Source organism: Bradyrhizobium sp. KB893862 SZCCT0404 (assembly GCF_018130885.1).
Taxonomy (GTDB): Bacteria; Pseudomonadota; Alphaproteobacteria; order Rhizobiales; family Xanthobacteraceae; genus Bradyrhizobium; species Bradyrhizobium stylosanthis.
This window is the reverse complement of the sequence record NZ_JAFCLT010000012.1, coordinates 1-56568: the sequence shown is the minus strand read 5'-3', so window position 1 is coordinate 56568 and position 56568 is coordinate 1. Positions and strand designations below refer to the sequence as shown.

Genomic DNA, 56568 nt, shown 5'->3' with positions numbered 1-56568 from the left:
GACCAATCACGCGGTATGGGTCCCGGCCTCCGCCGGGACGACAGCGGTGGGTGTCGAGCCAATACGGCTACGTCAGCACCTTTACCCCGCCAAAGCTCGTGACCCGCCCCTGCTTCAGCATCACGATCTGCGTCGCCAGCTGCCGCAGCTCGGCGGCGTCGTGGCTCACATAGACCATCGGCACGTTGGCCTCGTCGCGCAACCGCACCAGATACGGCAGAATCTCCAGCTTGCGGCCTTCGTCGAGCGCGCCGAGCGGCTCGTCGAGCAGCAGCAGGCGCGGCTTCGACAGCAGCGCGCGGCCGAGCGCGACGCGCTGGCGTTCGCCGCCGGACAGCTTTCCGGGGCGGCGATCCAGCAGCGCGCCGATGTCGAGCAGCTCGATGATGCGCTTGTGCTGGGCAGGGTCGGACGCAAGTCCGTTCATCCGCCGTCCGTAGTCGAGATTCTGCGCGACGCTGAGATGCGGAAACAGCCGTGCGTCCTGGAACACATAGCCGATGCGGCGGCGATAGGTGGGCACATGGATGCCGGCCGCGGTGTCGTCCACGGTCTCGCCGTCGATGACGATGCTGCCGCGGTCGGGCCGCAGCAGCCCCGCGATCATGTTGACCAGCGAGCTCTTGCCGGCGCCCGACGCGCCGAACAGGCCGATGACGCGGCCTTCGCTGGTGAAGGACGCGGACAGCGAGAATTCGCCGAGCTTCTTTTCGATGTCGACCCGCAGCATGGTCAATTCCCGTGCAAGCGCTGCGTGGCGCGGCGGGCGAACCATTCGGCGGCGATCAGCGCGCCGATCGCGAGCACGATCGAGACGATCACCAGCCGGCCCGCCGCGGCATCGCCGTCGGGCGTCTGGATCAGGGAATAGATCGCGGACGAAATCGTCTGGGTCTCGCCCGGAATGTTCGAGACGAAGGTGATGGTCGCGCCGAACTCGCCGATCGCCTTGGCAAAGCCCAGCACCATGCCGGCGAGCACGCCGGGCAGCGCCAAGGGCAGCGTCACCGTGAAGAATACCTTCCAGGGCGCGGCGCCCAGCGTCTCGGCGGCCTGCTCGAGCCGGCGGTCGATCGCTTCGATCGACAGCCGCATCGGGCGCACCAGTAGCGGAAACGACATGATGCCGCAGGCCAGCGCCGCACCGGTCCAGCGGAACGCGAAGACGATGCCGAGATAATCGGCCAGGAATCCGCCGACGAGACCTTTCCGGCCGAAGGTGAGGAGCAGCAGATAGCCGGTGACAACAGGCGGCAGCACCAGCGGCAAGTGCACCACCGCATCGAGAAATGATTTACCCCAGAAGTCACGCCGGGCGAGCACCCACGCCAGCGCGATGCCGAACGGCGTTGCGATCAGCGTGGCAATGACCGCGACCCTGAGCGAGAGCAGGATCGCGGTCCATTCGGCGGGAGAGATGTCGAACACGAAGGATTTGGTTTGCGAGAATCAGGTCGTGGGGCTGACCAGGAATTTGAAGCCGTACTTTTCCAGAATGGTCTTGGCGGCGGTCGAGCGCAGGAAGGCGAGATAGTCGCTGGTCTCGCCCTTCGCGGTCGTGGTCGCCGCGACCGGATAGATGATCGCGGGATGCGAATCCGCCGGGAAGGTGCCGACGATCTTCACGCCCGGCTCGACCTTGGCGTCGGTGGAATAGACGATGCCGAGCGCGGCCTCGCCGCGCGCAACCAGCGTCAGCGCCGCGCGCACGCTCTCGGCCATCGCGAATTTCGGCTCGGCGGCCTGCCAGGCGCCCAGCTTCTCCAGCGCGGCCTTGGCGTATTTGCCGACCGGCACCGACTTGACGTCACCGGTCGCGATCCTGCCGTCGCCGGCGAGTTTTGCGAGGTCGAAGCCCTGCGCGATCGCGACGTTGTCGATCTTGGAATCCTTCGGCGCGATCAGCACGATGCTGTTGCCGAGCAGGTTGACGCGCGTCGGCTCGTTGATGGTCTTCTTGGCGATCGCGTAGTCCATCCAGTCGGTGTCGGCGGAGACGAACACGTCGGCCGGCGCGCCCTGCTCGATCTGCTTGGCCAGCACCGAGCTTGCAGCGTAGCTGACGCTGAACTTGACGCCGGTCTTGGCGGTGTAGGCGGCGTCGATCTCGTCGAGCGCGTTCTTCATCGAGGCGGCGGCAAATACGGTGATGGTCTTGTCCTCCGCCGCGGCGGGCGAAAGGCTCGCGCCCGCGAGGATGACGAAGGCGGTGAAAAGTCCGGCGATACGAATCATGGAATGCGCTCCGTGCGAGCTCGCGCGCACAAACGCACGCGCAAATCTGGCGTTGGGTTAAGTCGGGTCGCGACGGGCGGAAGCGCTGTTCCACGTGTCCCTGCAACGGCTTACGGCCGGCGAGGATATCGCAGTTGCGAACATAGCAGGCCGGAGCCTCAGGTCAAAGGCGACCGTTTGACCTGCCGAGGCGCTTATTGCGCAGGCAGGATCGCGATCGACAGCGAATTGTCCCTGGCGCCGCTGACCTGGAGCACGAAGGGCTTGTCCGACAGCTCGTATTTCATGGTCTTGCGGATGCCGTCGCAATCGGTAGCGCCGCTGAAGGCCGCGGGCTTGAGGAAATGCCCGTCCTGGACCACGTCCACCCAGGCGCCTGAGGACAGGCTGATCGTATAGAGCCCCGCCTTCGGCGCCTTGATGCCGGTGAAGCCGGCAAAGGTGCCGTCCTTCGGCGCCCGCTCCGGCGGCGAGGGCAGTTTTGCGTCCTGCGGCGCGACCAGCGCCAGCGTGATGGCGGAGGACGGCAAGGCCGCCTGTTCGCTCCCCGAAGCGAGCTTGGCGCGATCCGGCGCAGTCAGCGCCGCGCGCTCGCGCTCGATCGGCCATTTGAACTTGTCGCAGCCGCTGGGCTCCTCGGCGGCCAGAGCAGAGGTCACGCCGAGCGAGAGCGCAGCAAGCAGGGTGAGGACGCGCATGAGAAATCCCATCGTTGGCCACGCAGCACGCGGGCGTGTCGTTTGTTTCATCGAAGCAGGGGATGCGCATCCCAAAATGCCACGGGCTTACGGCCGGGCGGCGGGGTGGATGTTAGCGTACTAGAAGAGGCACACCAACTCTCTAGTTCGTCATCCCGGGGCGCGCGCAGCGCGAGCCCGGGATCCATAACCACCGGAAGAAATTTGGCGAAGACTCGGAGTTGCCACTTCGCGCAACAACCACTCCCTGGGAGTATGGGTCCCGGGCTCGCTTCGCGCCCCGGGACGACGGCGGTGGGTGTGGCGGCAGCGTCAATCTCTGCTGTCATCCCGGACAAGCGCAGCGAAGCGGAGCGCAGATCCGGGATCCATAGCCACCGGGCACAGTTTGGCGAAGACTCGGAGTGACCAGTCCGCACCACAACGCTCCCTGTGGTTATGGGTCCCGGGCTCGCTGCGCGCCTCGGGACGACGGCGGTGGACGACGCAGCAGCGCGCCCAACCACGTACCCTACGGCTTCGCATCCCCCGCATGCAGCACCACCTTGCAGGCCGACGGCATCTGCGCCAGCGTCATCGGCGGTTTGGGCTTCGGCGGCTCCGGCGGGGGCTTTGGATGCAGCACCCCGTCGCTGAACCAGTAGGCGAGATCGGAATCCTTGCAGCCTTCGTCTTCCGACTGCGACGGCTGGCCCTCGCACTCGCCGGCGCCCGCGGGGCAGCGCATGCGGATGTGGAAGTGATAGTCGTGGCCCCACCAGGGGCGGATCTTCGACAGCCAGGAACGGTCGCCCTTGGCCTCGCGGCACAGCGCCTTCTTGATCGCGGCATTGACGAAGATGCGCTGCACCGCCGGCTCCTGCGCGGCGTCGCGCAGCACCAGCACATGGCCGGGCGTGAACACCCTGGGATCGACGTCGAGCCGGTCCTGCCGCACCATCATCACCGCCGACATCTCCTCGCGCTCCTCGCGCGAGAGCCGGCGGTCCGGCATCGGCGTCAGCCAGATGTCGGCATCCAGGCCAATCTGGTGGCTGGCATGGCCCGACAGCGCCGGTCCGCCGCGCGGCTGGGCGATGTCGCCGACCAAAATGCCCGGCCAGGCCGCGTCCTTGTGCGCCCTGGCGGCAAGCCGCTTGATCAGCGCGATCATGTCGGGGTGGCCGTAATTGCGGTTACGCGACAGCCGCATCACCTGCCAATTGTCGCCGTTGAGCGGCATCTGCGCGGCGCCGCCGATGCAGCCCTTGGTGTAGGAACCGATCACATGCGCCGCCCCTTTCGAGGGCAGCAGCTTTCGCGCGAACAGTTCCTTGGCGCCGAGATGCGGATCGTTGGGATTGGCGAGCGGCGGCAGCGGCTTCGGGTTGACGCTGCCCTTGTCCTGGGCCAGCGCGTCGCCGGCGGCCAGGACTTTTATGACGACGAGCGTCATGACAAGCAGGAGAGGGGCGATGCGGCGGGGACTCATGCCCGGCTGTTATAACCCAACGGCGCGTCAGGGTTAAGAATTAGGCTTTCAATCCGGCGTCTGCTCACAGCGACTTTACAGCCGCAAGCCGCGGGCGACATCATGCCCCCGAGGCAAAGGACTTTTCATGATGACATTTTCTATGGCGCGGCTCGCGAGGCGGGCCGCCATGGCATTTCTTGTACTGATCCCCCTGATCGCGACCCCGGCGCGGGCCGATCTCAGGGTCAACATCGACAAATCATCCCAGCGGATGTCGGTGCGTGTCGACGGCGCGCCGCGCTATTCCTGGCCGGTGTCGACGGGGCGCAACGGCTACGGCACGCCGAGCGGCACGTTCCATCCGCAGGTGATGATGCGGCGCTACTTCTCACGCAAGTACTACAATGCACCGATGCCGCACGCGATCTTCTTCTATCACGGCTTCGCCATCCACGGCACGACCGACATCTCGCGGCTGGGCGGCCCGGCCTCGCATGGCTGTGTCCGCCTGCATCCCGCGCACGCGGCAGCCCTGTTCGCGCTGGTCCAGCGCGAGGGTGCGCGCAACACCACGATCCGCATTTCGAACTAGGACCATCGCCGTTTTCTGCGCCGGGACGGCCGCATTTTTAACGGCGCGATAACCGTATCCTGCATTGACCAAAATTCGTGCGCGGTGCGGGCGATTGCCGGCGCCCGCATGCAATCGCGCGCGATTTCGTAAACGATTCAGCCCAACGCGTAATTTTGCGCCAGCACGACCTCCGATCGCGACGGCCGATCAGGTTCGATGCGTCCGCCGGCGGTCTTGCGCCTCGCAAACAGGCATGATGGCCGGCGCCGCGCCTGCGCCGACCGTGGCGAGGCGGGCGAAGATTACTTTTTTTTCAGACACTTGCCTCAAGACTTCGCCCGCAAGACTTGCGTCCGCAAGGCGCGACTGGGACATGTGACGTTGAGTTTGGGGTCTCCAAAACCAAGAAAGCGAAAGCGCATATCGCTCGCCGGCCAGGCGCCGCGAAAGCCGCGCTTCGCGCGCGCGCCCCGTCCTCTGCCTGCACCCGACGAGCTCCTGCAGAGCCGCGCGGAGGCGGAAGCCGCGATCGCGGAGGCGCGCAAGTCCCATGAGCGGCTGCGCCAGGCCATCGACCTCCTGCCGCAGGGCATCGTGTTCCTCGATGCGGAGGGCCGTTACGTCCTCTGGAACAAGAAATATTCCGAGATCTACAGCAAGACCGCCGACCTCTTCGCCGAAGGCGCGCGCCTCGAAGACACGCTGCGCGTCGGCGTCGCGCGCGGCGACTATCCCGAGGCCGAAGGCCACGAGGACGAGTGGATCGCCGAGCGGCTGCAAAGGCTCTATCAGCCCGGCGCACGCCACGAGCAGAAGCTGGCGGACGGCCGCGTCATCTTGATCGACGAGCGGCTGACCGACGACGGCGGCGTCGTCGGCCTGCGCGTCGACATCACCGAGCTGAAGCAGCGCGAGGCCTCGTTCCGCCTGCTGTTCGACGGCAATCCCGTGCCCATGATCGTCTGCGCCCTCGACGACGAGCGCATCCTCGGCGTCAATGACGCCGCGATCGCCCATTACGGCCATAGCCGCGCCGAGTTCGAGAAGCTGACGATCCGGTCCCTGCAGGCCTTCGACAGCGAGCCGCCCTGGACCACGGACCGGTCCAGCGATGAACAGGTCGCGCGCACCTGGAAGCACGTCAAGGCCGACGGCGCACTGATCGACCTTGCGATCTACTCCCGCGAACTGACTTATGCCGAGCGGCCCGCGGTGCTGCTGGCGCTGATGGACATCACCGAGCGCAAGCGCGCCGAGGCGCGGCTCGCCTTCATGGCGCAGCATGACGGGCTCACCGGCCTGCCGAACCGCAACCTGCTGCGCCAGCAGGCCGACGAGATGCTGCAGCATACGCGCCGCAGCCCCGAGAAGGTCGCGCTCTTGATGCTGGGGCTCGACAATTTCAAATCGGTCAACGACACGCTGGGACACGCCGTCGGCGACAAGCTGCTGCGCGGCGTCGCCAAGCGGCTGCGCTCCACCTTGCGCGAGGAGGACGCGCTGGCGCGTCTCAACTCCGACGAGTTCGCGATCGTGCAGAGCGGCCTGACCCGGCCGGAAGATGCGGCGGGGCTGGCAAAGCGCCTGCTGGAAGCCATTTCCGATCCCTATCTGCTCGACGGCCATTCCGTGGTGATCGGCGCCTCCATCGGCATCGCGATGGCGCCGGGCGACGGCGACGATTCCGAGAAGCTGCTCAAGAGCGCCGACATGGCGCTGTCGCGCGCCAAGCAGGACGCGCGCGGCAGCTTCGCCTTCTTCGAGGCCGCGCTCGATGCCAAGGCGCAGAGCCGCCGCAAGATCGAGGTCGAGCTGCGCGACGCCATCCAGAACGACGTGCTGCGCCCCTATTACCAGCCGCTGATCGACCTCCAGAGCGGCCGCATCACCGGCTTCGAGGCGCTGGTGCGCTGGCCCCATGCCGAGCGCGGCATGGTCTCGCCGGCCGAGTTCATCCCGGTCGCCGAGGAGACCGGCCTGATCAATCCGCTCGGCGGCCTGATGCTGCGCCGGGCGTGCCAGGACGCAGCCACCTGGCCGGACGACGTCCGCGTTGCGGTCAATTTGTCGCCGCTGCAGTTCCGCAGCGGCAATTTGCTGTCGATGGTGACCGACGCGCTGAAACATTCCGGTCTGCCGCCGCGCCGGCTCGAGCTCGAAATCACCGAGACGCTGCTGCTGGAGAAGAGCGCCCAGGTGCTGGCGACGCTGCATGCGCTGCGCGCGCTCGGCGTGCGCATCTCCATGGACGATTTCGGCACCGGCTATTCCAGCCTCAGCTACTTGCGCAGCTTCCCGTTCGACAAGATCAAGATCGACCAGTCCTTCGTGCGCGATCTCGGCGCCAACCGCGAGGCGCAGGCGATCATCCGCTCCATCGTCAGCCTCGGCAAGGGCCTGGGCGTCACCATCACCGCCGAAGGCGTCGAGACCGAAGCCGAGCTGAGCTGCCTGCGCACTGAGGGCTGCGACGAGGGCCAGGGTTTTCTGTTCAGCAAGGCCCGCCCCAATGCGGAGATCATCGGCCTGCTGGCCGCGCAGCGCGGCATCGACGGGAATACGGCGCTTGTGGCGTGAGTTCTTACCTCGCCCCGCTTGCGGGGAGAGGTCGGATTGCATCGCAGATGCAATCCGGGTGAGGGGGTACAGGTCTCACGGACATTCTCATCCGTGGAGAGAGCCCCTCACCCCAACCCTCTCCCCGTAGGAACGGGGCGAGGGAGCACACCTTCAGCGCGGCAGCTGTCCTGCTAAGCCGCCCGCAATCCTGCCAGGAACGTATCCACGCTCTTCATCAGCGCAGACGCATGCTGGCCGAGCTCGCCGTCAAATTGCCGGCTAATGCGCGCCGAACGCGCTCCTGCTTCACCACTTGGCCGTCGCTGTCGACGTCTCACATTTATTTGTCCGTCGTCACAAGATTCTCCATTGAAGTACGATCGTAATTCAATATGATGATCATAATTCAATGATGCCGCGTTCCCGTTCGTAGCATCGATAAGCGGCAAACCGGCCCTTGCGAGGATTTCATGGACGATATGGCTGTCACTTCATCCAACACCGCTTCGATGGACAATGCGGACGTGATCTCGCTTGGACTTGCTGCCGCTGCGGCCGCAATTCGTAGCGGCGACATGACATCGGAGGCCTACACGGCGGCGCTTCTGCAGCGTGCGAGAGCGCTTGTCGAGCTCAACGCCTTCATCACCATCGACGAGGCCGCAGTGATCGCGGCCGCGAGGGACGCGGACAGGGCCCGCGCGGCCGGGTCGACAGCGCTGCTGCTGGGCGTGCCGCTGGGAGTCAAGGACAGCTACCTGACGAAAGGGCTGCCGACGAGCCTTGGTCTCGACGGCCTCGCCCGCTTCGTGTCGCAGGAAGAGGCGGACGCTGTCCGCGCAATCAAGGACGCGGGCGCTCTGGTCTTCGGCAAGAACAACCTCGTGGAGATGTCCTACGGCCTGACCGGTCACAACGTGCACTATGGCCAGGTGAAGAACCCGCACGCCCGCGATCGTGTGTCGGGCGGCTCGTCGAGCGGCTCCGCCGCATCCGTCGCCGCCGGCATCGTGCCTGCGTCCTTGGGGGGCGATACAGTCGGATCAATCCGCGTGCCGGCATCGTTCTGTGGCGTCGTGGGGTTCAAGCCGACGACCGGACGATGGCCACGCAAAGGCGTGGCGCCAATCTCGCATACACTCGATACGACGGGAGTGTTCGCACGTCATGTCGAGGATTGCGCGCTCGTGGATCAGGTCGTAACCGGCGAACAGGCGGCGGAGCCGCTTCGGCGCGGATTTGACGTGAAGGGAGCCCGGCTGGCCTACGCACCCCGGCAATTTCTTGACCTGGTGGACGCGGAGGTCGAGGCGCGCTTCCGTGAAGTGGTGCGGCAGTTGCGGGACGCCGGCGCCGAAATCATGGAGGTGGACCTCGGCGACGACTTCGGCTCTCTCGTTCAGACGACGACATGGGGCATCTTCTTCCACGAGACCATGGGCGCAATCTCGGAGTTTCTTAGCCGCCACGATATTCCGACCACGTTCGAGGCGATCTACGAGGGCCTCAAGCCCGAGCTTCGGGACGCATGGGGACATGTGGCCTTGCCGGGAGGCGCCGGCGCGATCTCTGCAGAGGCCTATCAGGCCGCGCTGGCCGCGAGCCGCCCTGAAATCAAGCGACGGCTCGACGAGGTGTTCGGCCATGGAGCTTTGGCGATCCTGCAGCCGACGACGCCCCGCACGGCGCCATTGATCGGACAGCAGGCAAATGTCTCGATCGCAGGGCGCGAGGTCAGCGCTCTCGCTTTGGCGAACCACACCGTGTCGGCGAGCAGCGTTGGGCTGCCGGGCATCAGCCTCCCGATGGGCCTCTCGCGCGAGCGTCTCCCGATCGGCCTCGAATTGGATGCGCCCCTGGCGAGCGACCGCGCGCTCCTGGACCTTGCACGCCGCATTGAAGGCGTTCTGAATAATTAGCGTGCGTCGAAAGGAGGGAAAGACCAGTGCGTTTCGAGAAAGGGCACAAGGCGGCGACGCGGCGGCACATCGTTGACGTCGCGTCGAAATGCATCCGTCGGGACGGCGTCGCCGCCACGGGGATCGCCGGCCTCATGGCTGAGGCCGGCCTGACCAAAGGGGCATTCTCTCCCCACTTCGAATCAAAGGAGGCGCTCGTTCGTGAAGCGGTGGAGAGCGCGCTCGCCGACCAGCAAAATAGCTTCGATGAAGGTCGGCGAAAGGACGCGGATCTCGAACGCGCGATCCGGAGCTACCTGAACCGCGGCCATCTCAAGGACCCGGCCAGAGGGTGTCCTTCGGCGGCGTTGCTCCCGGAAATCGCGCGCCAACCCTTGCCGACCCGCAAGGCCTATGGCGAGGGCTTGCGAAGCTATATCTCGTCGCTGGCCGCACTACTTCCCGATATCGATTCGGCGACCAGCGAACGCCGCGCGATGGCCATGTTCGGCCTCATGGTGGGTACCCTCCAGGTCGCGCGGGCGGTCCCCGGCGCTGCCGACGCGGATCAGATCCTCGAAGGCGGCGTCGAGGCTGCGCTGCAGCTGGCGCGAGCTCCATCGTCCTGAATCAGGAAGACCAGGACGCCCAGGCCGAATCGCGCAGCACTTACGCAGCCCGCAATCCCGCCAGGAACGTATCCACGCTCTTCATCAGCGCCGACGCATGCTGGCCGAGTTCGCCGGACGCCACCATCACATTCCCTGCCAGCGCGCGCGACTGGTCCGCGGCCTGGCTGGCGCCCGCGACATTCGCCGAGACATCGGTGGTGCCGGCGGAGGCCTGCTGCACGCTGCGGGCGATCTCGCGCGTCGCCGAGCCTTGCTCCTCGACGGCGGCGGCAATCGTCGTGGCGATGCCGCTGATCTCGCGGATGGTGTCGCTGATCCCGGAGATCGCGGTGACGCAATTGCCGGTGGCGGCCTGGATCGCCGAGACCTGGCTCGCGATCTCGTCGGTTGCCTTCGCGGTCTGGCTGGCGAGCCCCTTCACCTCCGCGGCGACGACGGCAAAGCCGCGGCCGGCTTCGCCCGCGCGCGCGGCTTCGATGGTGGCGTTGAGCGCCAGCAGGTTGGTCTGGCTCGCGATCTCGCTGATCAGCCGCAGCACGTCGCCGATGCGCTCGGCGGAGGCGGCAAGGCTCGTGACCATCTCGGTGGTCTCGGTCGCCTTGACCACGGCATTGCTGGCGACCTGGCTGGAATGGGTGACCTGACGGCCGATCTCGCTGACCGACGAGGCGAGTTCCTCGGTTGCCGCCGCGACCGCATTGACGCTGGTCGAGGCTTCCTCGGAGGCCGTCGCGGCGGCGGAGGCGCGCTGCGAGGTGCCGTTGACGCTTGTCGTGATCTCGCCGGCGACGTTCTGCATGCCCTCGGTCGCCTTTGCGACCGCGGCCACCACGCCCTTGACGTCGGCCTCGAAACGATCGGCCATCCGGCGCTGCAACACCTGTTTCTCGATTTCTGCCTTGGCCTTGTCCGCCTCCTGCGCTTCGCGCAAGGCGCCGGCCTCGAGCATGTTCTGACGGAACACGTCCACGGCCTTGGCCATGGTGCCGAGCTCGTCCGGACGCTCGCTGCCGGGAATGGTGACACCGGTATCGCCGCTCGACAGCCGGTTCATCACGGCCGTGATCGCGGTCAGCGGCCGCGACAAGCCGCGTCCGAGCAGGAACGCCAGCAGGACAGCGGCGGCGAGGATCGCGACCGTGCCGAGGATCAGGTTGCGCTCCGCGGCGGAGAAGGCGGCCTCGTACTCCGTCGTGTCCTTGATGATCTCGAGCACGCCGACCGGCTGGCCCGCATAATTCTTGATCGGGCCGGCATAGACCGCGACCGGATGGCCGTCGAGCTCGGTCTCGCGCAGCAGCGGAGCGCCGTCGATCGCGGCCTTCAGCTCGTCGGGCTTGGCGACCGCGTTCTCGCCGAAGGTGGAGGACAGCTTGTTGAGGTTCTTGCCGTCCACCGAATAGACCGCAAGGTCGATGCCGAAGCGCTTCTTGGCGCGGTCGACGAATTCCTTGCCGAAGGCGGCGCCGACGTCGACATTGGCGATGTTCTTGCCGTCGCGCACGATCGTGGTCATACCGAAGATGCCGAGCGCTTCGCGGCCGGGCTCGACGCCGACGATCTGCCGGCCTGTCTTGAGCGCCTCGACCACGGTGGCGCGGCGCGAGGAGACGTCGTCGCCGAAGGTCTTCGGGGTGTGGACGCGATAGAACGAGATCGCCGGCGGAAGCTGGAAGGTGATCAGCGGGATGCCCTGCGCCTTCAGCGCCTTGTTGGCGTCGCCCAGCAGCACGCCGAGCGCGTCGCGGTCGCCCTTGGCGATGGCGTCGCCGACCGGCGGCAGCGCTGCGATCGCGGCGGACACGGCCAGTGCCGAGCGCCCCTCGTAGTCGATCGCCGCGATCACGCTGTCATATTGCAGCTTGAGCTGCTGATCGAGCGCGAGCCGTGTCAGCGCCCGTTGCTGGGTGATCGAGAAGCCGGAGAGGATGGCGCAGGCCACCGCGACGGTGAGTGCGATGGCGAGGATCAGGCGGGCGGCAATCGACTTGATCTTGAACATCAAAAATTCCCGAGCATTTCCAAGTCTTGCATTTCCAAATCTTGCTTTGGTGGAAAGGTCCCAGAAATTGCTTAACAACAAGGACGACGCCGCCCCCGTGTTTCAACGGAATCGCACCCGTCCTTTTGCATGACTCAATGCAGCAGGCGCATGGAGGCTGTGGTCGTTCGCCGCAAGTCGAGACAAAGCGCCGCGGCTCGCCGGCGACTATCGGTTTTCGGCAAGGATCATCTTGCCGACATCCTCGTAATGCGTGTCGCGTGCCTGGATCTGCTGCGCGATCGCGTGCATGTCGCGGAACCGTCGCTCGAACGGATTGCTGCGGAACACGGCGGTCGCGCCGGCCATGTGATAGGCGGCGTCGACCACCTTCGCCGATTGATGGATTGTCCAGGTCGCGGCCAGGCGGACCGCGCTGCGATGCGCCGCGCTGAATTCGCCGGTGGCATTGAGGTCGCGCCACATCGCATTTGCGGTGGCATAGAGATAGGCGCGCGCCGCGCGCAGATCGCCCTCGGTACGGCCGATCAAGCCCTGGACCGCCCCGTTGTCGCGCATGGCGCCGGCCGCGAGCGACTGGTGTTTTCCGCGCGCCAGCGCGATGGCGGCATCCAGCGTGGCGCGCGCGACGCCGAGCGAGACCGCGGCAAAGCCGAGGCTGAAGCTCGATCCGGTGCCGACGCTGTAGAGCGGGCCCTTCTCGATCAGCGCATGCGGCACGTCGCGGAACGCGGTGAAGCGCTCGGGGATGAACAGGTCGGCCACCTCATAGGAATCCGTGCCGGTGCCGGCGAGCCCGATCGCCTGCCAGACGTCGTGCAGCACGGCGCTCGCGGCCGGAAACAGGATGGTGCGCACCTCCGGCGAGCCGTCTGCGTTCTTGCGCGGCGTCCCGTCATCACTGACGATACGGACATGCGCCCCCAGCCAGCTCGCCTGCCGCGAGCCCGAGGCGAAATCCCAGCGCGCCGTGACGCGATAGCCGCCCTCGACGCTGCGCGCCTCGTGCGCGATCGCGCCCCAGGCCAGGATGCCGGGTGCGGTGTTGAAGATCTCATGCGCGGTGTCGTGGTCGAGCGAGGCTGCGATCATCGCGCACACGCTGCACTGGCCGAGGCACCAGGCCGTGGACGCATCCGCCTTCGCGATCTCCTCCAGCATCTGCATGAAGGTTTCGATGGGCACTTCCGCGCCCCCGAGGCTCTGCGGCAGCAGCGCGCGATAAAATCCGTTCTCGATGAGGGCGGAAACCACGGCAGGCGTCAGCCGCCGCGTCCTCTCGATCTCGTCGGCCTCGCCCGCGATCAGCGGCGCGAGCGCGCGTGCACGTTCGATCAGGCCGACGCCGGGAGTTGCGTTCATTGGCGCGTTTCCTCGCCCATTCTGCCGTGAGACGTGGTCCTACTCTATCACCTCGTCCGCAAATGCCAGCAGACCGGGCGGGATCTCGAGGTTCAGCGTTTTTGCGACTTTTAGATTGATCACGAACTCAAACCTGGTGGGCTGCCAGATTGGCAGGTCGGCCGGCCTGTCGCCGCTGAGAATGCGGCCGGCATAAATCCCGCCTTGCCGAAAGGCGTCGGTCAGACTGTTGCCGTAGCTCATCAAGCCGCCGGCGTCGGCAAAATCGCGCCAGGGATACATTGCAGGCATGGCGCTACGCGCCGCCAGATCAACGACACGGCGGCGCTCGAGATTGAAGAGGCGGTCGGAGGTGACAAGCAGCGCGCTCGCTCGATGTTCGACGGACCTCGCAAACGCCGTTTCGAGTTCGGCGAGATTTCGCGCCTCGAGAATCAGCAGCTGCAGCCCCGAGGACGATGCCGCCGATCGCAATGCCGTGACATTCGCATTCGGGTTGTCCGGGTTGATCAGCGCGGCGACCAGGGACGTGTGGGGCAGAAGCGCGTGCAGCAGTTCGAACCGCTTCGGCTCCAGCGCGCTGGCCTGGAACGCCACCCCGGTCGCGTTGCCGCCCGGGCGATTTATGGAAGATGCAAGACCCATGGCAACGGGATCGAGACCTACCACGAACACGATGGGAATGTCGGACGTCGTCGCTTTGGCGGCCAGCGCCCCGCCATTATCCGCGGTGAAGATCAGAGCAACACGCCTGCGCACCAATTCGGCTGCGGCGTCTCGCAGTTCTTCGTTGGCGTTCGGCCAGCGTCCCACGATGGAAATGTTTTGGCCTTCGACAAATCTCATCTGCTTGAGGCCGCGACGAAACGCTTCCGCGAACGTTTCCGTGCCGGCGCTTGGACGGTTGAGGGAGCCGATCACCGGCATCGACGATTTCTGTGCCTCGGCCGCCGACGACAAGGTCATTGCCGCAGCGCCCAGGCCTGTCATGAATTCGCGCCGTTTCATGCGTGTGACCTTGGAAAGGTCGTGGACCAACCGAAAGGAGAGGTGCCAACGATGCAGACCGGGCGAAAGGAGGCCGCCCGGCCGTCCTTGGCTCGCGAGCCGTTGAGCCTAGTTTGCCGGTGCGTCGGGCCCGTGACAATGATCCTCTTGTCGCCGCGCGCCGCAAAAGGCTTGCGGCTCGGATTTGCAGCCGTCGCGGCGTGGAACCAGCTAGCGCTTCACGGGCTCGGAGACCGGCTTTCCCTTCTCGACCACGAAGACGTTGAAGGTTTTCGCGGTGCCGGTACCCTTGTTGTTCGCTTCGTGAACCACGCCGGGTTCATTGTGGTAGGACTGGCCCGCCGCATAGGTCTTGGCTTCACCGCCTTCCTTTCGACCGACGACTTCGCCTTCGAGGACAGTCGTGTATTCGTCGCCGGGATGCGTATGGAGCCCGGTGCCGGATCCCGGCGGCCACTCGACGATCACGGCGATGACTTCCTTGTCCGGCTGCCCCGTCAGCGGCTCCTTCTGCAGCGGAGTCAATTTCAGCTTTGGGGGCTCCTGTGCGAGAACGACAGGACCCATCGCGACGGTCGCGACCAACGCAATCGACGACAACACATGAGCGAGCTTCATCGAGATCTCCCTCAGATTGATGAAAACAAAAAGACAAACGTCCATTGGGTGCAAACGCGACCAGACTATTCGTCGCGCTGCCCGTTGCCAAGGCCGTCGGGTGCGGGCCCGTCGATCGTGCTCGCGGGCAAATCGCCTCGTGGCAAGTTTCCGCGGCTTCCTCTACGATCCCTGGAGCGAGTTCTGGGAGATGTCGGGATGCGAACCATTGGCCTGATCGGAGGCATGAGCTGGGAGAGCACCGCGCTCTATTACAAGCTCATCAACGAGCGCGTCCGCGACCGCATGGGCAAGCTGCATTCGGCCCCGCTGCTGATGTATTCCTACGACTTTCAGTGCATCAAGGAGATGCAATATGCCGGCCGCTGGGACGAGGCGGCGGCAAGCCTTGCTGAGGTCGCGCAGCGCCTTGAAGGCGCCGGCGCGCGGGCGATCGTGCTGTGCACCAACACGATGCACAAGCTGGCGCCCGAGATCGTGGCGAAGCTGACCATTCCCTTCATCCATATCGGCGACGCCACGGCGGAGCGCATCCGGTCCAAAGGCTACCGGCGCGTCGGGCTGCTCGGCACCAAATTCACGATGGAGGAAGACTTCTACATCGACCGGCTGCGCGCCCACGACCTCGACGTCCTGGTGCCTTACGCAGACGCGCGCGCCGACGTGAATCGCATCATCTACGACGAGCTGTGCCTCGGAAACGTCACCGCTCCATCGCGCCGCCGCTACCAGGAGGTGATGGCCGCGCTCGTCGCAGGCGGTGCCGAGTGCATCATCCTCGGCTGTACCGAGATCACGATGCTGGTCGGCGCGGACGATACGTCGGTCGAGACATTCGACACGACCGCGATTCACGCTGAGACCGCGGCCGATTTCGCGATTCTGTGATGGCCATGCCGGCGGGGGCACATGCTGACTCCGTCCAGGCGCAGTGATAGCATGCGCCTCGTCGCCGGCCTGCGGGTTTGTTCTCGTACGCGCACCCGCAGAGAGCGTGTGGGGAGGCAAGTCCAATGAACAGGGAAGCACTCCGTAGGCCACGCAATTGCCGCAGGCTTGTATTGCCTGTCATTCTCGCCGCGGTCTGGTCGCCTCTGGCATGCGCCGAGGACATCCAGAGATCCTCCGGCGCAGTAGGCCCGGTCTTCTCGGACAGCGGTCCCGATGCCGAGCTCTATGGCGCGGCCGCGGGTTATCCGGTCGGCACGCGCGGGACCGCTACCCAGCTCGACAAGCTCGTCGGCGTCTACACCCATTTCGGCGAGATCTATCCGTCGCGCCCGGTCGTTCGCGCGACGACGCCCTGGCAATTCAAGCGCGCCCCGGAGCCGCAGATCGCCTACAGTTTCGGTACCGAGCAGCTGACCATCGCGGACTACCTCAAGCGCAATCCGGTGACGGGGCTTCTGATCGCCCGGGACGACACCATCCTGTACGAGCACTATCAATATGCGCGGACCGACCGCGACCGCTTCCTGTCGCAGTCCATGGCCAAGACGCTCGTCGGCATGCTGGTCGGGGTCGCGGTGTCGGAGGGGCGGATCAAGTCGATCGACGACCCCGTCTCGACCTACGTCTCCGGCCTTGCAGGAACGGAGTATGGAAACACATCGATCCGGGCCCTGCTGAACATGTCCTCGGGCGTCGCGTTCTCGGAGGTCTATGACGGGCAGGATGACATCGCCAGGCTCGGGCGCGCCCTGTTCGTCGACGAGCCCAGGGATCCCGCCGCCGTCGTCGCGCAGTTCAACACCCGCACCGCGCCGGCCGGCACCAAATGGCACTATGCGAGCGTGGAAACCGAGATCCTCGGCCTGGTCCTGCGCGCGGCCACCGGCACGCCCGTGGCCGATTATCTCCACGACCGGATCTGGAATGCCATCGGCACCGAAGCGGATGCCTCATGGGCGATCGACGGCACCGGGCAGGAGATTGCGTTCTGCTGCTTCAACGCGACCTTGCGCGACTATGCGCGCTTTGCCCGCTTGCTCGCCCATGACGGCCGCTGGGAAGGGCGCCAGCTGATCCCCCGGCAATGGCTGCTGGATGCCACGACTGTCAGGCCGGACGATGGTTATCTCGCACCGCGCGTGGCCACGCCGTTTTTCGGCTACGGCTATCAGGTCTGGCTCCTCCCCGGCGAGCAGCGCCGGTTTGCCCTGTTCGGCATCCGCGGCCAGGTCATCCTGGTCGATCCGGCCTCCAAGCTCGTCATGGTGCACACCGCCGTTCGCCAGAAGCCGTCCGAGCCGGGCGCCCTCAGGGAGCCGCTCGCGCTGTGGTCCGCCGTGCTGCAACAGCTCGGGCAATGACGATTTGACGGCTCTTTGAGCGTCATCGCTGATGGCCTTGTCGATCCAGCGACCGGCCGGTGGCTGCATTGAACCTGCCCGGCTTCCGGGAGCACCAACGTCGCGGAAGTCCCCGCGGCGAAGGAGCGCGCGATGAAAGCCCTGAAAGCATCGATCTGTGTTGCGGTCACCGCGCTCGCCCTGAGCCTGTCGCCCGGCGCGTCCTTCGCGCAGGACGATGAGGCCGGCGTCGCCACCCGCCAGATGAAGGAGCTCTATCGGGCCGGAAAATACACCGAAGCGCTGCCGCTCGCCCAGAAGGCGCTCGCCCTTCGCGAGAAGGAGTTCGGCCCCGACGATGCCAATGTCGCGATGCCGCTGAACGACCTCGGCACGATCCACTACAATCTCGGCCAGTATGCCGTGGCGGAGCCGCTGTACAAGCGCGCGCTGGTCATCAGGGAGAAGACGCTCGGTCCGGATCATGCGGAAGTCGCCATGGTCCTGAACAATCTGGGCGATCTCTACCGCGCCGAGGAGCGTTACGCGGAAGCCGAGCCGCTGCTGAAGCGATCGATCGCCATCGACGAGAAGACGATCGGCCCCAACGATCCGTCAATCGTCTTGCCGTTGAGCAATCTCGGCGCCGTCTACAGCAGCCAGGGCCGGTACGATCAGGCCGAACTGCTGTTCAAGCGGGGACTCGCCGTGCTGCGGAAAGCGCTCGGCCCGGACGATCCCGAAGCCACCGTGCTGATGAACAATTTGGCCGATACCTACATCAATCTGCATCGCTATGCCGATGCCGAACGGCTGCTGAAGCGGTCGATGGTCGTGACGGAGAAGGCGTTCGGTCCCGATCACGCCGACATCGCACAGGCGCTCAACAATCTGGCTGCCCTCTATGCGCGTCAGGGGCGTAACGCCGAGGCCGAGCGGCTGTTCAAGCGGTCGGCGGCCACTTTCGAGAAAACCCTCGGTCCCAATCATCCGGATCTCGCCGGCGTTCTGGATAACCTCGCCGGACTCTACAGGGATCAGGGCCGCTACGCCGATGCCCAGCAGGTCATGAAGCGATCGATGGCCATTCGCGGCAAGACGAGGCCGATCTGAGCAGGTCTTTCGTTGAGGGATCATCGCGGATTGCGTTGAGGGGGCCATGACGAAGCATGCAGGATTGCTCAAAATTGTCGTCGCCCTGACGTGGCTCGGATTGTCTGCGGCAACGGCGGCCGGCGGCCCGTCGAAGGACATGTGGAGCGGCGCCTGGACGTTCGAGATGGACCGCCAGGATCGGCCGTGGCTCGCCTTTTCCGACCCGCATGGCAAGACGGTCTTCCGCATCGGCTGCGGTACGCATTTCGAGCTGGACGCGGTCTATCCGGGGGACGCGCCGAAACAGGAGCACACCGAGGCCTCGATCACGATCGGCAACGGCAAGACACAGATGGATTTCGCCGGCTTCACATACGCCGGCCCCGAGTCCTTCCCGCCGGACACCTCGGTGTTCAACCAGGCGGATCTCGGGCACCCCGAGCTTGCCGAGGACAAATGGCGCGCGCTGGAAAACCGCGTTCTGGACCTCATGGGGTCCGGGCAGCCCCTGATTGTCTCGGCCGAAGGCAAAAGCTACGTGCTGCCGCCAGTCAAGGCCCCGCGGTGGCGCGCGCGCTTCCAGAAGGTCTGCTGACGCCCTGACGGCGGGCAGGTGGCGCACGCTCCCCCATAGCCCCACTTTTTTGTCGCATTGACGGTTCGACCATGTCGGTATCGACGGGTCTCGATCGTCCTTGGGTGGACATGTCCCGAACGATCGGTGCATGGATCCCCCACAGGTGAATCGATGTCACCTCGAGCCGTCATAATCGAACTGGAGCAATACCGATGAGGATCACCGTCGAAACCAGCGTCGCAGCCCCGATCGATCAGGTCTGGCGTGCCTATACGACGCCAGCCGACATCGTGAAGTGGAACGCCGCGTCGGACGACTGGCATACGACCAAGGCGACGGTGGACCTGCGGGAAGGCGGCCTCTTCTCGTCCCGCATGGAGGCCAAGGACGGCAGCATGGGCTTCGACTTCGCCGGCACCTACACGACGATCGTCGAGCACAAGCTGATCGAATATGCGTTCGGCGAGCGCAAGGCCGAGGTCGAGTTCGTGCCCGGCCCGAAGGGCGTCCTCGTCCGCGTCGTCTTCGACAGCGAGCCGACGCATTCGGTCGAGCAGCAGCAGGGCGGCTGGCAGGCGATCCTCGACAGTTTTGCACGGTACGTGGAAGCGAAGAAGTCGTGAGCGTGTAGCGCGCGGGATCGGTTCAACCCATCCCGCGCGCTGAAGTCCGCGGTGTCTCAGGTGCTCAGAGCCTTGAAGGCACTGATGACGATGAAAGCCCCGAGAGCATAGGCGAGCGCATTCACGACCCACGCAATCGCGACGCCCAGCAAGGCGGAGCCGCCTGTCGCTCCCCAGAAGAAATACGCCGCGGTGATGCCGGGCCATTCCAGTGACAGGAGCGCGTAGCCGGTCGGCGATTCCAGCACGAGGAGCGCCGACGAGATCAGCGCCCCGATGGCCAATGCGATGACGAGGATCATTTTCAAGGAGGGCATCACAATCCCAGCAGCCCGGCCAAAACAGGAATCAGGAAATAGGCGGCGACCCCGAGCAGAAGCCCCGCGACGATCCGCGTCCTGCGGCCGGGCACCCTGGCATCCAGCCACGCGCCTGCCTTCAGCACGGCCCGTTCGAGCAGGCCCCCGATGAGGGACCTGGCGAGCTCGAACAGCAGTTCTCCGAAAAATCTGGCCATCTCCCGCGATTAGTCTGTTCGATCGCCCCGCGGGTTCAAGCCCTGGCGGCTCCGGCCGGCGACATGAGAACGGGCGCTCAGCGCTTGCCGAACCATTCTTCGTAGATCCTCTGGTAGGTGTCGTTCTCACGCAGCGCCAGCAGCGCTTCGTTGACATGCTTGCGCAAGGGGCTGCCGGTCGGAAACACGATGCCGTAGTCTTCCTTGTGGAAGGTGGTGCCGACGATCCGCGCCAATCCTCTGCCGTCGTGGGTCTCGTAGTAATGCAGGGCGGGCGCATCGAACACGACGGCGTCCACCTCCCGGTCCAGCAGCGCATTGTAGAGGTTGTCGACATTCTCGAACTCGATGACTTCGGCCCTGGCCTCGTGCAGGTAGGCTGCCGCCGTGCTTCCCCGTGTCGTTCCGACGGGCTTTCCGACGAGATCGCGCGGATCGTTGATCGGTCCCCTGATCTGCTGCACCGTCAGTGACGCCGTCAGCTGCGCCGTGTAGAACGCCACGAAAACGACGCCCGTGAACATCCAGAGCACCGCCACGATCCGTGCCATCCAGTGCCGCGGCATTTGATCCGCCTGCGTCGCCAGCGTGCCTGCGGCCCAGAACATCGCATGGAAGATTCCCGGAAAATATTTCGTGCTCGGAATGATTCCATCTTGATGGTGCCGTTCCACCAGGAACATCAGATGCGCCGGAATGAGGATCAGCAGCAAAGCAATGCCGAGCCAGATCAGAAGCGTGCGGGAGAAGAACAGTCGCATCAGCTCGTGCAGCGGGTTCGGCTCGACATGGGGCGCGGTGCCGCGAATCAGGATCTGCAGGCCCGAATTCATGATCGGCTGAGAAAAATCGAACCTGTTCTCGCGGTCGGACGTGATCGAGACGGCTGCAATGGCGAGATCCGCCCGGTCGCTCTCGACGGCATCGAGCAATTCGCCGACATCCGACATGACGAGGTATTCGGTCTCGCGGTTCAGCCGGCTGCTGATGCTGTTCCAGAGCTCGATGCTGAAGCCGCTCAAAGCTCCGTTTTTCTCGATGACCATGGGAGGCACGATCCTGGTCGCCACCCTGAGCTTGGCGGTCTCGCCTTCGGCCATGGACCAGGTGATGCAGGTGAGCAGCGCCAACACGAGCCCGCGCACGACATTGGCAGCAAGCGCGCCGCGCAGCCGGACACCGCCTGCACGAAGCCGGATCGCGAGATCGGGACGGGACATCAATGGTCTCCAGCCGAGAGTCGCGTTGCCTGCGCGTGCCCAAGGGCGCGTGACAGCGTGGTTAGGGCAAAGTCCCCGCTGCGACGATCCCGGTCAGGAATTCGCGCCGCCTCATGTCACGGTCCTTGATCGGTCAGGGGATGGGTTTCGCAAGCGCTCAACCCATCCGAGCCTAAAGGTGCGGCGATCACGCCGCTTTCGTCAGCACGTCCGTTAGCCAGTCCGGCTCGGCGATCATGACCGAGTGGCCGGACGTCGTGTTTTCGAGCACGGTCCAGGAGCTGTCCGCCTTGCACTCCGCCGCCGCCTTGTCCATCGCAGCCAGCTGGAATTTCGGCAAGCGGATGTAGGTCTTCCTGGCGACCTTTTCGCGGGCGCCCGTCAGCTTGACCGGTTGCAGGAACGTGCCGACCGGATGCGGGGTGACCTTCGACAACACCCAGGCAACGTCCTTCGGGTCGTTGAAGGCCGTCGGTGGCAGCGCTTTCGGTGCGGGCCGGCTGATCGCACCCTCTTCGAGCGGGAAGGGGACCAGGTCTCGAAACGCCTGTCCGTCCGCGGGCTTGATGGCGTCGACCCAGACGATGGACGACACCCGGCTTCCGATGCGCTCGAGCGCGCCCGATGCCGGACATCCGCCATAGGAATGGGCAACGAGGCAGATGTCGGTCAGGTCTTCCCATTCGACGAGATTGGCGATGTCGGCAATGTGCGTGTCGAGCGTGATGTCCTTGTTCAGGAGGTGCGAGCGTTCCGCCAGGCCCGTCAGCGTCAGCGCAAAGACGCGATGTCCCTGCTTCTGCAGGCGCTCCGTGACGCGATGCCAGGACCAGGCGCCGTAATACGCGCCGGGAACGAGCACATAGGTCTTCTGTGCCGATTGCGCGCGGGCCGGACCGATGAATGCGCCCGACGCCAATGCCGAGGCCGAGCCCGCCGCAGCGCCGAGGCCGCCGAGTAGTCTGCGACGCGTGATGATTGAACGGACCATGAAATAACTCCGTTGCATTGAATGATTGATGCTTGAAATAATGCACGTGAATGACGGTGCAGGGCCGATCCTAGGGAAAATGACGGCCAACGCCAATATCGCGTTTGGGTTTGGAGGCGAGGCGGTCACCGGTGCAGCGCCGGGATACCGCCGCTGGAAGCAGGTGCGGCGTTCGGCTCGATCGCCAGTTACGCGGCGGCCGCGCTCGGTGTCCGGTCAGTCCGCAGCCTTGCGGCGATCCGCGTCAACCTGGGCGCGCCATTGCTTGACGAGGTCGCGCCGGCGGCCGGGATAGCGTTCCGTCTTGAGCCGCAGCTTCTCGATCCGGTCCGCCCGGAAGGAGCGAAAGTCCTGCCTCATTTCACACCAGCCGGCGAGGATACGTTGGGAATCGAAGAAGGCGACGCCGATCGGCCATATCGTGCGGGTCGTCTTCACGCCTTTCGGATCGCGATACACGATGGACAGCTTGTGCTGGTCGCGCATCGCCTGGCGCACGATGCGGAGATCGACGGTTTCGGGCCGCTTGGGCCGGCGTGCGACATGAAACGCATTGTCGTCGATCCTGTGTCGCAGCTCCGGCGGCAGGACGGCACCGATTTTCGCGAGCGCATCACGCGCTGCCAGCGCGAACTCTTCGTCGGTCTGGCGGGACACCCATTGCGCACCGAGCGCCAGCGCCTGGATTTCTTGCTCGGAGAACATCAGCGGCGGCAGCAGAAAGCCGGGCTGCAGGACGTAGCCGAAGCCCGGCTCGCCCTCGATCTGCGCGCCCAGTGCCTGCAAATCGGCGATGTCGCGATAGATCGTGCGCAGCGAGACGCCCGCCTCGGCGGCAAGATTGCTGCCCGACACCGGACGACGGTGTCGCCGCAGGATCTGCATGAGGTCGAATAGCCGCTGGCTCTTGGACATGCTGCAAGCCTAGCACCGATCCTGCCAGAAACTGGCAGCAATTCGCTGCTCGATTTCGAGACGCCTCTCACATCGCGACCAGGGCCTTGCCGGCGAGCCTGCGCCCCGTTTCGAGCGCCGTGATCAGCGGGATCGCATCGTTCAGCGGCACGATCGCCGCGATCGGCAAGCGCAGCTTGCCATTGCCCGCGGCACTGGCAAGGCCGTCGAGGATATCGGCCCGCGCGCTGCAGATGATCGCCTTCAGCCTGCGGTTGAAGACCGCGCGGATGAATTTGGCCGGCGTTGGATTGATGTCGAGATACACGCCGCCCGGACGCAGCAAGCCAAGTCCGGCCGCAACCGTCATCGTCCCTGCCGTGTCGTAGACGACGTCGAACCGTTCGCGGATCTTCGACAGGTCGGTGGTCCGATAATCGAAGAGCGGCTCGACACCCAGGTCGCGGGCCCGCTGCATCGCCTGTGCGCCGCAGGCCCCGGCAACGGTTGCCCCCAACATCCTTGCGAGCTGTACCGTAACCTCGCCGACGGCGCCGGTGCAGCCGTTGACGAACACCTGTCGGCCGGGCTTGAGAGCGGCCTTGTCCACGAGGCCGTTCCACGCGGTCACCCCCGGCGTGGCCAGGCACGCCGCGTCCTCGAACGAGACCGAATCCGGCTTCCTGGCGACGAAGGTCTCGGGAGCGACGACGGCTTCGCCGAGTGCGCCGCCGTCCCTTATCTGCGCCATGCCGAACACGGGATCGCCAGCCCTGAAGCGCGTGACCCCCGCGCCGACGGCGGTCACGATGCCCGAGAAATCGCTGCCCATGGCGCGCGGAAATTTCTTTCCGGTCATCATCTTCAGATAGCCATTGCGCACCTTCCAATCGATGGGATTGATCGCGGCGAATTTGACCTTCACTGCGATCTCGCCCGTCTCCGGAGCCCTCGGCTCGAAGGCTTCGAGCTTCATCGTTTCCGGGCCGCCATACCGGTGATATTGAATCCGCTTCATAGCCGATCGCGCCTTAGTGCGGCTGGACCGTCGCCGCGAAGGCAGCGAACGGCGTCGCGTCGTAGATCACCTCGGTCGATGCGATCTTGCCATTCCTCATCGTGAGCAACTCCGCGCAGATGGCGTTCGCAACCGGATGGGTCTCGGCGTTGTAGATGACGACAGCTTGCTCGTCGTCGCCGTGGATGGCGAGAATCGTCACGTTCCGAAGCATCCGGGCGAACCCGCCGTGAAACGCGCGAAACGTCCCGGTGCCGACAATCCGCCCGCGCGGCGACGTGCAGACGATGTCGTCAGCCGCGACCGAGATGATCGTATCGACGTCCTTGCGCGCGATGGCCTCGACATAGGTCCTGGCGATCTGCAGTGCCTTGCCGCTGCTTTGGGTATTCATGGTCTTCCTTTCTGTGATTGGGTGCACTGAAAGAAGACCTAGCGCAGGGCAGTGACAGATTCTGGCAGTAGGAGATGGGCACGCCCGTGACCGCTAACCCGGACCTGCTGTCGACCTCATCTGCGAGCAGTCGTTTCGAGCATCGTTCTTTGGTGGGACCAGGTCAGGCCGGTAACGCGGCTAAATCCAATCGCCTCCCAAAACTGCGCTGCGGCCTGGTTGCCTGCATGTACAGTCATGGTCGAAACCCTCCCTGCCGCGTCCTGCAACAGCGCCATGGCAATGGCGTAGGCAGCATTGCGCCGTCTGAAATCGCGATGCACGTAGAACCGTCGCATTCTCCAGGTCGGTTGCCCTGTCGGTGCAGGTTCGTCGGTCATCGCGCCGATGCCCGCGAGTCTGCCGCCGAGATAACAGGCGTATGCTGCATGAAAAATGCCGGGGGTCTCTGTTAGCTCAGCGGCCAGGCGGGTCATTTGCCGATGGCCATCCGCCATCGCATCCGCCTCCAAATCAGCGAAGCCAGCCGGTAATTTGTCGACTATTCGTTCGAGTTCAAGGTCCGCCACTTTTGGAGCCCCTATCAGAGACGTTTAGAACTACCTGGCCGGATACGGAGTTCGTCCGCCGTTGCTCGAAGAGCGAAGGCGGGTCTCAGAGCGGCAAAGAAAGCCCCGGGGGGACTGTCGGCCCCGCCGAAAACCTTTGCTGCCTGTTCAAGCGTTGCCTCGTCACGCCGCGGCGCGGCCAAGGTCGAGTGACTCCTTGCGTCTGGTCGGGAAGCTCAGCGCCACCGCGACGGCGGCGAGCCCGATCGCGAAGGAGCCGACGTGCAGCCAGGTGTATTGCTGGAAGCTGTCGAACACGAGCCCGCCGGCCCACGGGCCGAGCGCCATGCCGAGGCTGGCAAAGGCCGACACTGCGCCGAACACGGTGCCCATGATGCGCGCCCCGAAGAATTCGCGGACCAGCACGGCATAGAGCGGCATCACGCCGCCATAGGCGAGGCCGAACACGACGGAGAGCGCGTAGAATTCGCCGAGCTGGGCCACCGCGAGATAGGTCGCGATGCACATCGCCTGCACGAAGAGGCCGCCGACCAGCACGGGTTTTGCGCCGATGCGATCGGCCAGCGTGCCCAGCAGCAGGCGTCCGCCGAGCCCGGAGACGCCGGCGACGCTGTAGACCGTCACCGCCGTGAGCGGGGCGATGCCGCACACCATCGCATAGGACACCATGTGAAAGATCGGGCCGGAATGCGCGGCGCAGCAGGCGAAATGGGCCGCGGCGAGTGCGATGAATTGCGGCGTGCGCAGCGCCTGCGCGGCAGTCAGCTCGACTGCTGGCGCGGCATCTGAGGTCGCGCCGTCCGCCGTGCGAGGAGCGGGCCGCACCAGGAAGCAGGCCGGGATCAGCAGTGCCCACGCCGCACAGCCGATCACCAGCATCGCGGTGCGCCAGTCATAGGCCGTGATCAGCCAGCTCGCGGTCGGCGCGATCGTCACCGGCGACACGCCCATACCGGCGGAGACCAGCGCCACCGCAAGGCTTCGGTTCTTCTCGATCCACGCGCTCGCGAGCGCCATCATCGGTGCGTAGAAGCTACCGGCGGCAATGCCGATCAGCACGCCGAATAACAACTGGAATTGCCACAGGCTCGTCGCCTGGCTCGCGGTGACGAGACCGAGCCCCAGCAGAACGCTTCCCGCGAGAACCACGATGCGCGTGCCGAAGCGGTCCGACAGCGTGCCCCACAGGAACGCGGCAAATCCCATGCAGAGGAAATCCAGCGTCGCCGCCGCCGACACGCCGGCGCGCGACCATCCCATCGCTTCCGAGATCGGCTGCAGGAACACCGCCAGCGACAGCATCGTGCCGAACCCGACACACGTCATCAGCGCACCCGCGGCGACAATGACCCAGCCATAGTCGAAGCCAGACGGCTTGCTCATGCGTTTCCTCGCGCTTTTGGTTTTGTTGGTGGTGCGCAGTGGGGATGGTGGCCCATCTGCCGGTGAAGGGCAAGGTGACCTGCTATGCGCGATTTGCCACTCTGCCGTGAGCGAGATCTATTCGGCCGCGATGATCAAGGTCTTGGTCGCGGAATGACGATCTGCCGAACGCCGCCATGATCGCATTATGCCCCTGTTTTGCCCGACGGAGCAAATCGAATTCCGAAAATCAAAAACATCAATCCGGACAGCGCCCGGTCTACTGTGCATGGGGTTGTTTTCGAGTTTTTGTTCGGCGGGTCGCAAGAGCCTTCGCCGTCATGGCCGGGCTCGACCCGGCCATCCACGTCTGCGCCAGGCCAGAAGCCCCCGCCTCAGCTATCCACCTTCAGCGCGGCAATGAAGGCTTCCTGCGGGATGTCGACCTTGCCGAACTGCCGCATCTTCTTCTTGCCTTCCTTCTGCTTCTCCAGAAGCTTGCGCTTACGCGTGATGTCGCCGCCGTAGCACTTGGCGGTGACGTCCTTGCGCAGCGCGCGCACCGTTTCGCGCGCGATCACCTTGCCGCCGATCGCCGCCTGGATCGGGATCTGGAACATGTGCGGCGGGATCAGCTCCTTCATCTTCTCGACCATGGCGCGGCCGCGGCCTTCCGCGCGGGTGCGATGGACCAGCATCGAGAGCGCGTCGACCGGCTCGGCATTGACCAGGATCTGCATCTTGACGAGGTCGGCCGGCTTGTAGTCGGTGAGATGATAGTCGAACGAGGCATAGCCCTTGGAGACTGACTTCAGGCGGTCGTAGAAGTCGAACACGACCTCGTTGAGCGGCAGGTCGTATTTCACCATGGCGCGGGAGCCGACGTAAGTGAGCTCCTTCTGGGAGCCGCGGCGGTCCTGGCACAGCTTCAGCACGCTGCCGAGATATTCGTCGGGCGTCATGATCGTCGCCTCGATCCAGGGCTCCTCGATCTCGGCGATCTTGACGACGTCGGGCATGTCGACGGGATTGTGGATCTCGATCTCGGAGCCGTCGTTGAGCTTCATCTTGTAGATGACGCTCGGCGCGGTCGCGATCAGGTTCAGGTCGAACTCGCGCGACAGTCGCTCCTGGATGATCTCGAGATGCAACAGGCCGAGGAAGCCGCAGCGGAAGCCGAAGCCGAGGGCTGCGGAGGTTTCCATCTCGAAGGAGAAGCTGGCGTCGTTGAGGCGCAGCTTGCCCATTGCGGCGCGCAGCGTCTCGAAGTCGTCGGCATCGACCGGGAACAGGCCGCAGAACACCACGGGGATCGCGGGCTTGAAGCCCGGCAGCATCTCCGTGACCGGCTTCCTGTCGTCGGTGATGGTATCGCCGACGCGGGTGTCGGCGACTTCCTTGATCGCGGCGGTGATGAAGCCGATCTCGCCGGGGCCGAGCTCGTCGACCTGCTGCATCTTCGGCGTGAAGAAGCCGACGCGCTCGACGTCGTAGGCGGCGCCCGTGCCCATCATGCGAACGCGGCTGCCCTTCTTCATGACGCCGTCGACGACGCGAATGAGAACGACGACGCCGAGATAGACGTCGTACCAGCTGTCGACCAGCAGCGCTTTCAGCGTCGCGTCGCGATCGCCCTTCGGCGGCGGCAGGCGGGTGACGATGGCTTCCAGCACGTCCGGGATGCCGAGGCCGGTCTTGGCCGAGATCATCACCGCGTCGGAGGCGTCGATGCCGATGACGTCCTCGATCTGCTGCTTGACCTTCTCGGGCTCGGCCGCGGGCAGGTCGACCTTGTTCAGGACCGGAACGATCTCGTGATTGTTGTCGAGCGCCTGGTAGACGTTGGCGAGCGTCTGCGCCTCGACGCCCTGGCTGGCGTCGACCACCAGCAGGGAACCCTCGCACGCCGCCAGCGACCGCGACACTTCGTAGGCGAAGTCGACGTGGCCGGGCGTGTCCATCAGGTTGAACACGTAATCCTTGCCGTCCTTGGCGCGGTAGGCGAGGCGCACCGTCTGCGCCTTGATCGTGATGCCGCGTTCGCGCTCGATGTCCATGGAATCGAGCACCTGCTCCTTGCCCGCCATTTCGCGGTCGGAGAGGCCGCCGGTCATCTGGATCAGACGGTCGGCCAGCGTCGATTTGCCATGGTCGATATGGGCGACGATGGAGAAATTGCGGATGTTGGAAATGGGGGCGGTCGTCATGGGCGCGGGATACCACTCACATCCCCGTGCGGCAACCATATTGCTGTATTTTCAGGGCCTTTCTTCACGCCAAGCTGATTCCACGCGGGCCCAAAACGCGCTAGCAAGCGGGCCATGTCGACCACCTCGATCCCCTCCGCCAGAGCGCGGGCGAAGACCCGCCTGGGTTACAACCGTTTCCGGGCCTGGCTGGTTGCCTGTGCAACCCGGCCCGAGGCGCGCCTGTGGCTGGTGATCCAGCTCGCCATCCTGCATGCGGTGCTCTGGACCTTCATCCTGATCAATTTGAAGGCGGCGCAGGACGTTCACATGGACGTCGCAGAAGCCTGGGGCTGGGGGCAGAAATTCCTGTGGGGCTACGGCAAGCACCCGCCGCTGTCGGGCTGGGTCGCCGGTCTCTGGTTCATGGCGTTCCCGGCGACGGACTGGGCGACCTACGCGCTGGCGATGGCGACTGTCGGCACCGGCATGGTGATCTGCTGGCTGGTGGCCTTGCGCGTGGTGGATGCGCGGCGCGCGTTCCTGATCGTGGTGATGATCGCGCTCTATCCGATCTTCAATTTCAAGGGGTTCAAGTACAACGCCGACCTGCTCCAGCTCGTCACGCTGCCGCTGCTGGTGCTGGCCTATCTCAACGCCTTCGAGAAGCGAAGCTGGCAGTCCGGCATCGGGCTGGGGCTTGCCGGCGCGCTGGCGCTGATGACCAAATACTGGGTGCTGACCATGATCGGCGCCATCGGCCTTGCCGCGCTGCTGCATCCGCAGCGGATGAGGTTCCTGCTCTCGCCGGCGCCATGGGTTGCGATCGCGACGATGGTCGTGGCGATGATCCCGCACATCGTCTGGCTAGCGGACGCGCATTTTGTGCCGCTGACCTATGCCGGCGACACCTACAGCCTGCATGACGACCGTCTGCTGCATCAGCTCGTGGGCGGCTATGTCCTGCATAATTTCGCGCTGCTGGCTTTGCCGGTGGCGCTGGCCGCGCTCGCGATGGCGCTGGTACCGCCGTGGCTCAAACTGCTGCTGCGCGCGCCATGGCGCATCGTCAAGCGGGCCTGGGCGCGCGGCGCCAATCCCGGCGTCAACCTCTCGCAGGCGCTGAACGTCTGGATCGTGCAGATCATCGTCGCGGTCGGCCCGCCGGTCGGTGCATTGGCCTTCAGTATCTACATGAAGACCGATTGGGGCATCTCGCTGTTCTTCCTGGTGCCCCTGGCGCTGGTCGCGATCCCGACGCTGCGGGTGCAGAGCGCGGTGCTGTTCAACATCGCCGCGATCTGGCTCGTGCTCAGCGTCGCGACGCTCGCCGCCTCGCCCTGGATCGCCGCGCGCGAGATGGCGGCCAATGCCGGCAACGCACAGATCTATGGTGCGCGCTCGGAGCTCGCGCGCGAATTGACGCAGGCCTGGCACACCCGCTTCGGCTCGCGCTGGGCCGTCGTGGCCGGCACGATGGAGCAGATCCAGCCGCTGGTGTTCTACAGCCCGGATCATCCGGCCGCGCTGCTGCCGCTGGAGGCCTGGGATTCCGGCCTGACCTCGCGCGAGGATGCGAAGAAATACGGCTTCATCGGCGTGTTCGATCCGACCGACGGCCGCCTGCCGGCATTCGAGAAATGGGTGTCGGAGACAGCGCCGAACGCCGAACGCATCGTCATGACCACGCGCCGCTTCACCCACGGCAAGGCCGGCCCGGCGATGAGCTGGAATATCTACATCGCGCCGCCGGCGAAGTGACCGAAGGTCATTCCGGGGCGATGCGCAGCATCGAACTACGGTGCGCAATTGCGCACCTGAGAATCTCGAGATTCCGGGTCTGGTGCTTCGCACCATCCCGGAATGACAACGAGTCCCAGGGTGGGCAAAGGCGCGACGCGCCGTGCCCACGCACTTTCAGTAATCGCAAGAGATGGTGGGCACGCTTCGCTTTGCCCACCCTACGGCACCGAGCGTTTGGCTCAGATGCCTTCCTCGTTGAACTTGCTCTCAACGAGCTCGGTGATCGCCGCGAGCGCTGCTTCCGCTTCTTCACCAGAAGCGGCGACCGTGATCGTCGTGCCCGGTCCGGCAGCCAGCATCATCAGGCCCATGATCGAGGTCCCGCCGACGGTCTCGCCGGCGCGCGTCACCCACACTTGCGCGTTGAAGCGCTCGACCGCCTGGACGAATTTCGCCGAGGCGCGCGCATGCAGGCCGCGCTTGTTGATGATCAGGAGCTCCTTGGAGATCGCGCCCGCGGGCACGCCGGTCCCGGCTTGAGGCGCGTCGTCGCTCATTTGCCGGCGAGCACGCGGCTGGCGATGGTGACGTATTTGCGGCCTGCTTCCTGGGCCATCGCGATCGCGTCCGGCAGCGGACGCTCCTCGCGCACCTTGGCGAGCTTCACCAGCATGGGAAGATTGATGCCCGCGAGCACTTCGACCTTGGGCCGGCTCATGCAGGAGATCGCAAGGTTGGACGGCGTGCCGCCGAACATGTCGGTGAGGATCGCAACGCCGTCGCCGGAATCGACGCGGTTAACCGCTTCGATGATGTCGCTTCGGCAGAGATCGGAATCATCTTCGGCGCCGATCGTGATCGCTTCGATTTGCTTTTGTGGGCCCATGACATGTTCAAGCGCTGCCTTGAATTCATCGGCAAGGCGCCCGTGGGTCACAAGTACTAGACCAATCATCGGAAAACTCCTCGCGGGCGCTTTTGGTGCACCGCACGAACGCGCCACTTTGACCATCCAGAGCCCCCGCGCAAGAGGGGATGTTGCGTATCTCCCTGAAACTAGACGGATGGATGAGGGGAGCTGCGCCGGTCTATTCGGTCGCGATAGTGGGGTTCATATGGTTACCATTTCCCTTCAAACAATTGCCTGAAGGGTTAGGAGGAGGTTAACTCTTGGTAGTGGTCAAGGCCGCGACAACCAAAGGGAGGGGCGAATAGTCGCGGCCGACGGGAATTCGCGGTATTTCGACACCGAAAATGCTCGTTTTCAGCGATTCGGCCGAAGGAAGCCGTTCTGCGTCCGCGGCGTCCAGATCGACCACGAGACCGACGGTCGCATGCTCCACGAAGTCGCAGCGGCGGATTCCGAGACCGCGGATCTCGATCAGGCCGGCCAGCATGCGGGCAGGGCGGACTTCAATTTCATCGCCGACTGTCGCCAGATGGACACGGTCGTCGCCGACCAGAACGGCCCTTTCGACGATGCCCGCGCGTCCGGCCATGATCAAATCGAAGGCAAGGCGCGATTTGCCGGAGCCCGAGGGACCGCGGATCAGCACTGCCAGATTGCCGACTTTCACCGCGGAGGCGTGCACGCTGGGCGCGCCTTCGTTCGAGCGGCCTTGGCTCATAGCGCCGGCAGCCGCACCACGAAGCGCGCGCCGGCAACCGTCGGCACGCCCGCCTCGTCCGGCGGGCCTGCGCGATTCTCCGCCCAGATCCGCCCGCCATGGGCGTCGACGATCTGCTTGGAGATCGACAGACCGAGGCCGGAGTTCTGGCCAAAGCCCTGATGCGGGCGATCGGTGTAGAAGCGCTCGAAGATGCGCTCCAGCGCGTCATCGCGAATGCCGGGGCCGTCGTCGTCGACCACGATCTCGATCTCGCCGCGGACGCGGCGGCAGGTGAGGCGCACCTTGCTGCCGGGCTCCGAGAACGATTGCGCGTTGGAGAGCAGGTTGGAGACGACCTGTCCGAGCCGTGAATCGTGCCCGGTCACGGCGAAACTGTCGGTCGGGCTGCGGCCCTCGAAGCGCGTTTCGACCGCGACATCATGGCCGAGCTTGGTTTCGTTGGCGACGGAGACGAGCGTCGTCAGCAGGCGGCGCAGGGCGACGGGAATCGCGTCCTGGCGCTGCAGCTCGGCGTCGAGGCGGCTGGCGTCGGAGATGTCGGAGATCAGGCGGTCGAGCCGCTTGACGTCGTGCTCGATCACCTCGAGCAAGCGGGCGCGGCTGTTCTCGTTGCGCGCCAGCGGCAGCGTCTCGACCGCGGAACGCAGCGAGGTCAGCGGGTTCTTCAGTTCATGCGCGACGTCGGCGGCGAACATCTCGATCGCCTCGATGCGGCTGTAGAGTGCGCTGGTCATGTCGCGCAGCGCGCCGGAGAGATGGCCGATCTCGTCGCGGCGGCGGGTGAAGTCGGGGATCTCGACGCGGGTCTTGATGCGGCGGCGGACGCGCTCGGCGCTGTCGGCGAGCCGGCGCACGGGGCCGGCGATCGTGCTGGCCAGCAGCAGCGACAGCATGATCATGACAGCGGCGGCGACGCCGCCGACTTTCAGGATGGCGAGGCGCTCGGCGGTGACCATCTGGTCGATGTCGTCGCCCTGGGTCGACAGCATCAGCGCGCCGTGGATGGCGCGCGAGCGCAGCACGGGCACGGCCACGGAGACGATCACCTCGCCGCGCGCATTGACCCGCACCATCGAGCGCTTCTGGCCCTGCAGCGCGTCGCCGACTTCCGCATAGCCGTTGCCGTTCTCGGGGCCGAGCTCGCGATAGAGCGGCAGGTCGCCGCGGTTCAGCCAGGTGCGCACCGCGACCATGCCGCGCTCGACCACGCCGGGCTTCTCGGCGGACACCGGCGGCAGCGGGAAGCGCAGCACGTTTTCGAGGTTGCGGCTGTCGAGCAGCAGGCTGCCGTTCGGATCGTAGATGCGGGCGCGCGTCTTGGTCGGCGAGATCAGCGTGCGCAGCACCGGCGCGACGCGCTCCGGATTGATCGGGAAATCCAGCGGCGAATAGTCGTCCGAGCCGCCATAGGTCTCGCCCGGCTTGAGGTCGAGCAGCCGGTCGGGATCGATGGTGATGGCGTTGGTCTGCACGGTCGCGGAGGCCGCGATCGCGCCGGCGATGATCTCGGCCTGCACCAGCAGGCTCTGCGCGCGCGCGTCGATCAGGCCGGCGCGGAATTGCGACAGATAGAGGATGCTGGCGACCAGCGCGACGAGGCCGGCGAGGTTCAGCGAGACGATGCGGCGGGTCAGGCTCGAGAAGGACAGCGCGAAGAAGAACTGCCCGGCGCGCTTGAGCCAGTTCAGCGGCCGCCAGCCCTGTGGCGCAGGCTTGTCCTCGACGTGCTCCGGAACGCCCTCGGACGGGATATCCGCGGCGTTCTGGTTCTCGTCAGGCTGCGTCCGGTCAAGCAATGCTCACGCCCGCGTTAGGACATCTCGTGCGAAGGGTCCTCGCATCCTAGAGCATGATCCGGAAAAGTGTGCAGCGGTTTTCCGATAGGGATCATGCTCAAACAATCAACCAAAGCGCGGTCCCGATCGCGCTTTGGAGCCATCCCGGTCGTGATGGAATCAGAACCGGCGATGCTTTCGGTGTTTCGTGCAAGGCGCGTGAGCGCCTTCAGGCTTCCTTGAAGCGGTAGCCGACGCCGTACAGCGTCTCGATCATCTCGAACTCGTTGTCGACCACCTTGAACTTCTTGCGCAGCCGCTTGATGTGGCTGTCGATGGTGCGGTCGTCGACATAGACCTGGTCGTCATAGGCGGCGTCCATCAGCGCGTTGCGGCTCTTCACCACGCCGGGCCGGGTCGCGAGCGCCTGCAGGATCAGGAATTCAGTGACGGTCAGCGTCACCGGTTCGTTCTTCCAGGTGCAGGTATGGCGTTCGGGGTCCATGCGCAGCAGGCCGCGGTCGAGCGCCTTGGCGTCGTTCTCCTTCGGCGCGACGGTCGGGTCCTTCGGCGCCGAGCGGCGCAGCACGGCCTTGACGCGTTCGACCAGTAGGCGCTGCGAGAACGGTTTGCGGATGAAATCGTCGGCGCCCATCTTGAGGCCGAACAGCTCGTCGATCTCTTCGTCCTTGGAGGTCAGGAAGATCACCGGCAGGTCGGACTTCTGGCGCAGGCGGCGCAGCGTCTCCATGCCGTCCATGCGCGGCATCTTGATGTCGAGGATGGCGAGGTCGGGCTGGGTGGTGCGGAAACCGTCAAGCGCGGACGCGCCGTCGGTGTAGGTCATGATGCGGTAGCCTTCGGCTTCCAGCGCGATCGAGACGGATGTGAGAATGTTGCGGTCGTCGTCGACCAAAGCGATTGTGGGCATGAGCCTCTGCTTTCTGCTTTCCGTTTGGGTCGTGGCTTGAAACGGCGAGCAATCCACTGATGCGCCGCATACATGGGTGCCGAAGTTGGCGTTCGAACCTTGTCACCGAGCAATGCAAGCTGGGCTGAAGTGTGACCAAGTTCCACGAAACACGGCAGATTCGCCGCGTTTCGACCCATAACCTGAGCCCCGTTTACCCGAAAAAAGCCCCTCCTTGCAACCACCTGAGCCGAGAAAGCCGATGCAACCGACCCCCGATTTCGACCCCGCAAAGCTCGCCAAATCGCTGCTGAGGCGGTCGCGGCAGGGCGCTCTCGCAACATTGATGGCGGGCTCCGGCGATCCCTATTGTTCCCTGGTCAATGTGGCGAGCCACCCGGACGGCTCGCCCATCCTGCTGATCTCGGGCCTGGCGGTGCACACCAGGAACATCCTCGCCGACAACAGGGTCTCCCTGATGCTGGACGAGCGCGCGTCCGGCGATCCCCTGGAGGGCGCCCGGACCATGCTGTCGGGACGGGCGGAACCGGCCGGGGCGGACAGGGATCTGCTCCAGCGGCGGTATTTGAGTGCCCATCCATCGGCAGAGGCCTTTGTTTCATTTAAGGATTTCGCGTTTTTCTTGATCCGGCCCACGGGCACCCATCTGGTCGCCGGCTTCGGCCGGATCGTCGATCTCAAGCCCGAGCAGTTCCTGACCGGTCTCGACGGCGCCGAGGACCTGCTGGCGGCCGAGGAGGGCGCCGTCGAGCATATGAATGCCGACCACCGCGAAGCCATGAACCTCTATGCGACCAGATTGCTCGGGGCGGCGGACGGCGACTGGCGCTGCACCGGCTGCGACCCCGAGGGCCTCGACATGCAGGACGGCCAGACCGCGCTGCGGCTGGATTTCCCGGAGCGCGTCACCAACGGGACGGCCCTGCGCAAGATGCTGGTTCGCCTCGCCGGCGAAGCGCGCACGAAGGTGGACTAACGCGCAAGCCTTTGAACGCTGCCCCCCGCCGCGGCGACCCAACACCGTAATGGTTCGAGGTCGGCCGCGAGAGGGTTCATGACACGCCGTCATTTGATGCTGGTTGCAGGGTTGGCACTCGCGATCACCGCATCGCTTGCCATGCCCTGCCTTGCGCAGAAAGGTCTCGCCGCGGAGAGCGCGCGGCTCAACGCGCTTATCGGTGCGGGAAAATATTCGGAAGCGCTGCCGCTCGCGCAGGCGATGGTCGCCGGCCTGGAGAAGGACAACGGCCGCGATCTCTCCGGCGCGTTGAACAATCTTGGCCAGGTCCATGCCGGTCAGGGGCGGGACGATCTGGCTGAGCCGCTCTACAAGCGCGCGATCGCGCTCATGGAAAAATCGCTTGGCCTGGACAACGCCCTGGTTGCGGCCGAGCTGACCAATCTCGCCGCGCTCTATCAGCGGCAGGGTCGTTTCGCGGAGGCAGAGCCGCTGTTCAAGCGTGCGCTCGCCGTGCGCGAGAAGGCGCTGCCGCGCGAGCACCCCGATGTCGGTCAATCCCTCAACAATATCGCCACGCTCTACGCCAAGCAGCAGCGCCCGGCCGATGCCGAGCCGCTGTTCCAGCGGGCGCTTGCGATCTACCAGAAGGCCGCCGGGCCCGAGCATCCCGCAGTCGCTACCGTCCTGAATAACATCGGTCAGGTCGATCGCGACCTCAACCGCGATGCCGATGCCGAGGCGCCGATCAAGCGCTCGCTCGCGATCCGCGAAAAGGTGTTGGGGCCCGATCATCCCGACGTCGCGCGCTCGCTGAACAATCTCGCCGGCCTCTACGAGCACCAGAAGCGCTATGCCGATGCCGAGCCGCTGTACCGCCGTGCGCTTGCGATCCGCGAACGCGCGCTCGGGCCGGACCATCCGGACACCCTGACCTCGACCGGCAATCTCGCCTATTTCCTCTACGTCTCCGGCCGCACCGCCGATGCGCTGCCGCTGGCGGACAAGACCCTTGCCAGCGGTCGCGCGCAGTTGCGTATCGTGCTGCCGATCCTGTTTTCCGCGCGGCAGCAGCATTTGCTGCCCGACGACACGGCGCTCGACAAGGCGCTGGCCGCGATCCAGCGCGGCACGCAATCCTCGGCGGCATCGGCCGTGAACAAGCTCGCGGTGCGGCTCGCCGCCGGCAGCGACCGGCTCGCCGAGCTCGTGCGCAGGGACCAGGATCTCGGCGCCGAAGCCGAAGCGCTCGACAAGGCCATCATCGCGGCGGTGTCCAAGCAGGCCGGGCAGCGCGACGCCGCGGGCGAGCAGCGCAGCCGCGCGCGGATCGCGGCGATCGGAAACGAGCGTACCGGCTTGCAAAAGACGCTCGCCGTCGAGTTTCCCGATTACGCCTCGCTGTCCAACCCGCTGCCGCTCGCGGTGAAGGACATCCAGCCGCTGCTGTCGGCCGATGAGGCGATGACGGTCTATGCGGTCGTCGACAACAAGAGCTACGTCATCGCGATCACGCGCGAGGGCGCCGACTGGAAAGAGGTTCCGCTCGGTGCGGACGCGTTGACGCAGAAGGTCACGGCGTTCCGCAAGGGATTGGATGTCGGCAAGGCCCGCGACGCCTCCGGGAAATCCGGATTGTTCGATCTCGCGCTCGCCAACGAACTCTATGTTGCGCTGCTCGGCCCGGTCGAGGCGCTGACAAAGGACAAGCGCAATCTGCTGGTGGTGCCGTCGGCTGCGCTGACTGCATTGCCGTTTCATCTTCTCGTCACGGAGACGCCGCAAGCTGCGATCCCCGACACGCTCGAAGGCTATCGCAGCGCAGCCTGGCTGCTCCGCCGTCAGGCCGTTTCGGTGCTGCCCTCGGTGATCAGCCTGAAATCGCTGCGCGCGTTCGCGCGCCGGGATCAGGGCCTGAAGCCGATGACCGGCTTTGGCGATCCGGTGTTCAACCCGGCGCTGGAAGCGCCGGCCGATCGTCGTGCTGCAGGCGGCAAGGTCGCCGCACGCAATATCGCGACGATCGCCTACAGCGACTTCTGGCGCGGTGCCGGTGTCGATCGCGCGCAGCTTGCGAAAGCGCTGCCGCAACTGCCTGACACCGCCGACGAGCTCAACGCGGTGGCGAAGGATGTCGGCGCGGGTGACGTCGATATCCATCTCGGCCGCGATGCCAGCGAAACGACGCTCAAGCGTGCAGCGCTTGCTCAATACAGCATCATCTACTTCGCGACACACGGCCTCGTCGCGGGTGACGTCAAGGGCCTCGGCGAGCCCTCGCTTGCGCTCTCCATTCCCGATCAGCCGTCCGAGATCGACGACGGCCTTCTGACCGCGAGCGAGGTCGCGCAGCTCAAGCTCAATGCGGATTGGGTCGTGCTGTCGGCCTGCAACACCATTGCCGGTGACAAGCCCGGTGCGGAGGCACTGTCGGGGCTGGCACGCTCGTTCTTCTATGCGGGCGCCCGTGCTCTGCTGGTCTCGCATTGGGCGGTGGATTCGGAAGCTGCCACGCGCTTGACCACGTCGACTTTCGCTCTGCTCAAAAACGAACCAAAAATCGGTCGTGCCGAAGCTTTGCGCCGCGCGATGTTAACGTATGTCGATGACACCTCGTCGCCGCGCAACGCTTACCCTGCGATGTGGGGCCCGTTCGCGCTGATCGGCGAAGGAGAGGTACGATAGCCCGCCACACGGATTGTGCGTCGCAATAACCTTGGGAAACGCAGAATTGCGCATTTGGTTGCGCGATCATTTGTATTTTTTCGATGTGCCCGCTCAAGGCTGACATGCGCGACGTTTGGCGCGGTCCTTGAATAAACCAAATCCTGCGGGATCAGCTTGGCAACGCCAGCGTTCACCATTATTAGGTCGTCCAACCGAGGCCGGACGGCCTACAATTCACGGTGACTGCGATGGCGCCCAAGCTTGGTCGCGCTGAGTGTCGCGGGTTCTAGGAGGATTTTTCGTGCAAGAGACGGGCGTGCGCAACGGTGCCTTCGGCGCCGACAAATTCGGCTTAAAGAATCTCAAGCAGGTTCACTGGAACCTGGGTGCGCCGCAACTCTATCAATACTCGCTGTCCGCAGGCGAGGCGGTGCTGTCCGCCGACGGCGCGCTCTGCGCCGACACCGGTGAGTTCACCGGCCGCAGCCCCAAGGACAAGTTCACGGTGCGTGACGCCACCACCGACAAGAAGATGTGGTGGGCCGGCAACCAGTCGATCACCGCGGAGCAGTTCGAGACGCTCTACCAGGACTTCCTCAAGCACGCCGAAGGCAAGAGCCTGTTCGCGCAGGACCTCTATGGCGGCGCCGATCCGGCCTACCGGATCAAGACCCGCGTCTTCACCGAGCTCGCCTGGCACTCGCTGTTCATCCGCACGCTCCTGATCCGCCCCGAGGCGGTCGAGCTGTCGAGCTTCACGCCGGAGCTCACCATCATAGACATGCCGAGCTTCCGCGCCGATCCGAAGCGCCATGGCTGCAAGTCGGAGAACGTCGTCGCGATCGACTTCGCCCGCAAGATCGTGCTGATCGGCGGCTCCTACTATGCCGGCGAGATGAAGAAGTCGGTCTTCACCACGCTCAACTACTATCTGCCCGAGCGCGGCGTGATGCCGATGCACTGCTCGGCCAATGTCGGCGCCAAGGGCGATGCCGCGATCTTCTTCGGTCTCTCCGGCACCGGCAAGACCACGCTGTCGGCCGACCCGAACCGCACGCTGATCGGCGACGACGAGCATGGCTGGGGCCCGAACGGCGTCTTCAATTTCGAAGGCGGTTGCTACGCCAAGTGCATCAAGCTCTCGCAGGAAGCCGAGCCCGAGATCTTTGCTGCCTCGACCCGCTTCGGCGCGGTGCTCGAGAACTGCGTGCTCGACGAAGACACCCGCGTGGTGGATTTCGACGACGGCTCCAAGACCGAGAACACGCGTTCGGCCTATCCGCTCGACTTCATCCCGAACGCCTCGCGCACCGGCCGTGCGCCGCAGCCGAAGAACGTGGTAATGCTCGCCGCCGACGCCTTCGGCGTGCTGCCGCCGATCGCCAAGCTGTCGCCTGCGCAGGCGATGTATCACTTCCTGTCCGGCTACACTGCCAAGGTCGCCGGCACCGAGCGCGGTCTCGGCAACGAGCCGCAGCCGGAGTTTTCGACCTGCTTCGGTTCGCCCTTCCTGCCGCTCGACCCCAGCGTCTACGGCAACATGCTGCGCGACCTGATCGCCCAGCACAATGTCGATTGCTGGCTGGTCAACACCGGCTGGACCGGCGGCAAGTACGGCGTCGGCTCGCGCATGCCGATCAAGGTGACCCGCGCGCTGCTCACCGCTGCGCTCGACGGTTCGCTCCGTAATGTCGAATTCCGCACCGACAAGTATTTCGGCTTCGCGGTCCCGACTGCGCTGCCGGGCGTGCCGGCCGAGATCCTCAACCCGGTCAACACCTGGAAGGACAAGGACGAGTTCGACAAGACCGCCCGCGCTCTCGTCGGCATGTTCCAGAAGAACTTTGCCAAGTTCGAAGCCCAGGTCGACGCCGAGGTGCGTGCGGCTGCTCCGGACGTGAAGCTGGCGGCGGAGTAAGGTCGCATCGCATCGCTTGAATACGGAAGGGCGGCTCATCGAGCCGCCCTTTTTCGCAGGCGCCGGCTACAGATAAGGCAGCGCGCCGCGAACGCAGACATAGCCGCCGGCAGCGATGACGACGATCGAAAAGACCGACTGCAGCACCTTGCCCTGCGGGCCGATGATCCTGCCCATCGCCATCCCGGTCAGGCCGCCGAGCAGCCCGCCGGCGATAAACAGGCTGGCCAGCCGCCAATCGATCAGACCTGACATCGCATAACTTGCGGCGGTCGACGCGCCGAAGGCGACAACGGCCACGAGCGACGTTCCGATGGCGTAGATCAGGGGCATGCCGGTCGCGAGCATCAGGCCGGGAACGATCAGGAAGCCGCCGCCGATGCCGAAAAAGCCGGCGAGCAACCCAACGGCGACACCCATGCCGGCAAGCATCGGCAGCAGCCGTGATGCAGTCGCCGGCGTCAGACGGACGGATGGATCGCCTCCGCCGGCGCGCCGCTTCAGCATCAGGGCGCCGATGCCGATCATCAGCATCCCGAACAGCACGAGCAGTTTCCCGCCGTCGAGCTGCTTGGCGAAGTGGGAGCCGATGAATGTACCGCCGACGCCGGCGACCGCGAACACCAGGGCGCAGGGCCAGCGAACGTTGCCGGCCTTCCAATGCGCGATCATGTTGGCGAAGGCGCTGATCGCCACCGCTACCGCGCTGGTGCCGATTGCCACATGCGGCGAGGCAACGCCGACGCCATAGACGAGGAGCGGCACCGCAAGGATGGAGCCGCCGCCGCCAACAAGCGCCAGAACGAATCCGACGGCGGCGCCGGACAGCATCGTTGCCATGTCGGGGGCGGTAACAAGCATCACAGGCACTCCTCAGGCGGCGGCCCGGGGGGCGAGGCGATTCCATGGCGCGAAGGCAAGAAGCCGCGCCATCATGCAGGAGCCGCTGACACCGGAAAAAACCAGTCCGGCACCGACGGAGGCGGCCAGCGCATAGAACGCCGGATGCGCGAACAGGCCGAGCGCGGTGCCTGCGATCACCAGGGAACCCGCGGTGATCTGGACCTGCCGCATGATTTCGATCGGCTGGCTCCGGTTGTCGACCACCGGCAGCCCGGCGCTTCGCCAGGCGTCGATCCCGCCGTCGAGGATGTAGGCTTCGCAATCCGAGCTCCGGGCAAGGCGATCGGCATTGCTGTGCGTGCGATTGCCGCTGCGGCAATGGAAGATCACGGCTTTTGCATTCGGCGCGATCTCGACCTTGTCCAGCCGCGACAGCGGCGCGTGTACGGCGGCTGCAATCCTGCTGCGCGCATGCTCGTCAGCCTCCCTGATGTCGACGAGGACGGCGCCTTCCTCGATCAGGTCCTTTGCCTTTTCGGGAGAGATGCGGGGAAGCGACATGTTGAACTCCACTGTTGTCAATTCAGCTTGAAGGCGTGCGGCAGTACAGGCGGTGCAGTTCCGCCATCAGTTGCTCGATGCGGGGGTCGGCGATGCGGTACCAGAGGGTCTGGCTGTCGCGGCGGAAGGTCACGATGTTCTCGTCGCGCATCTTCGCCAGATGCTGCGACAGCGCCGATTGGCTGAGGCCGACAGCGTCGACCAGCGTACCCACCGTCATCTCGCCGGCCTCGACCAGTTTGCAGAGGATCATCAGCCGCCGTTCGTTGCCGAGCGCGCGCAAGACGTCAGCGACCTCCAGTGCATTGGCTGCAAAGTCCTGAAGGTTCATCGTCCTTGAGCGTGGCATCGGCGCCTCTTAAATTAGAGATTGCTAATTTAGCAATATCTAATATTATGTCAAGAGCAATCCCATTCAGGAGCTTGAACCATGACCAGAGCGCCTCTTCCCGCCATCCAGGCCTTCTTTGACCCGCCGACCAACACGATCAGCTACCTGGTCGCCGATCCCGTGACGCGCCGTGCCGCTGTGATCGATCCGGTCCTGGATTTCGACCACCGCGATGGCACGGTCGACGTGCGTTCGGTGGATGCCATTCTGGCTGCCGCGCAAGAGCAGTGCGTGACGATCGAATGGGCGCTGGAGACCCATGCGCATGCCGACCATCTCTCCGGCGCGCCGTACATCAAGTCCAGGACCGGCGCGGCGATCGGAATTGGCGAGCATATCCGAGACGTGCAACGGATCTTTCGCCCGGTGTTCAATGCCGAGGATCTACGCACGGACGGCAGCGATTTCGACCGCCTGTTTGCCGATGGCGAGACCTTCCGGATCGGCGAGCTGACGGTTGAAGTCATGCACACGCCCGGACACACGCCGGCGGACATCGCGTACAGGGTCGGCAATGGCGTCTTCGTCGGCGACACTCTCTTCATGCCGGACTACGGCACCGCGCGCGCCGACTTTCCCGGCGGCGACGCCGCGCAACTCTATCGTTCGATCCAGCGTCTGCTCGCATTGCCGCCGGAGACGCAGCTCTATATGTGCCACGACTACAAGGCGCCGGGTCGCGATCACTACGCCTGGCAAACCACGGTGCGTGAGCAGCGCGAGAGCAATGTCCACCTGAAGGGCGGGGTTACCGAGGCCGAGTACGTGGCTAAGCGCAAGGCGCGCGATGCGACGCTTTCGGCGCCGACGCTGCTCTTGCCGTCAATCCAGGTGAACATCCGTGCCGGCCGGTTTCCAAAAGCCCAGCAGAATGGCGTTCATTACCTGCTGTTGCCGGTTCGCCCGAAGACTCCGGCGGCCTCGGCCGTCCTGGGGTGACGGACTGCCATCGCGCCTGCGCGCGCGTGTGACGCGAAGTTCACGCCTTGAAATACGCGATCTGCGTCGTGGTCGCGAGCAGCCGGCCGTTCGGCGACCACAACTCGGCGTTCTGGTCGGCGTAGCTCTTGTGCATGATCTTTGAATCCGCCGTCGCCAGCACGCGGGTGATGTCCTCGGCCGCGAGCTCCGCGCTGTCGGTGTGGAAATAGGTCGTCAGCGACACCGTGCCGAACGGCACCAGCTCGCGCCGCGCGTGGAAGATGCGGCCGAAGAAGGCGTCGGACATCGACATCAGCGAGGGCATGTCGAGCTTGCGCGGCTCGCGGTCGCTGATCCAGAGCTTCGAGTAGGTGCTGTCGAGCTCGGCCTGCGGCGAGCCGATCCGCATCTCGCCCTCGACGAAGCGGAATTCATACTGGTTGGCCCAGGACGCCTTGATCTTCGCGAACGGCAGCGTCTGCTCGAACGGCTTTGCGTCGGGCGCCTTCGCAACCCGGTGCTCCCAGGACGGCCGGCGCTCGGCGAACACGGCGGTGGCGAGCGTTGCGACTTCGCCGCCGCCCTGGCTGAGCTCGACACTCCAATGCTGGCTGGAGCGGTTCGCCTTGACCAGTCGCACGTCGAGATCGAACGGCCCCTTCGCGATCGGCGCGCAGTAATTCACGGTCAGGGCGAGCGGATCGCCGGCGGCCTGCGGATGCTCGATCAGCGCGCGCAGGATCGTTGCGGCCGTGGCGCCGCCGAAGGGGCCGACAAAGGCCCAGTAATCGTCGCTGGTGTGCCCCTGCCAGCTGGCGTCACCCGCCGTGATGCGGGTCGCGTCGTCGAACGGGTGCGGGAGCTTGGCGTGCATGACATCAGACCTTTACTGCGCTTCCGTCCCAACGGTGAAACTCCATCGTCTCGTCATTGGGACCATATTTTTGCGAACCCGCGAGATCGTCTGTCGGGTCGTCCGTGACCCAGACGTCCGCCACCGCGCCATTGATGAGCTTCATCGCGATGACGCTCTTGCCGCTGGTTAGATCCGCGACGAAGTCGGCGATGGCGGTTTCCTCGTCCTTCCCGGACAGGCTGGCGAGGATGCTGCCATGCGTGTGCCAGGGGAAACCGTCGAACCCCAACGTCCAGTCCCCATCCGGACAAATGACGAGCAACCGAAGCTGCCCATCCGGGCTGACATACTCGCCGACAGGCACGATCAACTCCGGCCAGGAAAATCCGACGCCGTAATATGACGGCTATCCTGCCAAATCAATGACCTCGCAGGTAACGCCGATTTCACGGTGCGGAAAATCAGCCGGCGACGTCGCGCAGGTTCGGCAGCAGCGGCGTGGTCGGGTTGACCGGCACGTTCCAGATCTCCTCGGCATATTCGCGGATGGTGCGGTCGGAGGAGAACCAGGCCATGCGCGCGACATTGAGGATGGAGGCGCGCGTCCAGGCCGGCGCGACCTGCCAGCGTGCATCGACGCTGCGCTGGGCTTCGTAATAGGAATCGAAGTCCGCGCTGACCATGTAATGGTCGAGATAGCGCAGCGCGTGCGCGATGGATTCGAAGCGGCCGGGATCGCCGGGCGAGAACTCGCCGGTACCGATCGCGTTGATGGCGCGCTGCAGCTTCGGCGAGTTGCGGATCACGTCGGAAGCGTCCAGCCCCTGCTTGCGGCGGATCATCACGTCGCCGGCCTCCATGCCGAAGATCGCGATGTTCTCGTTGCCGACCTGGTCTCGGATCTCGATATTGGCGCCGTCGAGCGTGCCGATGGTGATGGCGCCGTTCAGCGCCAGCTTCATGTTGCCGGTGCCGGAGGCTTCCATGCCGGCGGTGGAGATCTGCTCGGACAGGTCGGCCGCGGGGATGATGACCTCCGCGAGGCTGACATTGTAGTCGGGCAGGAAGGCGACCTTCAGTTTGCCGCCGATCGCGGGATCGTTGTTGACGACTTCCGCGACGTCGTTGATCAGCTTGATGATCAGCTTGGCGTATTTGTAGCTCGCCGCCGCCTTGCCGGCGAAGATCTTCACCCGCGGCACCCAGTTGCCGTTGGGATCGTCCTTGATCGCCTGGTACAGCGCGACCGTCTCGATGACGTTGAGGAGCTGGCGCTTGTATTCGTGGATGCGCTTGATCTGCACGTCGAACAGCGCGGTCGGGTCGACCTTGATGCCGAGCCGCTCGCCGATCAGGCGGGCCAGCGCGGTCTTGTTGTGAAGCTTGACGCTGCGGAACTTCTTCTGGAATTCGACGTCGCTGGCGCGCGCCTCGATCAGCGAGAGCTGGGTCGGGTCGTCGAGCACGGCGTCGCCGCAGGTCTCGCGCAACAGGTCGGTCAGCTTGGGGTTCGCCAGCATCAGCCAGCGGCGGAAGGTGATGCCGTTGGTCTTGTTGGTGATGCGCCCGGGATAGAGATGGTTGAGGTCGTGGAACACGGTCTCGCGCATCAGGTCCGAATGCATCGCCGAGACGCCGTTGATGCGGTGCGAGCCGACAAAGGCGAGCTGGCCCATGCGTACGCGGCGGCCGCTCTTCTCGTCGATCAGCGAGACCGAGGCGCGGAAGTCGATGTCGCCCGGCGCGCGCGCTTCGGCGAGCGCCAGATGCTGCACGTTGATGCGGTAGATGATCTCGAGATGCCGCGGCAGGAGGCGCTCGAACAATTCGACCGGCCAGGTCTCCAGCGCTTCGGGCAGCAGCGTGTGGTTGGTGTAGGACAGCGTGGCGACGGTGATCTTCCAGGCCTCGTCCCAGCGGAAATTGTGCAGGTCGACGAGGATCCGCATCAACTCGGTGACGGCAAGGCTCGGATGGGTGTCGTTGAGCTGCACCGCGACCTTGGACGACAGGCTGCGCAGCTGGCCGTCGGAGGCAAGATGCCGCTTGACCAGATCCTGCAGCGAAGCCGAGACGAAGAAATATTCCTGCCGCAGCCGCAGCTCGCGGCCCGCCGGGCTCTCGTCGTTCGGATAGAGGAATTTGCAGATCGCCTCCGCGCGCGCCTGCTCGGAGCTGGCGCTGACGTAGTCACCCCGGTTGAAGGCATCGAGCTTGAGCGGATCGGGCGAGCGCGCCGACCACAGCCGCAGCGCGTTGACGTGCTGGCCGCGCCAGCCGACGATCGGCGTGTCATAGGCGATCGCCTGCACGGTCTCGGCCGGATGCCAGATCGCGCGGTCGCGGCCCTTGTCGTCGACATGCTCGACGCCGCCGCCGAAATTGATGTCGTAGATCACCTCGGGCCGCTGCAATTCCCAGGGATTGCCGAAGCTCAGCCATTCGTCGGGATATTCCTGCTGCCAGCCCTGATTGATGATCTGGCGGAACAGGCCGTAATCGTAGCGGATGCCGTAGCCGATCGCGGGGATCGACAGCGTCGCCATGCTCTCCATGAAGCAGGCGGCAAGCCGTCCGAGACCGCCATTGCCGAGCGCCGCATCCGGCTCGCATTTGCGCAGCTCCGGCAGCGAGACGCCGAGATCGCCGAGTGCGACCTCGAAGATCTTGAGCAGGCCCATGTTGTTCAGCGCGTCGGTGAAGAGACGGCCGATCAGGAATTCGAGCGAGAGATAATAGACGCGCTTGCGCCCGGCATCGTAGCTGCGCTTCTCGGCCGAGAGCCAGCGATGCACGATGCGGTCGCGCAGCGCGAGCGCGGCGGCTTGGTACCAGTCGTGCTTCGTCGCCATGCCGGCGTCCTTGCCGATGGCAAGGCGCAGCTTCGCCAGGATCGCGCCCTTGATCTCGGCCAGCGCGAGCTCGTCGATGGGCTGGCCGGGAGCGGGAAAATTTGGCTGGAACGATTGATCTTGCAAGGCCGTCACTTCCTGGTCGAAACGAACACCACAACCTACGCGTCCTGCCTCTGCACCGGAACCATCGCTGGCGCGGCCGTGCACTGCGCTGGCGTAAATTTATGCAAGGAATGGGCCGTTTGGGAACCCGGAAGGCCACGGAGGAACGCAGGTTTCGTGCTAGATTGGACGAAGATTCAGCCATCAGTGTGGAGGACGGGCCCATGAGACTGCTGATCGAAATCGCTGCTGCGGCGCTTCTCGTCATCTGCATCGCCACCTCGAGCGCCGCCTTCGCCGCCGGCAAGGGCCGCAGCGCCGATGGCCTGACCTGCGGCTTCAGCGTTCCCCAGAACGCATCTCCCGCCCAGCGCTGCGCTGCCATCAAGCGCCAATGCGGCGGCAAGTTTTTCGCAAATGCGTGCGGCGACAGGCTGGTGTCGGCGGCGAGTTGAGGAGGTTGGCGCTGCACTTGGTCGTCCCGGCGAAGGCCGGGACCCATAACCCCGACTGTCAGAGAAGATGCGAAAGATCGCGCCAGTCTGGATTTTCCTGCTCGATCAAACGAATCTTCCAGTCACGCTGCCATTCCTTGAGCGCCTTTTCGCGCGCGATCGCTTCGGACGGCGTGGCGTATGTTTCGACATAGACCAGCCGCGTTACACCGTACTTCGTGACGAATTTCGAGCCGCGTCCTGAGCGATGCAATGTGAGCCGATTGCTGAGGTCGTTGCAGACGCCGATGTACAGCGTGCCTTAGCGTCGGCTTGCTAGGATGTAGACGTAGTACGCGGCTGGTGCATTCATTGCTGGGCACCCATTTCCCACAAACATCCGGCAGGCGTGGTTATGGGTCCCGGCCTTCGCCGGGACGACATTGTTAAGTATCGGAACAAATTAAGAACACTTTAGCAAGTCTTTGATATATCATTGTGATTCGGCGCGTTGCCGACACAATATCTAGCGTTTGCCCGATGTCGCGAGGACTACATGTCCACCATTGCCTTCGACCAGTTCGCCCTCACCCGGATCGCCGATTTCGCGCGCTCGCTGTCGCGGCTGCACCAGGCGGCGCGGCGGCAGCGGATCGATGACGATCAGTTCGACCGCGAGTTCAACGCGGTGTGCCAGTCGATCTGGGGCTACACCATCGACGATATCAGCGACGATCTGTTCGCGGTCGAGGATCATCTGTTTCTAGACACGCTGGACGAAGCGCATGCGCGCATCTTCGCGGCCGAGCAGGGTTATGACCTCGTGGACGAGGCCGGCATGCTCACCGACTGGTGGGGTTTCTGCTGGATGATCCTGGCCGAGAAGCGCGGCCTGCTGACGGCGGAAAACCGCGCCGCGGCGCGTGCGGCCATCGAGGAGAAATATCTGGCGGCGCCGAACGTGATCGGGGTGATCATCGGGCGGTGACGGTCTCGCACCTCATCCTGAGGAGCGCGCTTGCGCGCGTCTCGAAGGATGAAGGCCGAACTGCAGCAGCCGGGCCTGCATGGTTCGAGACGCCGCGCAGCTCCTCACCATGAGGATGACTAATCCAGCCCCGCCCGCTTCGCCGGCTTGGCAGCCGCCTTCGGCACGGTCACATCAGGCAGCGGCTCGCGCACGATCTCGGTCTGCGCCGGCGCATCCGCCGATACGGTCTCCGCGCGCACCGGCGCCACCTTCATCTCGCCGAGGCGGGCGCGGACCTGCGCGGTGAGGCCGGGATAGGAGGCGACCGGGGTGAAGTCGGCGGCCTGGTCGTTGCCGACGCGGATGCCGGTATAGGCGACGAGGCCGTCGCTGGTCGCGATCACGTCACCCGCTTTCAGCGAGGAATCCAGCGCCAGATCGACCGGGGCGAGGCCGACCGGCTCGCGGCCGTTGCAGGTGCAGTCCGATCGCAGCGCCTTGCGATAGGCGAAGGCGTTCTCGCTGTCGGCGTAACGCTCGCCGGTCTGCGCATAGGCGCCGTCGATCGAGGAGCCGAAATAGACCTTGGTCGCGCTGGCGGGACAGAACGCCTGACACATCTGCGCCGGCGAGACGAGGCCGCGCATCAGCGGAAAATACTTGCCGTCGCAGCTGCGCACGCAGAACGCCGGGCCAGAGCCGCCGGCCGCGGCCGAACGTGTCGGCGGTACATATTGCGGGGTAGCGGCATTCTGCTGGCCGGTGAAGGGATCGGCATAGGAGTTCGACTGCGGCACTTCGCGCTGCGGGCGCTGCTGCTGCGCGCCGCCGAACAGGAAGTCGAACAGGCCTTCGGCCGAAACCGGGGCCGGAGCCGCGAGCAGCGGAGCTGCCAGGGTGGCGGCCACAAGCATCGCGCGACGCCGCCGGCGCGCATGGGACACGATGTTACGCAAGGCTCACTCCACCCAACGCTACTGAACCGGGCCGGGACCTCGAGGTCTCAGCACATGATTCACCATAAGCCGCGATGGTAAATGAGCAGTTGCGCGGAGGCGGTTTCAAGTCGGGGCGGTGACCTCTTTAAGGCCGGGCACAGCTTCCGACGGATGGTGGCTTCCGGGCAACGCCCGGGAACAGCGGCACGAGGTTTCGTGCCGTTACGCCTTCAGAAATTCCGACGCCTTGTACAGCGAGCGGAACGGCAGGCCGGCCGCGCCGAACGTGTCGGTGGCGCCTTCCTCGCGGTCGACCATGGTCAGCACCAGCACCACCTCGGCGCCGGTCTCGCGCACGGATTCCACCGCCTTCATCGCCGAGCCGCCGGTCGTGGTGACGTCCTCGACGATCACGACGCGCTTGCCCGCCAGCGTCTCGCCCCTGGGCAGGCCTTCGATCGCGAGCTTGGCGCCATGCTCCTTCGGCTTCTTGCGCACGAAGAAGGCCGCGATCGGATGGCCCTTGATCCAGGAGATCTGCGCCAGCGCACCGGCGAGCGGCACCGCGCCCATCTCGAGCCCACCGATGAAATCGAGATTGTCGTCCTTCAGCGCCTCATAGGTCAGCTCGGCCAGCAGCGTCGCGCCCTCGGGGTCGAGCATGGTCGGCTTGAGGTTGAAGTAGAAATCGCTCTTGCGGCCCGACGCGAGCGTCACCTCGCCGCGGCCGAATGAGCGCCGGCGGATGATCTCGAACAGGCGGGCGCGGGAAGCGGATTTCGACACGGCGGTCCCTCGAACAGTATTTCTTGAAGGTGGCGGAATTTATCCGCGACCGCCGCGACATGCCAGAGGGGGTGGGCCCCGCAAGACCACCGTCAACAGGGCATCGGCTGCGGCGGCCGGACAGCCACCATGCCCGGCCGCCGGTTGTAACACCGCAAGGTCCTGGGCTAGTGGGATGCCAGACAATGCGGGAAGGAACGGCCCTATGACCATCGAGCTCCACACCTGGAATACGCCCAACGGCCGCAAGATTTCGGTCGCGCTGGAGGAAATGGGGCTGCCATACAAGGTCATCCCGGTGAACATCACCAAGGGCGAGCAGATGGCGCCGGGGTTCCTCAAGCTGTCGCCCAACAACAAGATTCCCGCGATCGTCGACCCCGAGGGTCCCGACGGCAAGCCCGTCAGCATCTTCGAGTCCGGGGCGATCCTGCTCTATCTCGGCGAAAAGACCGGCAAATTCCTGCCGAAATCGCTTTCCGCCCGTATCCCGGTCTATGAATGGCTGATGTGGCAGATGGGCGGCTTCGGCCCGATGCCCGGCCAGGTGCATCATTTCATCGCACTCGAGAACGAGCAGGACCGTGCCTACGGCCTGAAGCGCTACATGGCCGAGACCCGCCGGCTCTACGGCGTGCTGGACCGCCGCCTGGCAGACCGTGACTTCGTCGCCGGCGAGCTCTCGGTTGCCGATTTCGCCATCCTGGGCTGGGCCTGGCGCCACCCTCGCCACAAGGTTGATCTGGCCGACTTCCCCAACGTCAAGCGCTGGTACGAGGCCCTGATGGCGCGCCCGGCCGTTAAGCGCGGCATGGACGCCAAGCTGGATTAGTCGCTCGGCTGTCGCACCTCGTGCCCCGGACGCAGTGCAGCGCGTAAGCGGTGCACTGCAGAGCCGGGGGCCATGCCTCTCCGATCTCGTTCTGGGCTTTCTGGGTCCCGGCTCTGCGCTGCAGCGCATCCGGGACACGGGCGGGCTGTGGTTCGCGGCGTCCGCTCACACCTTCTTCGCTTCGACCGCCATCCGCACCGCGAGCCCGGCCAGCACCGTGCCCATGAGCCAGCGCTGCACCAGCATCCAGCTCGGCCGGCTCGCCAGGAACAGCGCAATCGATCCGGCGGCGAGCGCGATGATCGCATTGACGCTGACGCTGATCGCGATCTGGATCGCGCCCAGCACCACCGACTGCGTCAGCACGCTGCCGGCGGCGGGATCGATGAACTGCGGCAGCAGCGCCAGATACAGCATCGCGATCTTCGGGTTGAGCAGATTGGTGACGAGGCCCATCGCGAACAATTTGCGCGGGCTGTCGATCGCGAGCTTCTTCACCTCGAACGGCGAGCGCCCGCCCGGCTTCACCGCCTGCCAGGCGAGCCAGAGCATGTAGCCGGCGCCGGCAAAGCGCAGCGCGTCATAGGCAAAGGGAATCGCGAGCAGCAGCGCCGTGATGCCGAACGCCGCGCACAGCATGTAGAACACGAAGCCCAGCGCCACGCCGCCGAGCGACACGATGCCCGCCGCTGGACCCTGCGTGATCGAGCGCGAGATCAGGTAGATCATGTTCGGCCCGGGCGTGAGCACGAGACCGAGGCAGACGAGGGCGAAGCCGAGCAGGGCGGTGGTGTGGGGCATGGCTGAACCGTTGCGGGAGATGGCACGGTTCTAGTCTGCGCGGGATCGCGGTGCCACCGCGCAATTGCTCGGAGGACAATTCACCGCTGTCGTCCCGGCGAAGGCCGGGACCCATACCCCCAGGGAGAAGTGGTGATACGAGATGGTAGTGGGCAATCTTCGCCCAACTGCATCCTGTGGTTATGGGTCCCGGCCTTCGCCGGGACGACACCGTGTGTGTGGCGTCAGCGGAGCGATTAGAGGCCGCGTCAATGCGCCTCGTCCCAATTGTTCGCCGCGCGCGCATCCACGTGCAGCGGCACCGAGAGCAGCACGGCCGGGAACGGTGCGTCCTGCATCACGCGCTGCACGACGGGCAGCGTCGCCTCGACTTCCGCGTCGGGCACCTCGAAGATCAGTTCGTCATGCACCTGGAGCAGCATCTGCGCCGAGAGCTTCTTCTCGGCGAGCGCGTCCTCCACCCGCGTCATGGCGCGGCGGATGATGTCGGCTGCGGTGCCCTGCAGCCGCGCGTTGATCGCTGCGCGCTCGTTGAAGGCGCGCACCGAGGCGTTCGAGGCCTTGATGTCGGGGTAGTGGCATTTGCGGCCGAACAGCGTGGTGACATAGCCGTGGCTGCGGCAGAAATCGCGCGTCTCGTCCATGTAGGCGCGGATGCCGGGGAAGCGCTCGAAGTATTTCTTGATGTAGGCGGAGGCCTCCTCGCGCGCGATGCCGAGCTGGTTGGCGAGGCCGAACGCGGAGATGCCGTAGATGATGCCAAAATTGATCGCTTTCGCGCGCCGGCGGATCTCGCTCGGCATGCCCTTGATCGGCACGCCGAACATTTCGGAGGCCGTCATGGCGTGAATGTCGAGTCCGTCGCGGAACGCCTGCTTCAGTACGGGGATGTCGGCGATCTCCGCCAGCAGCCGCAACTCGATCTGCGAATAGTCGGCGGAGACCAGCTTGTGCCCCTTCGTCGCGATGAAGGCGCGGCGGATCTTGCGGCCGTCCTCGGTACGAACAGGGATGTTCTGCAAGTTCGGCTCGTTCGACGACAGCCGGCCGGTCGTGGTCGCGGCCAGCGCGTATGTCGTGTGCACGCGGTGCGTCTGCGGATTGACGTAGGTCGGCAGCGCGTCGGTGTAGGTCGATTTCAGCTTCGAGACCTGCCGCCACTCCAGGATCTTCTTCGGGAAGTCGTGGCCCTGCTCGGCGAGATCATCCAGCACCTGCGCGGTGGTGGACCACGCGCCGGTCTTGGTCTTGGTGCCGCCTGAGAGGCCCATCTTGCCGAACAGGATGTCGCCGATCTGCTTGGGGCTGCCGACATTGACGGGCTCGCCCGCGATCTCCTGGATCTCGGCCTCGACGCGCGCGGCGGTCTGGGCGAAGTCGCCCGACAGGCGCGACAGCACCTGGCGGTCGATCGAGATGCCGCGCCGCTCCATGCGCGCGAGCACGGAGACCAGCGGCCGTTCCAGCGTCTCGTAGACGGTCGTCATGTGCTCGCCGACGAGGCGCGGCTTCAGCACGCGCCAGACGCGCACGGTCATGTCGGCGCCTTCGGCCGACAGCGGTGCGGCCTTCTCGATCGGCACCTGGTCGAAGGTGATCTTGTTCTTGCCGCTGCCGAGCAGCTCGCTCTCCTTCAGCATGGCGTGGCCGAACCAGCGCTCGGACAGCGATTCCAGCGCATGCGAGCCGCGGCCGGCGTCGAGCACGTAGGAGATCAGCAGCGCATCGTCGATGTTGCGCAGGGTGATGCCGTGCTGTGCCAGCATCACGGCGGTGAATTTGACGTCGAAGCCGATCTTGAGGATGCCCGCCGATTCCAGTACCGGCCGCAACGCTTCGATGGCGTCGGCATGCTTGACCTGGTCGGGCGCAAGGCCCGCGTCGAACAGGCCGCCATCGCCGCCGGACTGCTTGTGCGCCAGCGGCACATAACAGGCCTCGTTCGGCGCCAGCGCCAGCGCGATGCCGCAGAGATCGGCCTGCATCGGATCGATGCTGTTCGCCTTGATCTCGATCGCGACATGACCGGTGTCATGAATGCGCGCAATGAAGGCGTTGAGCTCCTTCAGCGACTTAATCGCCTGATATTTGGCCCGATCGACCGGCAGCTTGCGCAGCGCCTCCTCGCGCGCCGCGGCGAGCGAGACCGGCGCGCCCTTCGGGCTCGCGGCCTTGTCTTCCTTGTTGGCCGATTTGTTGGGCTCGCCAGCGCGGACCTGTGGCGCGGCGCCGGTTCCCGGCGCGGGCGTGACGTCCGAGGGCGGCAGCGGCGAGAACACGCTGGCGCCGCTGGCATAGCCGGGATCGGCGTCCACATTGGAGGGATCGACCTGCGCATAGTCGGCGACACGCCGGGTCAGCGTGGTGAATTCCATCGCCTTCAGGAACGCGATCAGCTTGCGCGCGTCCGGCTCCTGGACGGCGAGATCGTCCAGCGGCACCGCCAGCTCGACCTTGTCGTCGAGCAGCACGAGCTGCCGCGAGATGCGCGCCTTCTCGGCGTTCTCGAGCAGGGCCTCGCGCCGCTTCGGCTGCTTGATCTCGGTGGCGCGGAACAGGAGCTGTTCGAGGTCGCCATATTCGGTGATCAGCTGCGCCGCGGTCTTGATGCCGATGCCGGGCACGCCGGGCACGTTGTCGGTGGAGTCGCCGGCGAGCGCCTGCACTTCCACCACCTTCTCCGGCGGCACGCCGAACTTCTCGATCACCTCGGGGATGCCGATGCGGCGATCCTTCATGGTGTCGTACATCATGATCTTGTCGTTCACGAGCTGCATCAGATCCTTGTCGGAGGACACGATGGTCGTGGTGGCGCCGCGCGCGGAAGCCTGCCGCGCGTAGGTCGCGATGAGATCGTCGGCCTCGAAGCCGACCTGTTCCAGGCAGGGCAGGTCGAAGGCGCGCACCGCTTCGCGGATCAGCGCGAATTGCGGGATCAGATCCTCAGGCGCCGGCGGCCGGTGCGCCTTGTACTCGGGATAGATCTTGTTGCGGAAAGTGATCTCCGACTTGTCGAACACGATCGCCAGATGCGTCGGCCGATTGTCCTCCGGCATGTCGCGCAGCAGCTTCCACAGCATGTTGCAGAAGCCGAGCACCGCGTTGACCTGCAAGCCGTCGGACTTGCGGTTGAGCGGCGGCAGCGCGTGATAGGCGCGGAAGATGTAGCCGGAACCGTCCACCAGGAAGATGTGGTCACCCTTGCCGGCCGCCTTCGCCGCGACCGGTTTGGCAGCAGCTGTCGCAGCAGCGGGCTTGGTCTCGGCGGCAGCCTTTGGCGCGGCCTTGGTGTCAGCTTTGGCGGTGGTCTTCGGGGATGTCTTGGGCATGGCCGCAATGTATGAATTTTTGCGGGGTTTGACAGCCTTGGAAGGGGGATTTTTGGCCGGATTCCCACACGCAAATGTCGTCCCGGCGAAGGCCGGGACCCATAACCACAGGGAGGAGTTTGACGAAGACCGGCAGTTATTCAGGCCGTGGTACGCAGACCGCGATCTACCGATGAATCACGCGGTATGGGTCCCGGCCTTCGCCGGGACGACGGACGCTACTCCGCCGCCTGCAGCACCGGGCCCGTCTTCTTCGGCGCGATCCAGAACGCATCCGGCCGCTCGAACAGGAAGCGCGCGTTGAGCCGCAAGGCAACTTGCCAGATCGCAAGCGCGCCGAGCACGCCGGCGATGGTGACGATCAGCGACACCGTGCCGATATCGGGGATGATGCCGGTGCGCAGCAGCAGCGTGCGCGTCGTCGCCATCGGCAGGAAGAAGGCGAGATAGATCACGATCGAATGCTGGCCGCAGAAGCGGAAGAAGTTGAGCCACTGCGCCCGCGCCAGCAGCGTGCCCATCGTGATGATGGCACAGGCGCCGGCGAAGCCGAGCGCGAGCGACATGATCTTCCATTCGCTGGCGCCAATTGAAACGAGGCCGGCATTGACCAGTGCCCAGGCCGCGAGCGCAGCAAGCGCCCACGCCGGATGATTGCGCGCGCGATCCGACAGCGCGAACACGTAAGGCGCGAACAGATAGCCCGAATAGAAATAGACGAAGCGCGAGCAGAACTCGTCGATCGCGGTCCATCCCGTCGAGATGCGCGCCGTCTCCAGCGCGGCGGCGATGAGCCAGATCGCGAGCGGCGGAAATTTGCGTGTCAGTTTTGTGACGACGAAGAACACCGGCAGCAGGTAGATGAACCAGAGCGTGCCGAACGGCTCGATGAGGGATTCGAGATACAGCAGGCCCACCTCGCGCCAGCTCGACTCGGCCGCGAAGGCCGGCGCCTTGAAGCCGAACTGGATTGTCACCCAGACGACATAGAAATAGGCGAAATGCATCACCTTGCGGTCGAGATAGGTGCGCCAGTCGCGGTCGATCACGAGTGGCAGGAACAGGCCCGAAATTAGGAAGAAATCCGGCATCCGGAACGGCTTTGCGAAGGCCACGGCGACATGCATGAAACCGGTCTTGCCGGCGGCGAGTTCGACCCCCAGCACCGAATGCATCATCACCACCATGACGATGCAGATGCCCTTGGCGTAGTCGACCCAGTCGACACGCGCGGCAGCGGAGGCCCTGGGAAGCCCGTTCGCGGCGATTGTGCCTGATGCAGCCATGGTGTCCCTTTTCGAGGCGTGTTCCGCCCGGCCCTGTATGGGCGCGGGGCAGTTTGCAGCGCCCCGGTTTCCGACTTCTTTACCGGTTCAATTCGCGTGCCGGTTTTTACGTCGCAGACGGTTCCCTTCCACCGGGAAAATGCTAAACCGCCCCCCGTTGGGGTTTCGTTAACCAAGCAGAAACAGGGTTTTTCATGCGAATCGCGATGATCGGAACGGGCTATGTGGGACTGGTGTCCGGAGCCTGCTTTGCGGATTTCGGTC

At 65.1% G+C, this 56568-nt stretch carries 52 protein-coding genes and 1 pseudogene; 17 read left to right on the top strand and 36 right to left on the bottom strand.

Annotation, left to right across the window (positions count from 1 at the left end; genetic code table 11):
• Window positions 1-67 precede the first annotated feature (67 nt).
• The 5 genes from modC to mepA form a co-directional block, all read right to left on the bottom strand.
• Window positions 68-730, bottom strand: a complete 663-nt coding sequence (gene modC / locus JQ617_RS34270) for a molybdenum ABC transporter ATP-binding protein (protein WP_212030229.1) — start codon at window positions 728-730, stop codon at window positions 68-70.
• A gap of 2 nt (window positions 731-732) precedes the next feature.
• Window positions 733-1428 (bottom strand): molybdate ABC transporter permease subunit, encoded by a 696-nt coding sequence (modB, locus tag JQ617_RS34265; protein WP_212030228.1) that lies wholly within the window; start codon window positions 1426-1428, stop codon window positions 733-735.
• Between the two features lie 21 nt (window positions 1429-1449).
• Entirely contained in the window at window positions 1450-2235 is a 786-nt protein-coding gene (gene modA / locus JQ617_RS34260) for a molybdate ABC transporter substrate-binding protein (protein ID WP_212030227.1), read from the bottom strand.
• A gap of 194 nt (window positions 2236-2429) precedes the next feature.
• The gene (locus JQ617_RS34255; protein ID WP_212030226.1) at window positions 2430-2933 is read right to left on the bottom strand and encodes a hypothetical protein; all 504 of its coding nucleotides are present in this window, start codon (window positions 2931-2933) and stop codon (window positions 2430-2432) included.
• 511 nt (window positions 2934-3444) lie between these two features.
• On the bottom strand, window positions 3445-4404 hold the full coding sequence (gene mepA / locus JQ617_RS34250) for a penicillin-insensitive murein endopeptidase (RefSeq protein WP_212030225.1): 960 nt from the start codon (window positions 4402-4404) through the stop codon (window positions 3445-3447).
• A 169-nt stretch (window positions 4405-4573) separates the two neighbouring features.
• Between mepA and JQ617_RS34245 the strand changes: the two genes are divergently transcribed.
• The 4 genes from JQ617_RS34245 to JQ617_RS34230 all read left to right on the top strand — a co-directional run bounded on the left by JQ617_RS34245 (window position 4574) and on the right by JQ617_RS34230 (window position 10046).
• Complete coding sequence (locus tag JQ617_RS34245) at window positions 4574-4978, top strand: L,D-transpeptidase (protein WP_212030224.1); 405 nt, start codon at window positions 4574-4576, stop codon at window positions 4976-4978.
• A 459-nt stretch (window positions 4979-5437) separates the two neighbouring features.
• Window positions 5438-7537, top strand: coding sequence for a putative bifunctional diguanylate cyclase/phosphodiesterase (locus JQ617_RS34240; RefSeq protein ID WP_249157773.1), 2100 nt, complete (start codon window positions 5438-5440; stop codon window positions 7535-7537).
• Window positions 7538-7998: 461 nt separating this feature from the next.
• Entirely contained in the window at window positions 7999-9438 is a 1440-nt protein-coding gene (locus tag JQ617_RS34235) for an amidase family protein (RefSeq protein ID WP_502754912.1), read from the top strand.
• A 26-nt stretch (window positions 9439-9464) separates the two neighbouring features.
• Window positions 9465-10046 (top strand): TetR/AcrR family transcriptional regulator, encoded by a 582-nt coding sequence (locus tag JQ617_RS34230; RefSeq protein WP_212030222.1) that lies wholly within the window; start codon window positions 9465-9467, stop codon window positions 10044-10046.
• A gap of 40 nt (window positions 10047-10086) precedes the next feature.
• On the opposite strand, the gene JQ617_RS34225 is transcribed toward JQ617_RS34230, so the two are convergent.
• From JQ617_RS34225 to JQ617_RS34210, 4 genes are all read right to left on the bottom strand, one after another.
• On the bottom strand, window positions 10087-12051 hold the full coding sequence (locus JQ617_RS34225; RefSeq protein WP_212030221.1) for a methyl-accepting chemotaxis protein: 1965 nt from the start codon (window positions 12049-12051) through the stop codon (window positions 10087-10089).
• A 207-nt stretch (window positions 12052-12258) separates the two neighbouring features.
• A complete protein-coding gene (locus JQ617_RS34220) occupies window positions 12259-13413 on the bottom strand; it encodes an acyl-CoA dehydrogenase family protein (RefSeq protein WP_212030220.1) in 1155 nt (384 codons plus the stop codon).
• Between the two features lie 39 nt (window positions 13414-13452).
• Window positions 13453-14421 carry an ABC transporter substrate-binding protein gene (locus tag JQ617_RS34215; RefSeq protein WP_212030219.1) on the bottom strand — a complete coding sequence of 323 codons (969 nt, stop codon included), beginning with the start codon at window positions 14419-14421 and terminating at the stop codon, window positions 13453-13455.
• Window positions 14422-14631: 210 nt separating this feature from the next.
• Window positions 14632-15039, bottom strand: a complete 408-nt coding sequence (locus tag JQ617_RS34210; protein WP_212030218.1) for a cupin domain-containing protein — start codon at window positions 15037-15039, stop codon at window positions 14632-14634.
• Window positions 15040-15237: 198 nt separating this feature from the next.
• Here JQ617_RS34210 and JQ617_RS34205 point away from each other — a divergent pair, with 198 nt between their 5' ends.
• The 5 genes from JQ617_RS34205 (at window position 15238) to JQ617_RS34185 (ending at window position 19625) form a co-directional block, all read left to right on the top strand.
• Window positions 15238-15927 carry an aspartate/glutamate racemase family protein gene (locus JQ617_RS34205; RefSeq protein WP_212030217.1) on the top strand — a complete coding sequence of 230 codons (690 nt, stop codon included), beginning with the start codon at window positions 15238-15240 and terminating at the stop codon, window positions 15925-15927.
• Between the two features lie 173 nt (window positions 15928-16100).
• Window positions 16101-17351 (top strand): serine hydrolase domain-containing protein, encoded by a 1251-nt coding sequence (locus tag JQ617_RS34200; RefSeq protein ID WP_249157764.1) that lies wholly within the window; start codon window positions 16101-16103, stop codon window positions 17349-17351.
• A gap of 132 nt (window positions 17352-17483) precedes the next feature.
• Window positions 17484-18443: a tetratricopeptide repeat protein gene (locus JQ617_RS34195; protein ID WP_212030215.1), complete on the top strand. Its 960-nt coding sequence runs from the start codon at window positions 17484-17486 to the stop codon at window positions 18441-18443.
• A gap of 46 nt (window positions 18444-18489) precedes the next feature.
• Window positions 18490-19020 carry a hypothetical protein gene (locus JQ617_RS34190; protein WP_212030214.1) on the top strand — a complete coding sequence of 177 codons (531 nt, stop codon included), beginning with the start codon at window positions 18490-18492 and terminating at the stop codon, window positions 19018-19020.
• A gap of 194 nt (window positions 19021-19214) precedes the next feature.
• Window positions 19215-19625 (top strand): SRPBCC family protein, encoded by a 411-nt coding sequence (locus tag JQ617_RS34185; RefSeq protein WP_063693112.1) that lies wholly within the window; start codon window positions 19215-19217, stop codon window positions 19623-19625.
• A gap of 56 nt (window positions 19626-19681) precedes the next feature.
• On the opposite strand, the gene JQ617_RS34180 is transcribed toward JQ617_RS34185, so the two are convergent.
• The 10 genes from JQ617_RS34180 to lepA all read right to left on the bottom strand — a co-directional run bounded on the left by JQ617_RS34180 (window position 19682) and on the right by lepA (window position 28797).
• Complete coding sequence (locus JQ617_RS34180; protein ID WP_212030213.1) at window positions 19682-19942, bottom strand: hypothetical protein; 261 nt, start codon at window positions 19940-19942, stop codon at window positions 19682-19684.
• A complete protein-coding gene (locus tag JQ617_RS34175) occupies window positions 19942-20142 on the bottom strand; it encodes a hypothetical protein (RefSeq protein ID WP_212030212.1) in 201 nt (66 codons plus the stop codon). The genes JQ617_RS34180 and JQ617_RS34175 overlap by 1 nt, the downstream gene beginning before the upstream one ends.
• A gap of 77 nt (window positions 20143-20219) precedes the next feature.
• Window positions 20220-21362, bottom strand: coding sequence for a transporter substrate-binding domain-containing protein (locus JQ617_RS34170; protein ID WP_212030211.1), 1143 nt, complete (start codon window positions 21360-21362; stop codon window positions 20220-20222).
• A gap of 187 nt (window positions 21363-21549) precedes the next feature.
• Window positions 21550-22353: an alpha/beta fold hydrolase gene (locus JQ617_RS34165; protein ID WP_212030210.1), complete on the bottom strand. Its 804-nt coding sequence runs from the start codon at window positions 22351-22353 to the stop codon at window positions 21550-21552.
• A 216-nt stretch (window positions 22354-22569) separates the two neighbouring features.
• Window positions 22570-23268: a helix-turn-helix transcriptional regulator gene (locus tag JQ617_RS34160; RefSeq protein WP_212030209.1), complete on the bottom strand. Its 699-nt coding sequence runs from the start codon at window positions 23266-23268 to the stop codon at window positions 22570-22572.
• Between the two features lie 67 nt (window positions 23269-23335).
• A complete protein-coding gene (locus JQ617_RS34155; protein WP_212030208.1) occupies window positions 23336-24265 on the bottom strand; it encodes an NAD(P)-dependent alcohol dehydrogenase in 930 nt (309 codons plus the stop codon).
• Between the two features lie 13 nt (window positions 24266-24278).
• Entirely contained in the window at window positions 24279-24659 is a 381-nt protein-coding gene (locus JQ617_RS34150) for a nuclear transport factor 2 family protein (protein WP_212030207.1), read from the bottom strand.
• Between the two features lie 116 nt (window positions 24660-24775).
• Window positions 24776-25228 (bottom strand): GNAT family N-acetyltransferase, encoded by a 453-nt coding sequence (locus tag JQ617_RS34145; protein WP_212030206.1) that lies wholly within the window; start codon window positions 25226-25228, stop codon window positions 24776-24778.
• A gap of 162 nt (window positions 25229-25390) precedes the next feature.
• Entirely contained in the window at window positions 25391-26611 is a 1221-nt protein-coding gene (locus tag JQ617_RS34140) for an MFS transporter (protein WP_212030205.1), read from the bottom strand.
• Window positions 26612-26985: 374 nt separating this feature from the next.
• Window positions 26986-28797: a translation elongation factor 4 gene (gene lepA / locus JQ617_RS34135; RefSeq protein ID WP_063693129.1), complete on the bottom strand. Its 1812-nt coding sequence runs from the start codon at window positions 28795-28797 to the stop codon at window positions 26986-26988.
• Between the two features lie 114 nt (window positions 28798-28911).
• On the opposite strand from lepA, the gene JQ617_RS34130 reads away from it, so the two are divergent.
• Window positions 28912-30537: a glycosyltransferase family 39 protein gene (locus JQ617_RS34130; RefSeq protein WP_212030204.1), complete on the top strand. Its 1626-nt coding sequence runs from the start codon at window positions 28912-28914 to the stop codon at window positions 30535-30537.
• Window positions 30538-30758: 221 nt separating this feature from the next.
• On the opposite strand, the gene JQ617_RS34125 is transcribed toward JQ617_RS34130, so the two are convergent.
• The 5 genes and pseudogenes from JQ617_RS34125 to JQ617_RS34105 form a co-directional block, all read right to left on the bottom strand.
• Window positions 30759-31076 carry an HPr family phosphocarrier protein gene (locus JQ617_RS34125; protein WP_145667261.1) on the bottom strand — a complete coding sequence of 106 codons (318 nt, stop codon included), beginning with the start codon at window positions 31074-31076 and terminating at the stop codon, window positions 30759-30761.
• On the bottom strand, window positions 31073-31474 hold the full coding sequence (locus JQ617_RS34120) for a PTS sugar transporter subunit IIA (RefSeq protein WP_007597752.1): 402 nt from the start codon (window positions 31472-31474) through the stop codon (window positions 31073-31075). Before JQ617_RS34120 ends, JQ617_RS34125 begins: the two co-directional genes overlap by 4 nt.
• A 133-nt stretch (window positions 31475-31607) precedes the next feature.
• Window positions 31608-32147: pseudogene (locus JQ617_RS34115) on the bottom strand (HPr kinase/phosphorylase).
• Entirely contained in the window at window positions 32144-33946 is a 1803-nt protein-coding gene (locus JQ617_RS34110; protein WP_212030202.1) for a sensor histidine kinase, read from the bottom strand. The pseudogene JQ617_RS34115 and the gene JQ617_RS34110 overlap by 4 nt, the downstream one beginning before the upstream one ends.
• A 208-nt stretch (window positions 33947-34154) precedes the next feature.
• On the bottom strand, window positions 34155-34856 hold the full coding sequence (locus JQ617_RS34105) for a response regulator transcription factor (RefSeq protein ID WP_008542552.1): 702 nt from the start codon (window positions 34854-34856) through the stop codon (window positions 34155-34157).
• A gap of 241 nt (window positions 34857-35097) precedes the next feature.
• Between JQ617_RS34105 and JQ617_RS34100 the strand changes: the two genes are divergently transcribed.
• The 3 genes from JQ617_RS34100 (at window position 35098) to JQ617_RS34090 (ending at window position 40399) form a co-directional block, all read left to right on the top strand.
• Complete coding sequence (locus JQ617_RS34100) at window positions 35098-35832, top strand: HugZ family pyridoxamine 5'-phosphate oxidase (protein WP_212030201.1); 735 nt, start codon at window positions 35098-35100, stop codon at window positions 35830-35832.
• 78 nt (window positions 35833-35910) lie between these two features.
• Entirely contained in the window at window positions 35911-38499 is a 2589-nt protein-coding gene (locus tag JQ617_RS34095) for a CHAT domain-containing tetratricopeptide repeat protein (protein WP_212030200.1), read from the top strand.
• Between the two features lie 283 nt (window positions 38500-38782).
• On the top strand, window positions 38783-40399 hold the full coding sequence (locus JQ617_RS34090; protein WP_212030199.1) for a phosphoenolpyruvate carboxykinase: 1617 nt from the start codon (window positions 38783-38785) through the stop codon (window positions 40397-40399).
• Window positions 40400-40465: 66 nt separating this feature from the next.
• On the opposite strand, the gene JQ617_RS34085 is transcribed toward JQ617_RS34090, so the two are convergent.
• From JQ617_RS34085 to JQ617_RS34075, 3 genes are read right to left on the bottom strand one after another with little or no spacing between them, the layout of a single operon-like run.
• A complete protein-coding gene (locus JQ617_RS34085) occupies window positions 40466-41260 on the bottom strand; it encodes a sulfite exporter TauE/SafE family protein (RefSeq protein ID WP_212030198.1) in 795 nt (264 codons plus the stop codon).
• Between the two features lie 12 nt (window positions 41261-41272).
• A complete protein-coding gene (locus JQ617_RS34080) occupies window positions 41273-41803 on the bottom strand; it encodes a rhodanese family protein (protein ID WP_212030197.1) in 531 nt (176 codons plus the stop codon).
• A gap of 22 nt (window positions 41804-41825) precedes the next feature.
• Window positions 41826-42152, bottom strand: coding sequence for an ArsR/SmtB family transcription factor (locus JQ617_RS34075; protein WP_212030196.1), 327 nt, complete (start codon window positions 42150-42152; stop codon window positions 41826-41828).
• 81 nt (window positions 42153-42233) lie between these two features.
• Here JQ617_RS34075 and JQ617_RS34070 point away from each other — a divergent pair, with 81 nt between their 5' ends.
• Window positions 42234-43133 (top strand): MBL fold metallo-hydrolase, encoded by a 900-nt coding sequence (locus tag JQ617_RS34070; protein ID WP_212030195.1) that lies wholly within the window; start codon window positions 42234-42236, stop codon window positions 43131-43133.
• Window positions 43134-43173: 40 nt separating this feature from the next.
• On the opposite strand, the gene JQ617_RS34065 is transcribed toward JQ617_RS34070, so the two are convergent.
• From JQ617_RS34065 to JQ617_RS34055, 3 genes are all read right to left on the bottom strand, one after another.
• A complete protein-coding gene (locus JQ617_RS34065) occupies window positions 43174-43989 on the bottom strand; it encodes an acyl-CoA thioesterase (RefSeq protein WP_212030194.1) in 816 nt (271 codons plus the stop codon).
• A gap of 4 nt (window positions 43990-43993) precedes the next feature.
• Window positions 43994-44335: a hypothetical protein gene (locus JQ617_RS34060; RefSeq protein ID WP_212030193.1), complete on the bottom strand. Its 342-nt coding sequence runs from the start codon at window positions 44333-44335 to the stop codon at window positions 43994-43996.
• Between the two features lie 97 nt (window positions 44336-44432).
• Window positions 44433-46949, bottom strand: coding sequence for a glycogen/starch/alpha-glucan phosphorylase (locus JQ617_RS34055; protein ID WP_212030192.1), 2517 nt, complete (start codon window positions 46947-46949; stop codon window positions 44433-44435).
• Window positions 46950-47152: 203 nt separating this feature from the next.
• Between JQ617_RS34055 and JQ617_RS34050 the strand changes: the two genes are divergently transcribed.
• A complete protein-coding gene (locus JQ617_RS34050; protein WP_145667236.1) occupies window positions 47153-47383 on the top strand; it encodes a hypothetical protein in 231 nt (76 codons plus the stop codon).
• 58 nt (window positions 47384-47441) lie between these two features.
• Here the strand turns inward: JQ617_RS34050 and JQ617_RS34045 are convergent, their stop codons facing one another.
• A complete protein-coding gene (locus JQ617_RS34045) occupies window positions 47442-47678 on the bottom strand; it encodes a GIY-YIG nuclease family protein (protein WP_249157771.1) in 237 nt (78 codons plus the stop codon).
• Window positions 47679-47918: 240 nt separating this feature from the next.
• Here JQ617_RS34045 and JQ617_RS34040 point away from each other — a divergent pair, with 240 nt between their 5' ends.
• Entirely contained in the window at window positions 47919-48350 is a 432-nt protein-coding gene (locus JQ617_RS34040; RefSeq protein ID WP_063693159.1) for a hypothetical protein, read from the top strand.
• A gap of 119 nt (window positions 48351-48469) precedes the next feature.
• Here the strand turns inward: JQ617_RS34040 and JQ617_RS34035 are convergent, their stop codons facing one another.
• Entirely contained in the window at window positions 48470-49246 is a 777-nt protein-coding gene (locus JQ617_RS34035; protein WP_212030325.1) for a DUF2865 domain-containing protein, read from the bottom strand.
• A gap of 246 nt (window positions 49247-49492) precedes the next feature.
• Window positions 49493-50056, bottom strand: a complete 564-nt coding sequence (gene pyrE / locus JQ617_RS34030) for an orotate phosphoribosyltransferase (protein ID WP_212030191.1) — start codon at window positions 50054-50056, stop codon at window positions 49493-49495.
• Between the two features lie 205 nt (window positions 50057-50261).
• Between pyrE and JQ617_RS34025 the strand changes: the two genes are divergently transcribed.
• Entirely contained in the window at window positions 50262-50888 is a 627-nt protein-coding gene (locus tag JQ617_RS34025; protein WP_063693166.1) for a glutathione S-transferase family protein, read from the top strand.
• A gap of 165 nt (window positions 50889-51053) precedes the next feature.
• On the opposite strand, the gene JQ617_RS34020 is transcribed toward JQ617_RS34025, so the two are convergent.
• The 3 genes from JQ617_RS34020 to JQ617_RS34010 form a co-directional block, all read right to left on the bottom strand.
• Window positions 51054-51689: a LysE family translocator gene (locus JQ617_RS34020; RefSeq protein WP_212030190.1), complete on the bottom strand. Its 636-nt coding sequence runs from the start codon at window positions 51687-51689 to the stop codon at window positions 51054-51056.
• 248 nt (window positions 51690-51937) lie between these two features.
• The gene (polA, locus tag JQ617_RS34015) at window positions 51938-55018 is read right to left on the bottom strand and encodes a DNA polymerase I (protein ID WP_212030189.1); all 3081 of its coding nucleotides are present in this window, start codon (window positions 55016-55018) and stop codon (window positions 51938-51940) included.
• A gap of 218 nt (window positions 55019-55236) precedes the next feature.
• Window positions 55237-56304, bottom strand: a complete 1068-nt coding sequence (locus tag JQ617_RS34010; RefSeq protein WP_212030188.1) for an acyltransferase family protein — start codon at window positions 56302-56304, stop codon at window positions 55237-55239.
• Between the last annotated feature and the right edge of the window lie 264 nt (window positions 56305-56568).

Excerpts from the sequence above, each read along its gene's own strand:
- polA (WP_212030189.1), bottom strand. The coding sequence starts at position 55,018 with ATGCCCAAGACATCCCCGAAGACCACCGCCAAAGCTGACACCAAGGCC.
- modA (WP_212030227.1), bottom strand. The coding sequence starts at position 2,235 with ATGATTCGTATCGCCGGACTTTTCACCGCCTTCGTCATCCTCGCGGGC.
- JQ617_RS34140 (WP_212030205.1), bottom strand. The coding sequence starts at position 26,611 with ATGAGCAAGCCGTCTGGCTTCGACTATGGCTGGGTCATTGTCGCCGCG.
- JQ617_RS34065 (WP_212030194.1), bottom strand. The coding sequence starts at position 43,989 with ATGCACGCCAAGCTCCCGCACCCGTTCGACGACGCGACCCGCATCACG.
- JQ617_RS34225 (WP_212030221.1), bottom strand. The coding sequence starts at position 12,051 with ATGTTCAAGATCAAGTCGATTGCCGCCCGCCTGATCCTCGCCATCGCA.
- JQ617_RS34125 (WP_145667261.1), bottom strand. The coding sequence starts at position 31,076 with ATGAGCGACGACGCGCCTCAAGCCGGGACCGGCGTGCCCGCGGGCGCG.
- JQ617_RS34080 (WP_212030197.1), bottom strand. The coding sequence starts at position 41,803 with ATGTCGCTTCCCCGCATCTCTCCCGAAAAGGCAAAGGACCTGATCGAG.
- JQ617_RS34050 (WP_145667236.1), top strand. The coding sequence starts at position 47,153 with ATGAGACTGCTGATCGAAATCGCTGCTGCGGCGCTTCTCGTCATCTGC.
- JQ617_RS34190 (WP_212030214.1), top strand. The coding sequence starts at position 18,490 with ATGACGAAGCATGCAGGATTGCTCAAAATTGTCGTCGCCCTGACGTGG.
- modC (WP_212030229.1), bottom strand. The coding sequence starts at position 730 with ATGCTGCGGGTCGACATCGAAAAGAAGCTCGGCGAATTCTCGCTGTCC.
- JQ617_RS34185 (WP_063693112.1), top strand. The coding sequence starts at position 19,215 with ATGAGGATCACCGTCGAAACCAGCGTCGCAGCCCCGATCGATCAGGTC.
- JQ617_RS34095 (WP_212030200.1), top strand. The coding sequence starts at position 35,911 with ATGACACGCCGTCATTTGATGCTGGTTGCAGGGTTGGCACTCGCGATC.
- JQ617_RS34165 (WP_212030210.1), bottom strand. The coding sequence starts at position 22,353 with ATGGTCCGTTCAATCATCACGCGTCGCAGACTACTCGGCGGCCTCGGC.
- JQ617_RS34175 (WP_212030212.1), bottom strand. The coding sequence starts at position 20,142 with ATGGCCAGATTTTTCGGAGAACTGCTGTTCGAGCTCGCCAGGTCCCTC.
- JQ617_RS34130 (WP_212030204.1), top strand. The coding sequence starts at position 28,912 with ATGTCGACCACCTCGATCCCCTCCGCCAGAGCGCGGGCGAAGACCCGC.
- JQ617_RS34180 (WP_212030213.1), bottom strand. The coding sequence starts at position 19,942 with ATGCCCTCCTTGAAAATGATCCTCGTCATCGCATTGGCCATCGGGGCG.
- JQ617_RS34035 (WP_212030325.1), bottom strand. The coding sequence starts at position 49,246 with ATGCTTGTGGCCGCCACCCTGGCAGCTCCGCTGCTCGCGGCTCCGGCC.
- mepA (WP_212030225.1), bottom strand. The coding sequence starts at position 4,404 with ATGAGTCCCCGCCGCATCGCCCCTCTCCTGCTTGTCATGACGCTCGTC.
- JQ617_RS34075 (WP_212030196.1), bottom strand. The coding sequence starts at position 42,152 with ATGCCACGCTCAAGGACGATGAACCTTCAGGACTTTGCAGCCAATGCA.
- JQ617_RS34195 (WP_212030215.1), top strand. The coding sequence starts at position 17,484 with ATGAAAGCCCTGAAAGCATCGATCTGTGTTGCGGTCACCGCGCTCGCC.
- JQ617_RS34155 (WP_212030208.1), bottom strand. The coding sequence starts at position 24,265 with ATGAAGCGGATTCAATATCACCGGTATGGCGGCCCGGAAACGATGAAG.
- JQ617_RS34105 (WP_008542552.1), bottom strand. The coding sequence starts at position 34,856 with ATGCCCACAATCGCTTTGGTCGACGACGACCGCAACATTCTCACATCC.
- JQ617_RS34245 (WP_212030224.1), top strand. The coding sequence starts at position 4,574 with ATGGCATTTCTTGTACTGATCCCCCTGATCGCGACCCCGGCGCGGGCC.
- JQ617_RS34070 (WP_212030195.1), top strand. The coding sequence starts at position 42,234 with ATGACCAGAGCGCCTCTTCCCGCCATCCAGGCCTTCTTTGACCCGCCG.
- JQ617_RS34160 (WP_212030209.1), bottom strand. The coding sequence starts at position 23,268 with ATGTCCAAGAGCCAGCGGCTATTCGACCTCATGCAGATCCTGCGGCGA.
- JQ617_RS34170 (WP_212030211.1), bottom strand. The coding sequence starts at position 21,362 with ATGTCCCGTCCCGATCTCGCGATCCGGCTTCGTGCAGGCGGTGTCCGG.
- JQ617_RS34010 (WP_212030188.1), bottom strand. The coding sequence starts at position 56,304 with ATGGCTGCATCAGGCACAATCGCCGCGAACGGGCTTCCCAGGGCCTCC.
- JQ617_RS34025 (WP_063693166.1), top strand. The coding sequence starts at position 50,262 with ATGACCATCGAGCTCCACACCTGGAATACGCCCAACGGCCGCAAGATT.
- JQ617_RS34120 (WP_007597752.1), bottom strand. The coding sequence starts at position 31,474 with ATGATTGGTCTAGTACTTGTGACCCACGGGCGCCTTGCCGATGAATTC.
- JQ617_RS34210 (WP_212030218.1), bottom strand. The coding sequence starts at position 15,039 with ATGAAGCTCGCTCATGTGTTGTCGTCGATTGCGTTGGTCGCGACCGTC.
- JQ617_RS34255 (WP_212030226.1), bottom strand. The coding sequence starts at position 2,933 with ATGCGCGTCCTCACCCTGCTTGCTGCGCTCTCGCTCGGCGTGACCTCT.
- JQ617_RS34100 (WP_212030201.1), top strand. The coding sequence starts at position 35,098 with ATGCAACCGACCCCCGATTTCGACCCCGCAAAGCTCGCCAAATCGCTG.
- JQ617_RS34215 (WP_212030219.1), bottom strand. The coding sequence starts at position 14,421 with ATGAAACGGCGCGAATTCATGACAGGCCTGGGCGCTGCGGCAATGACC.
- lepA (WP_063693129.1), bottom strand. The coding sequence starts at position 28,797 with ATGACGACCGCCCCCATTTCCAACATCCGCAATTTCTCCATCGTCGCC.
- JQ617_RS34205 (WP_212030217.1), top strand. The coding sequence starts at position 15,238 with ATGCGAACCATTGGCCTGATCGGAGGCATGAGCTGGGAGAGCACCGCG.
- JQ617_RS34085 (WP_212030198.1), bottom strand. The coding sequence starts at position 41,260 with ATGCTTGTTACCGCCCCCGACATGGCAACGATGCTGTCCGGCGCCGCC.
- JQ617_RS34020 (WP_212030190.1), bottom strand. The coding sequence starts at position 51,689 with ATGCCCCACACCACCGCCCTGCTCGGCTTCGCCCTCGTCTGCCTCGGT.
- JQ617_RS34040 (WP_063693159.1), top strand. The coding sequence starts at position 47,919 with ATGTCCACCATTGCCTTCGACCAGTTCGCCCTCACCCGGATCGCCGAT.
- JQ617_RS34220 (WP_212030220.1), bottom strand. The coding sequence starts at position 13,413 with ATGAACGCAACTCCCGGCGTCGGCCTGATCGAACGTGCACGCGCGCTC.
- JQ617_RS34235 (WP_502754912.1), top strand. The coding sequence starts at position 7,999 with ATGGCTGTCACTTCATCCAACACCGCTTCGATGGACAATGCGGACGTG.
- JQ617_RS34150 (WP_212030207.1), bottom strand. The coding sequence starts at position 24,659 with ATGAATACCCAAAGCAGCGGCAAGGCACTGCAGATCGCCAGGACCTAT.